Here is a 54,128-nt window from a genome sequence, read left to right as displayed (position 1 = left end):
CTTGCCGCTGCGCGGCAATCCACCTTCTCCCACAAGGGGAGAAGGAAGAGACGCCTCACCCAACCCTCACCAGCACCGCGCTTTCGAACTCCAGCACCTTGCCTCCGGTCGAATCGGAGGCCTCGCAGAGCAGCGCCAGCAACCGCCAGCCGGGGCGGGACGCGATGGGGCGGTGGGAAAGCGCCGTGCGCGTGAAGGTGATGGTTTGCCCGGCGTAGACCGGCTTCAGCCATTTCAGGTTCTTGAATCCGGGCGAGGGGCCGAATTCGGGTACCGGGCCGTCCCAGCCTTCGGCGTCCAGGCGGGTCTCCAGGTTCAGTTTCATCCAGGTGGCCGCGGTGTGCCAGCCGGAAGCGCAGAGCCCGCCAAGCACGCTCTTTCTCGCCGCCTCCTCGTCGATATGAAAAATCTGCGGGTCGTATTTGCGGGCGAACGCCTTGATCGCCTCGGGTTCGAAAGTGTGCGAACCGAGTGTGACGGGCGTGCCGATGCGGAAGAATTCATCCAGTGTCATGACGCATTCCCTGCGGCATCGCGCGTCAGGAACATGACGGAATTCTCGAGCTCGAAGACGCTTTCGCCGCGCTGGTTGACGAGTTCGCTGCGCATGGTCACGAAGCCGAGCCGCGGCTTCGACTTCGACAGGCGTCTGGCCAGAACCACGAGGTTGCCCCGCAGCGTATCGCCGGCGAGCACCGGCTTCTTCCATTTGACCTGATCGACGCCGGGCGCGCCCTGACAGGTGGAGTCAAGCAAGAAGGCATCGCACAGCATGCGCATGAACATGGCGCAGGTGTGCCAACCCGAAGCCGAGAGGCCACCGAGGATGCTGGCCTTGCCGGCCTCCTCGTCGAGATGCATCGGCTGGGCGTCGAACTCGCTGGCGAACTCGATGATCTCGGCCGCGCTCACCTGTTTGGTGCCGAGGTCGAACTTGGCCCCCTCGACGAAGTCCTCATACGCCCATGTCTTTCCGGTCATGGTCTGCAAATCCGGTTTTTAGAATGCGCGATCCCTTTGGATCGGAAAACCCGGATGCAGGCCGCGGGCGGTTTGGTCAAGCCCTTTCTGCTGAGCCAGCCGGCGCGATCGGGCCCGCGGCGTCGGTCAGAGCCAGCCGCGGCAGGCCCGATCGCCTACGAGCATGGAGCACGACAGGTCCGGTTTCGTTTTCGCAACGGGCGCTACGCGAGATCGTCAACCGAGACATTGAGAGCGGCGGCGATGCGCTTGATCGTGTCGAAGGTACCGTCGCGGGTGCCCGTCTCAATCTGCGAGAGATAGCCTGCGCTGATCTCTGTCTTTTCAGCGAGGTCGCGAGCCGACATCCCGCGATGCTCGCGCCAGACGCGGACCTTATTCTCGCCGTCCAGGACGCGGTTGACGACGGCGGCCGGGATAAGCTCTTCCTCGCCGGCAGCGATCTTTTGCTTGATCCGATCGTAGGTTTGAATGTCGGCCGCGTCTTCCGCCGCTTCAACAAGGCTCTCGTAATCGGCGAGTGGCAGAATGGCCATACGGTCCCCGTTCGGCGTGGTAATGATGGTGGGCTTGTTCATGTCCTCAGTCCTCGTAGATGCTGCCGCGCGGTCCGACCTCCAGAATATCCATTACCGTGCCGTCTTGATCGAAGATAATGCGGTAATCTCCGACCCTGAGCCTAAAGCCCGGGCGGCCTTTCAGCCGTTTGACATTGTTCGCCAAGCTCGCCGGTTCGGCTGCATATTGCTCGATTTTGGCAGTGATCAGCCGAGCCGTGTTGGCAGGCATCCGCGTCAGGGATTTCAAAGCGGTACGGGTATATCTGATCGCCAGCGGCACGACCACATGTTATCTATAAGCTGAAATAGTGCAACTAGGTAATTTGCGAATAGCAAATAAACAGGGCGCGGGTCTCACCGGTGCCGATCAACCTTGATTGAGGCATGGAGACGGAACGTCTGCAATGCAGCCCGCGACAACCGTGCCGCAGGGATGGTGCTGTCCAACCGAGGGGCGGGTCGTTCTACAGCGACCTCCTCACGTATTGAACTTGAACATCATGACGTCGCCGTCTTGGACGACGTATTCCTTGCCTTCGTCGCGTGCCTTGCCGGCTTCCTTGGCCGCCACTTCGCCGCCCAGCGTGACGAAGTCGTTGAAGGCGATGGTCTGGGCGCGGATGAAGCCGCGTTCGAAGTCGGTGTGGATGACGCCGGCGGCCTGTGGGGCCTTGTCGCCCTTGTGGATGGTCCAGGCGCGCGTTTCCTTCGGACCGGCGGTGAAATAGGTGATCAGATGCAACAGGTCGTAGCCGGCGCGGATGACCTTGTTCAGGCCAGGCTCGTCGAGCCCAAGCGAGGACAGGAACTCCATCTCTTCCTCGTCCGAGAGCTGGGCGACTTCGGCCTCGATCGCAGCCGAGATCACCACGGTGCCGGCGCCCTGCGCGGTGGCCATCTTCTCCACGGCCCTGGTGTGCTCGTTGCCGGTCGCGGCATCGACCTCGGCGACGTTGCAGACATAGAGCACGGGATGCGAGGTCAAGAGGTTCAGGCCCTGCAGGATGCGCAGGTCCTCCGCCGAAATTCCCTTGAGCAGGATGCGGGTCGGCTTACCGGCCTGCAGCAGCTCGAGTGCCGCCTCCATCATCGGCAATACGGTCGTCGCTTCCTTGTCCTTGCTGCCCGCACGCTTGCGGATCTGGACGATGCGGCGCTCGATGCTGTCGTGGTCGGCGAGCATCAGCTCGGTCTCGACCGTCTCGGCGTCGGCGACAGGGTCGATGCGGCCCTCGACATGGGTGATGTCGTCATCCTCGAAGCAGCGCAGCACATGCACGATGGCGTCGACCTCGCGGATGTTGGCGAGGAACTGGTTGCCCAGCCCTTCGCCCTTGGAGGCGCCGCGCACCAGGCCGGCAATGTCGACGAAGGAGATGCGCGTCGGGATGATCTCCTTCGATTTGGCGACCTCGGCGATCTTCTGCAGGCGCGGATCGGGCACCGCCACCTCGCCGGTGTTCGGTTCTATGGTGCAGAAGGGATAGTTGGCGGCCTGCGCGGCGGCCGTCCTCGTCAGCGCGTTGAAAAGCGTCGACTTGCCGACATTGGGCAAGCCAACGATGCCGCATTTGAAACCCATTTTGTCCGGTCCTATCGGGAAAAAGCGAAATTTGATGAGGGCTATGGGCGATAGGGGTTAGGAACGTCAAGCCCTGTAAGGCCACATGCGCCTACGCTTCAGTCCTTGTTGCCGAAGAGTTTCTTCAGCATGGCGGCCATCGGGCCGGTCTCGGGCAGTTTGGCGGGCGCCTGCTGGGGGCGGGCCTGGCGGACATGGCTTTGCTGTTTCGGGCTTTGCTGTTTCGGGCTCGACTGCTTCTGCGCCGGCTTTTCCGGTTCGACGCCCGCCTTACCCTGGATGGCAAGGGCGGCCTTGTTCATGAAGCCGGACTCGTCGCCCTTGACGATCATCGCCGCATTGTCGGCGATCGCGTCGAGCAGCGGGTCGAGCCAGTCGCGGTCGGCCTTGGCGAAATCGCCGAGCACATGATGCTGGACCATTTCCTTGACGCCGGGATGGCCGACGCCGATGCGCACGCGCCGATAGGCGTTGCCGACATGGCCGTCGATCGAGCGGATGCCGTTGTGGCCGCCGGCGCCGCCGCCGGTCTTGATACGCAGCTTGCCTTCGGCAAGATCGATCTCGTCATAGAAGACGGTGAGGGCGGAAAGGTCGAGCTTGTAGAAGCGCAGCGCTTCGCCGACGGATTGGCCGGACAGGTTCATGAAGGTCTGCGGCTTGATCAGGATGATCTTTTCGCCGCCGAGCGTACCTTCGGAAATCAGGCCCTGGAACTTCTTCGACCAGGGCGAAAAGGAATGGCGGCGGGCGATAGCGTCCGCCGCCATGAAGCCGACATTGTGCCGGTTTTCAGCGTATTTCGCGCCCGGATTGCCGAGGCCTGCAAAGACAAGCATCGTCGCCTCCGGGCGTGAAAAGAGTTACTTCTCTTCGGCGGCGGGAGCCGCTTCGGGAGCCGCAACCTCAACCGTCTCTTCCGTCTCCGGCTTCATCGCCGACGAACCGGCAACGGTCGCGATGGTGAAGTCGCGGTCGGAGATGACCGGCTTGACGCCGGCCGGCAGCTTGACCGCCGAGATGTGGATCGAATCGCCGATGTCGGCACCGGTGAGATCGACGGTGATGAATTCCGGGATCGCATTGGCCGGGCAGTGGAACTCGACTTCGTGACGCACGATGTTGAGCACGCCGCCGCGCTTGATGCCGGGCGACTTGTCTTCATTGATGAAGTGCACGGGAACGTCGACGTTGACTTCGGTGTCCTTGCCGATGCGCAGGAAGTCGACATGGACAGGGAAATCCTTGACCGGGTCGAGCTGGAAGTCCTTCGGCAGGACCTGGATCTTCTTGCCGTCGACATCGATCGTGGCGACCGTGGTCAGGAACCCGCCGCCATGGATCTTGTAGTAGATGTCCTTGTAGGTGAGCGCGATCGCCAGGGGAGGCTGTCTGTCACCGTAGATTACTGCAGGCACTTTACCGTTGCGGCGAACTGCACGGGCGGACCCCTTACCGACCTGTTCGCGCGCTTCGGCCTTGAGCTCGTAAGTATCGTGGCTCATGGCTTTTCCTTTCGCGTGTTATGGAGCGCCTACGGTTGGCGATGTGCCAGGCCGTAAACGTCGAAAGCCGCCAGACCTCGATGCCCGAATGCCGGAAACCGCAGCGAGCGGATCTTTGTTCGGGATCACAAGGGGAAGGCAGCCTTCCGCCGCGTTGCCTCCAAGGGTGTCTACGCGGGTGGCGGCTCTATAGCGGAAGGCGGGCAGGCGTGCAAGCGGAGGTGGGAAGGCCGTCGTTAACGGTCGCCGCTCAAGGCATCGCGCAGTGCCTGGACCTGCCGGTTCAGGGCGTCGAGCTCGGCCAGCGTCATGCCCGAGCGCTCAACCAGGGTCTCGTTCAGGCAATTGCACTGGACGAGCAGCTTGCGGCCGGCTGATGTCAGGTCGACCTGTACCTGGCGCTCGTCGGTCTGGCTGCGCCGGCGGGTCACCAGGCCGGATTGTTCCATGCGCTTAACCAGCGGCGTGACCGTGCTCGATTCCAGAGCGAGCCTGTGCGCGATCGTGCCGACCGACATGCCGTCGGCCTCGCCCAGCGCGTTGAGCACGAGATATTGCGGATAGGTGATGCCCATCCCGTCCAGCATCGGCTTGTAGGTGCGATTGATCGCCATGCTGGTGGCGTAGAGCGTGAAGCACAGCTGATTGTCCAATGGGAGAGGCACGACGCATTCCTTTGCCGATTAAACGCCTAAAATATGTACTACGAAAAACGATATCGTGATACATATTTTTTGTAGACACGGCGGTCGAGCTGCGCTAGCGATATCTATATCGCGATATCGTTTATCGCGATACTAATCAAAACGGAGATTGAGATGACCTCGCAGACCAAATCAGGCTCAGGCAGCGGCACGATCACCACCAAGGACGGCACGCAGATCTATTACAAGGACTGGGGAACCGGCCAGCCCATCGTCTTCCATCACGGCTGGCCGTTGAGCAGCGACGACTGGGACGCCCAGATGCTGTTCTTCCTGTCACAAGGCTACCGCGTCATCGCCCATGACCGCCGCGGCCACGGCCGGTCGACGCAGACGGATATCGGCAACGAGATGGACACCTATGCCGCCGATGTGGCTGAACTTGTCGCGCATCTCGACCTTAGGGATGCCATCCATGTCGGCCATTCGACCGGCGGCGGCGAGGTGGCGCGCTATGTCGCCCGGTATGGTACGGGCGGCCGTGTTGCCAAGGCAGCCTTGCTCGGCGCGGTGCCGCCGATCATGCTCAAGACCCCAGCCAATCCCGGCGGCCTGCCCATCGAGGTCTTCGACGGCTTCCGTTCCGGCGTCGCCGCCAACCGCGCGCAGCTTTACATGGATGTTCCCGCCGGCCCGTTCTACGGCTTCAATCGCCCGGATGCGCAGGTTTCGCAGGGTGTGATCGACAACTGGTACCGCCAGGGCATGATGGGTGGCACCAAGGCGCACTATGACTGCATCAAGGCCTTCTCGGAGACGGACTTCACCGAAGACCTGAAGAAGATCGACGTGCCGGTGCTGGTCATGCATGGCGACGACGACCAGATCGTTCCCATTGCCGACTCGGCGCTGTTGGCCATCAAGCTGCTCAAGAAGGGCGAGCTCAAGGTCTACAAGGGCTTTCCGCACGGCATGGCCACGACCCACGCCGAAATCATCAACGCCGACCTGCTGGCCTTCTTCAAGGCCTGAATCCTTCCCGCCTGAATGGCAAAGGCACCCGCCATATGGCGGGTGCCTTTGCCTGGATACAGCTCGGATGATTTATGCGGCTGCCTGCGCCTTGCGGGCTTCCTTCATGTTGGGCAGGAACACCGTCAGCAGTCCCAGGAACGGCAGGTAGGAGCAGATCTGGAAGACGAAATCGATGCCCTTCATGTCGGCGACGACGCCAAGCACGGCGGCCGCGATGCCGCCGACGCCGAAGGCGAAGCCGAAGAAGATGCCGGCGATCATGCCGACGCGGCCCGGCACCAGTTCCTGCGCGAAGACGACGATGTTGGAGAAGGCCGACGACAGAATGAGGCCGATCAGCACGGTCAGCACCATCGTCCATTCCATGTTGGCGTAGGGCAGCGCCAGCGTGAAGGGCAGGACGCCGACGATCGAGAACCAGATCATCGCCTTTTGTCCATAGCGGTCGCCGAACGGACCGCCAAGCAGGATGCCCAGCGCCGACGAGCCGAGGAAGAGGAACAGCATGACCTGCGACATCTGCACCGAAACGCCGAACTTATGGATGGAATAGAAGGTGTAGTAGCTGGCCAGGCTGGCGATGTAGGCGTTCTTGGTCAGCACCAGCAAGGTCAGCACCGCCAAGGCCCACATCACCTTGCGGCGCGGGAAGGGCGAGACGAAGTTTGCCGTCTTGCGATTGCCTTGCGCGGCGCGCAGGCGGCTGTACCAGCCGCCGACCTGCCACAAGATAACGATGCCGATCAGCGAGCCGACGGCGAACCAGGCGATGCTGGTCTGGCCGAAGGGCACGACGATGAAGGCGGCCAGCAATGGGCCCATGGACTGGCCGAAATTGCCGCCGACCTGGAACAGCGACTGCGCCAGGCCAAACCGGCCGCCGGATGCGAAGCGGGCGATGCGCGAGGACTCCGGATGGAAGATCGCCGAGCCGATGCCGATCAGCGAGGCGCCGATCAGCAGCAGATAGTAGTGCCCGGCATAGGCCAGCACGACCAGGCCGATCAGCGAAGACGCCATGCCCCAGGGCAGCGAATAAGGCATCGGCCGCTTGTCGGTAACCGCGCCGATGATCGGCTGCAGCAGGGATGCCGTCACCTGGAAGGTGAAGGTCAACAGGCCGATCTGCCAGAAGTCGAGGCCGTAATTGTCTTTCAGAAGCGGATAGATGGCCGATAGCAGCGACTGCATGATGTCGTTGATGGAGTGGCAGAGGCTCACCGCCAGGATGACGGTGAAGGCCGTCGCCTGGGCTGAAGCGTGACTGGCGGTCGCAGGCGGCGCGACGCTGGTGGCTGTCGTATCGGTCAAGATAGGCTCCGTAGTCTTTTTGGCGGTTTTTCCCGCAGGCGGTGTGGCGGGCGCTTCCCGCAGGCAGCCTTATAGTCCGGTTGCCAAGCGACTTCTTTCGTGGTTTGGTCCAATAGTTTCGCAAGTGGGCCATACCGAATGCCAAAAACCAGGGAGATTTTCGGCGCCGGCCACACCGATCTCGAGCAATTGCACGGGCTGCGCTGGCAGTGGCTCGAGCAGGCGGTCGGGCCGGCGGTGGTTTTGCCGACCGAATATCCGGACGGTTACCACGTGCCGCACCACCACCACAGCCGCAGCCAGTTGCTGCATGCGCTGGTCGGCGTCGTGCTGGTGACGACGCGGCATGGCCGGTGGATGGTGCCGCCGGACCATGCGATGTGGATCCCGGCCGGCATCGAACATTCCGTCGAGATGCTGGGCGATGTCTCGATGCGCTCGGTCTATGTCATGCCGCAGGCGATTCCGGGCCTGCCGGAGGGCATGCGCGTCGTCGGCATCACCGACCTGATGCACAGTCTGATCGTGGAATCCGAGAAGCTGCCTCAAGGCGGCGAGCTTGAAGGGCGCGGCGGCCTGATCATGAACCTTCTCCTGCATGAGATCCCCCAATTGCCGGAGCGGCCGCTCGGCCTGCCGTTCCCGTCGGATCCCAAACTGGCGGCGCTCTGCCGGCGTTTCGTCGCCGCACCCTCACCGCATGCGACGATCGACGAATGGGCCGATACGGTCGGCATGAGCCGGCGCTCCTTCACGCGCGCCTTCCAGCGCCAGACCGGCCTGTCGCTGTCGACATGGCGCCAGCAGGCCTGCCTGTTCGCGGCGCTGCCGAGGCTCGCCGACGGCGAGCCGATCACCCGGGTGGCGCTCGATCTCGGCTATGACAGCGTGCCGGCGTTCATCACCATGTTCAAGCGCATGCTGGGTTCCTCGCCGCGCGGCTATATGCGTGGCGCGCGCGATGCCGGCGAAGGCATGCGGCGAGCCCCGGCCCGGTTGGAAGCCCCGACGCCATCGGCCCTGCCGCACGGGTGACGGGTTTCAGTCGAACAGGCTCGACACCGATTCCTCGGTCGCCGTGCGCGAGATGGCTTCGCCCATCAGGTCGGCGATCGAGATGACGCGGATGTTGGGCGCGTCGAGCACGCCCTGCGTCGGCTGGATGGAATCGGTGATCACCAGTTCCTGCAGCTTCGAGCCGCTGATGCGAGCGACCGCGCCGCCCGACAGCACGCCGTGGGTGATGTAGGCGGTGACGCTGGTGGCGCCGTTGGCCAGCAGCGCGTCGGCGGCATTGCACAGCGTGCCGCCGGAATCGACGATGTCGTCGATCAAAAGGCAATCCTTGCCGGCGACCGCGCCGATGATGTTCATGACTTCCGATTCGCCCGGACGCTCACGGCGCTTGTCGACGATGGCGAGCTGCGCGTCGAAGCGCTTGGCCAGCGCGCGGGCACGCACCACGCCGCCTATGTCGGGCGACACCACCACGACGTTGCCAAGCTGCTTGTACTTCGCCTTCACGTCGCGGGCCATCACCGGCACCGAGAACAGATTGTCGGTCGGGATGTCGAAGAAGCCCTGGATCTGGCCGGCATGGAGATCCAGTGTCAAAACCCGGTCGACGCCGGCGCGGGTGATCATGTTGGCGACCAGCTTGGCCGAGATCGGCGTGCGCCCGGAGGCGCGGCGATCCTGCCTGGCATAGCCGAAATAGGGGATAACCGCCGTGATGCGCTTGGCCGAGGAGCGCATGAAGGCGTCGATCATGATGAGCAGTTCCATCAGGTGATCATTGGTCGGGAACGAGGTCGACTGTAGGATGAAGACATCCTCGCCGCGCACATTTTCCTGGATTTCGACGAAGATTTCCTGGTCGGCGAAGCGCCTGACACTGGCCTTGCCCAGCGGGATGTTGAGATAGCGAGCGACCGCTTCGGCCAGCACCCTGTTGGAATTGCCCGCGAAGAGTTTCATGCACCGTTCCTGGTGGAGGACGGAGAGGCCTGGCGGACTCTCCTGCGCCTTTTAACCGGGCTTTTAGCGGCCCGCGCCGGTATTGCAAGCGCCGAGATCGTGAATCCGCCGGCCAAGCTCACGAAAACTGTTAGCCATCACCGACTGACGACAGGGAGCAGCGGACTTCCGCTGCTCCCTCCGCTCGTTCGAGCATCCGGATTTTCCCAAAACCGTTTTCCACTTTTGGGTTCTGGACTAGCTCGCCTTGCCGCTGAGAAAGGCCGCGAACTGGTCGATGGTCTGGTCGGCGATCGCCTGCATGGTGGCTGGCGAGACCGACTTCCAGCTGTCGGCGCCGGCGCTGTCGCCGGAACCGGTCGAAGGTGCCTTCATCTGGCCGTTGATGCGGTGCAGCCGGTTGCCGGATGGGTCGTAGACGTCCCAGACATAGATGACGGTGGTGTCCTTGCCCTCCGTCATCGCCGAGAAGTAACCCTTGAGCACATGGGTGGCGGTCTGGTCCTGGCTGCCGGCCAGCGTGATGCCGCGCTGCCTGGCACGTGTCTGCAGTTCCGCCGTCAGCGGCGTGGCGGCTTCCACCGAAGCGCCGACGATCGGCGCGATCTGCAGCCGGGTCTTCGACAGGATGGCGGCAGCCTGGGCGGAGGTGACGGGCGCGGCGGCGGGTGCGCCCGCTGTCGTGGTGGCCGTCGCGGCCGTAGATGGCGCCGGGGCGGGAACGGTGGCCGCCGAGCTGCCCTGCGTTGCCGGCTGCGTCGAAGCCGCCGGCGGGGTGATGGCGGAAGGCTCGAGGACGTCCTTTGCGTTGGTGCAGGCAGCCAAAGCCAATGCCACAAGCAATGACACGGTCGTCACATGCGATCGTCTCATTTGCCTTCTAACTCCTTGGCGAAGAACGCCTCCCATTATGGATTCACTGCACGATCAAGTCGAGATCATGGCGGGACAGCGGCTTCGGCTGGGATTCGGTGGTCAGGTAGGTGCGGCCAAGCGTCATCGCCGTCTCGGTCTCGGAATCCATGATGATCATATGGGCAAACAGCGTCATGTTCGGCGCGATCGGTTCGGGATTGCCCTGGTAGAACATTGGCATATCCATCCAGGACGGCGTGAAGCGGGCCCCGACCGAATAGCCGCAGGCGTTCAGCCGATGCTTGGTCAGGCCGTGCGCTTCCATGGTGCGGGCGTGGGCGTCGAACACGTCGCCGAAGGTGTTTGCGGGCGTCATCGCCTTTTCGACGGCCAGAAGGGCGGCGCGTGCCGCATCAAACAGCTCCTGATGGCGCTTGGAGACCTTTCCGGTCAGCACCGTGCGCATCATCGGCGCATGGTAGTGATGGAAGACGCCTGCCCATTCGAGCGTCAGCTGGTCGTTCTTGGTGAGCTTGCGGCGGCCGGCCTTGTAGCGGCACAGCAGCGCATCGACGCCGGAGCCGATGATGAACTCGTTGGCCGGATAGTCGCCGCCACCGGCGAAGATCGCGCCCTGCATGGCGGCGAGGATCAGGGCCTCGTCGCCGCCCTGCTTGATCAGCGGCAGCGCCGCGTCCAGCGCGTCGTCGGAGAGATTGGCGGCCTTCTCCGCCTTGGCGATCTCGGCCGGGCTCTTGAACAGGCGCAACCGCCCGACGATGCCGGAGGCATCGGCAATCTGGCCGAAGGTCTGCAACTGCTCGTCCAGGCGGCGGCCATTATAGGCGGTCAGACCGTGAGTGTCGTATTCGACGCCGATCCGGGCGCCGAGCAGGTCGAGTTCGTTGAGCAGGTTGCGCAGGTCGACGGCCGGATTGGCGCCGTCACGGTCGGTCCACAGCACGATGTTGTCGATGATCGAGGTCTGGCGCGCCTGGCGCAGGTCGGCCGAACGGGTCAGAAGCACCATGGAACCGTCGGCCTTCACCACCAGGCACTGGAAGAAGCAGAAGCCGAACGTGTCGTAGCCGGTCAGCCAGTACATGCTTTCCTGCGCGAACAGCAGGATGGCGTCGAGCTTCTTCTCGGCCATCTCGATCATCAGCCGGTCGCGCCGCGCGTCGAATTCCGATCGTTCAAAATGCAGCGCCATTATACGTTCTCCAAAACGATTGCCGAAACCTGCCGGCCATAATCGGGTTCCCTACGGTGCGTGGTGCGCCGGTAGGAGTAAAACAGATCTTCCTCGGCATAGGTGCAGCGGCCAAGGCCTTCGGCCGTAACGCCGGCCCTGGCCAGCCGGTCGATCGTATAGCCGTTGAGGTCGAACATCGAATGGCCGGCATGTGCCGAAGGCACGAAATATCGCGCATTTTCCCTATCGGCATCGACGAAGCGGGCGACGAATTCCGGCCCCACTTCATAATTGTCGGGGCTGATCGACGGGCCAAGCACGGCGACGATGTTTTCGCGACGGGCGCCGAGGCTCTCCATGGCGGCAACGGTGTTTTCGAGCACGCCCGTGAAAGCGCCTTTCCACCCGGCATGCGCCGCGCCGATGATGCGCGCGCCGGCATCCGCGAACAGAACCGGGCCGCAATCGGCGGTCGAGGCGCCGATGGCGATGCCGGGCCGGTCGGTGACGATGGCATCGGCCTTGGGACGCTCGCCGGCGAAGGGTTCCCTGGCGATGACGACGTCGGGTGAATGGACCTGCCAGGCGGTCAGCAGATGGCTTGCGGGCACGCCCATCCAGGCGGCGACACGGGCCCGGTTCTCGGCGACCAGCGCCTGGTCGTCATCCGACCCAGTGCCGATGTTGAGGCCCCGGTAGATGCCCGTGGAGACGCCGCCGATGCGGGTGAAGTAGCCGTGGCGGATGCCTTGTGCCTGCGCCTGGTCCAGCAGCGGCGACCGAACGGGATCCGGTTTGGTCTGATTCAGCATGCGGGCGTTGTTGTCCGTGTGGGCGGTTTCGTCAAGGAAAAGCGGCCGGCGGTCCGACCGTCTTTTACCGGACGGGAGATTGGGAGGGGCAGCGACGAAAAGTCAATCCGCCGTGGCGAAGGACCTGACGGCTACGCCACGCGGAACGATGGCGAGGACCTTGAAAAGTTCACCCATGGCTTGCGGGCCGGCGAGGCGCTCGACGGCATCTGATAAATTGTCGCGTGCGGCCTGGCCAGCATCGGCGCCCAACTGGCCGGCACGCTCCAGAATGCCCATGCCGAGCAGGAAATTGCCCTGCGTCGACAGGTGGGCGTCGAGACCGTGCGCGCGCACGGTCGCTGCAAGGGCGGCGAAATCGACATGGGAGGTAAGGTCGGCTTCGCCGGGATTGGCCAGCACATCTTCGTGATTGTGCCGGCGCAAGGCCTGCAGCGTGTCGCCGACACCGGGCCGCAGATGGCCGTAGTCGAGGAACAGCCCGGCGCCGCCATGAGCGGCTATGCGCTCGGCGATGGCCGCCATCAGGGCGGCGCGGGCGGGCGCGATTTCGACGATCGCGCCTTGCGGCGCGTCGGCTGCATCCCTGGGCAGCAGCGTCGGGTCGACCGAGCCGACGCCCGCGAAGAAGCAAAGATTGTCCGCGTCGTCCAGGCCGACCATGCGCTCGCGCCACTCGGCGCCGGCGCGGACGAACTGGCGGATGGGCACGGCATCGAACAGTTCGTTGCCGACGATCAGCAGCGGTTGCCGCGGCAGCGCGTCGATGGTTTCGTGCCAGGAAACAGCGAATGGTGTCGCGCCGAGCGTCTGTTCCTGGATTTCCGTCAGGCGCGGGCTGGTCTCGATCATGGCGAAGGCGGCGCCATTGGCCAAGGCGGGGTCGAGCCGCGACAAGGTGCGCAGCATGTCCTTCATCAGCGTGCCGCGGCCAGGGCCGATCTCGGCGACGGTGACCGGCATCGGGCGGCCGATCGCTGCCCAAGCCTGATAGAGCCAGACGGCGACGAGTTCGCCGAACATCTGGCTGATTTCCGGCGCGGTGATGAAGTCGCCGGCCGCGCCGAACGGTTCGCGTGTCGTGTAGTAGCCGTCGCGCGGATCGAACAGGCACAGCGCCATGTATTCGTTGATGGGCATCGGACCCACCGCCTCGATCAGGTCGACGATACGGGATTTCAGTCGCGTCATGTCGCCTGCGGCTGCGCTTGCTTCACCGGCTTGGCTGTCGCCATCGCCCAGATGCCGGCCAGCACCATCGGCGTCGACAGGATCATGCCCATGGTCAGCCAGTTTGTGCCGAGGAGATAGCCGAGCTGCTGGTCGGGCTCGCGGAAGAACTCGACGAAAATTCGTGACAGGCCGTAGCCGCAGATGAAAGCGCCGCCGACAAAGCGCGGCGTCTTCAGCTTGAGGCGCGAGTGGGTGAGGATGCGCAGCACCACAAACAGCACCAGCCCTTCGAGCAAGGCTTCGTAGAGCTGGCTCGGATGGCGGGTGAACGGACCGCCATTGGGGAATTCGATCGCCCAGGGCACGTCGGTCGGCCGTCCCCAGAGCTCGGAGTTGATGAAGTTGGCGACGCGCACGAGGCCGAGGCCGACCGGCACGCCGGCTGCCACGACATCGAACAGCGACCAGGTGCGGATGCCGCGCTTAAAGGAAAACAGCGTCATGGCCAGGATGACACCGAGCAGGCCGCCATGGAAGGACATGCCGCCTTGCCAGACGGCGAAGATATCGAGCGGATGGGCGATATAGCGCGCCAGGTCATAGAACAGGACGTAGCCGGTGCGGCCGCCCAGAACCACGCCGATGGCCGCCCAGACGATGAAATCGTCGAGGTCCTCCGGCTTCATCGGCAGGACGCCGTCGGGCCAGAGTTTCGGATTTGCGGCGAGCCGCTTGGCATACCACCAGGCAAACAGGATGCCGACGATGTAACCGATGCCGTACCAGTGTACCGCCAGCGGCCCGATCTGGATGAGGATCGGGTTGATGTTCGGGAAAGGCAGTGAAGCCAGCGGCAGCAGGAAATACTCGTTCAACGGGGAGCTCTCGGTTGCGATCGGCGCGGACCATGCGGCAGGGTTTTGGCAGGGTCAAGGCAAGGGCCCGGCCGTCCATGGCTCGTGAACGGGATCGCTTCAAGGTCCGTCGCGCGGCTGGACGTCCTCAACCCCTGGGCTTGCCGGCCACCACTTCACGCAAGGCGTCGTTGATCCTGTCCTGCCAGCCTGGACCATCTTCCTGGAAATGCTCGAGCACGGCCCGGTCGATCCTGATCGAGACAAGCTCGCGGACATTCGGGGCGGTGGAGGGTTCGCGAGGCGGGGCCGGTGCCGGCTTCTTCACCTGCTTGAAGACAGCTTCGGCGGCTTCCATCGGATTTGTCGGTCTGCGCGGGGGCGTTGCCATTGGTTATCCCAGGTTGAAGACGACTCATGCTTGATGCAAGTCGCGATGAAAGCGCCACAATAGGCGACTTGGCACCATCCCGTACAGAAGGAGCCGCGCGAAAGCCTGTGCAGGCACGGCATCGTGCCGTCAATTGTCAGGGAATGTGATCGTTCCTGGATCCATTGCGCCGTGCAGGATGTGCAATATCTGCACGGTTTCTACGCCAACACGATAGAAAATCAGATAGTTGCCATGGACACGCCGCCGAACGCCAGAAGATCTATGCTGTTCAAAGAACGGATATCGCTCCGGCATGTTGCGCAATTCCCTGCAATCACGGCGCTATTCCTGGACGAATGTTATGGCCCGAAATGGGTTGTCCTGCGCGATATGGTCGCCAATGGCTTCAAGGTCTGCCTCAGCCTGATCGGTTAAGATCAGCCGTTTCACTCTTTGTCTGCCATAGCCTTATATTTGGCCTCCAAGCGGTCAAACACTTCATCAGCCGATTTAACCCGGCCCGCGTTAGCCTGCGAAAGGCCGTTGGCGAGGGCAGCATCAAGAGCAGCAAGACGCTTCTCGCGCTCCTCAACAAGGCGCACGCCTTCGCGTAGCACTTCGCTTTTCGAGTTATAGCGACCTGAGCTGACAAGCTGGTTGACGAGATCTTCTAGACGGGTGCCCAAATCCGCACTAATGGCCATAGTGGTGCTCCTGTAAATCCATTCCAGGATAATAATAGTTATTGACACGGTTTGCCAGTAGGTTGGCGGGACGGGCCGACGTGATGCCGCATCAGCCTCCAACGTTCTTGCATTCCTCGCGCCACGTCACTAATTCAAATCATGCAAGCGAGGATCTGCCATGTCGACCGGACCGAACCGCATTCTCGATGAATTCGCCAAGTTGATGACCGATGCCGCCGGTGCCGCTCAAGGTGTGCGGCGCGAGGTGGAGACGGCCTTCAAGGGCCAGGCGGAACGCATCCTCAACTCCATGGATGTCGTGCAGCGCGAGGAGTTCGAGGCCGCGCGCGAGATGGCGGCCAAGGCCAGAGAAGAGAACGGCAGGCTCGCCGAGCGCATCGAGACGCTCGAGGCCAGGATCGCCGAACTGACCGGTCAGGCCACACCTGCGGCTCCGGCGAAACCCAAGCCGAAAAAATAATTCGTTAAACTTTTCCACAAAGCACCAGCCTGAAAATCGCTTTGCCGTGAATCGCTTACCGGCATTGCGTGACTCTTTGTGACAGGCACCTTTCCACATGCGAATGACGCAGTGCGAAAAATTGGGCTGTTCACGCGACTCCCGATCAATAGACTGAATTTGTTGCATGATTCGGAGCAGGGTCATGCGCCGGGCGGTGGGGTCCGGTCTGGGGTCTTTGCGTTGAGAAGTCCCGGCCGTCCGAGTTCTAGACAAGATTGTTCGTCGTGTGTGCCCCGCGGAGCGTGTGGCGCTCCCCCTGAACACAGGAAGCATTCCATGGAACTTCTCGAACTCGAATTTTCCCGCGAAATCCATCCGGTGGATGTGATCGAGCAGGTGGCCCACAACAATGACTGGTCCTTCGAACGGGCCGGCGACGACGAAATCTCGATCTCGGTTGCCGGCAGCTGGACCGACTATCACGTCTCCTTCTCGTGGATGGAGGATTTCGAGGCGCTGCACCTGGCCTGCGCCTTCGACATCAAGGTGCCGGAAACCCGCACGCTGGAAGTGATGCGGCTGTTGTCGCTGATCAACGAACAGATGCTGTTCGGCCATTTCGACCTCTGGGAGCAGGAAGGCGCGATCATGTTCCGCCAGTCGCTGCTCCTGGCCGGCGGAGTCGAACCCTCGAGCCAGCAGGTCGAGGTGCTTTTGTCCTCGGCGCTGGAAGCCTGCGAGTGTTACTTCCAGGCTTTCCAGTTCGTCGTCTGGTCGGGAACCTCGGCCAAGGACGCGCTGGCCGGCGTGCTGTTCGAGACCTTCGGCAACGCCTGAGCAAGAAGCGTTCGACATGAGTTCAAGCAAGGAGCGCAAGCCCGAGATCAGTTTTGCCGACTTCGATCGTGTCGACATCCGCGCCGGCACGATCGTCGAGGCTGAACCGTTTCCGGAGGCGCGCAAGCCGGCCTTCAAGCTGAAGATCGATTTCGGCGCCGAGATCGGCATCAAGAAGTCGTCGGCGCAGATCACCAAATATTATACGCCCGAGACTTTGATCGGCCGGCAGGTGTTCGCGGTGGTCAATTTCCCGCCGCGCCAGATCGGCCCGTTCATGTCGGAAGTGCTGACGCTCGGTTTCCCCGATCAAGAGGGCGCCGTCGTGTTGGGCGCCATCGAACGCAAGGTGCCGGACGGCGGGCGGCTATTCTGAAATAGCGGGCAGGAAGCCCCGGCAGACGCCATCACGGCGTCGCGGCCGATCGAATTGATGCGATAGCTGGAGGCCGAAACGCGCCGAGAATGGTTCCGACCGTTGCGGCTGAGAGCACAAGATGCAGGACGTCGAACGGCCACGCCAGTCCAAAATGCATCAGCACAAGGTTCAGGAAGGAAAGGGGCGCGCCATCCGCCGGAATCAGGATCAAGCCTCCGACCAGGACCAGCCCATATTTGAATATGGCTACTGTCGCGAAAATGATGAGCACTATGGCGAGAAAACGCAGGCGATTGTGGTCGAGCGCGCGCCAGCATCCGATTGGGTCAAACGATCCCGTCCATAGAAAATCGCCGACAAAGAGATATGTCCAGACAAGTACGAAACCGCCCGCGAACACGTTGAAGACTCCTATCGCCGACGCCCACGGCGCGACATCTTCAGGGTTGAGCGGGAGGTCATGTGTGGCCAGCAGGCCGGCAACAAGCAGTCTGTGCTCGCTGGCGACAGCAAAGCCGTAAAGAAGCTGGATTGAAGCGAGAAGCAGCGCAGCCAGAAGAATGCGTTTGTCGAGCTCAAAGCGCATGCCTGGGATGGCGAAGCGTTTGACACGTTCAATGCCGCGCCGAACAATGACACGGCCATGCTCGGGCGCGTTTCCCATGCGGTCCAGAACGAATGCAAAGACCATCGCCGAGAATGGCGCGGCAACAATCGCGGAAAGCCAGGTCCCGGGGTCAAAGCCCCGCGACAGGAACCATGTGGGCACCTGCGCCGGATCGGCAAAAAGAATAAGAGCAAGCGCCGTTAGACAGAGCGTCGTCAGAAAACAAGGAAACCAGGCGGCCACAAAGAGTGGCCAAGCATTCGCACGGCAATAGTCAAACACCTTCGCAACGGTCTTGCTGATCAGCAAGACGCGACGCTTGGGCGATACGGCAGGCAACTCGTCCAGCGTTGAAATCGGCGTCAATCCCGGAGCGGACTTTACATGCAGGATAATGCACCGCAAGGAGTTGTCGCACAAGCTCTTGTAATCGCGCCTGCAAGACTAGTTGAAGCTCGCCGGCGGCGGCTCGGCTGTGTCGAGCCTGTCAGGCCGCGATCGCGCGCTTCACGCCGAGCGCTTCCTCGACCGCGTCGAGAAACATTTCCGCGCTGGCCTTCCAGCTGTAGCGCATGGCGCGCTCGCGGGCCTGGTCGCGGCTGATGTTGAGAGCGGCAAGCGCCGCCTCGCGCAGGTCGCTCGAAACCGCGCCGCCAAAGCCGTCGCCAACGATGTCGATAGGCCCGGTCACCGGATAGGCGGCGACCGGCGTGCCGCTGGCCAGTGCCTCGATGATGACGTTGCCGAAGGTGTCGGTGCGGCTGGGGAAGACGAAGACATCGGCCGAGGCGTAGACTTCGGCCAGTTCGTCATTGGGACGATGGCCGAGAAAATGCGCCTGGGGATATTTGGCCTTGAGCTTGGCAAGCTCCGGACCTTCGCCGACGATCACCTTGCTGCCTGGCAGGTCGAGATCGAGGAAGGCGGAGAGGTTCTTTTCGATGGCGACACGGCCGACGCACAGGAAAACCGGGCCGGGGAAGCCGAGGTCCTTGCGCTTGTCCGGCCGGAAATGCTCGGTGTCGACGCCGCGCGTCCAGGGCCTGAGCTTGTTGAAGCCGCGCGCCGTGAGATCGTCGGCGAGCGACTGGGTGGCGACAAGCGTGCCCTGGCCCGAATTGTGGAAATCGCGCAGCCAGCGATAGGTCCAGCTCTCGGGCACCGGCAGGCGGGCGCTGAGATATTCGGGAAAGCGGGTGTGATAGCTGGTGGTGAACGGCCGGCGGGCATTGCGGCAATAGCGCCGCGCCATGATGCCCAGCGGCCCCTCGGTGACGATGTGGATGTGGTCGGCCTTGTAGCCGTCGATCAGGCGCGCGACATGGCCGGGCGTGGTCAGCGCCAGGCGGATGTCGGGGTAGGTCGGCAAGGGCAGGGTGCGAAAGATGTTCGGGGTCAGGAATTCGACCGCGACGTCGAAGGATTTCAGGGTCTCGGTGAGCCGCTCCAGCGTGTGGACGACGCCGTTGACTTGCGGGCGCCAGGCGTCGGTGACCATCAATATGCGCATGGCGGCCCTTTGCTCCGGAGGTCGGCGGTTGCCTTGAAACGATGCCGGAACGGCGACCATGCGGCCGCCCTCGCTTCGCTCCAGCGCACCCTGACGGGCACGAGGTCGAAGTGAGGCGGCAAGGACGAATCAAGTGCGGTCGCGCGCTTCATGCGCACTCTTGACCATGGTTTCATGACGGGCGGATGAAGCAGACGGTGATCCCGAAAAGTCGAAACCGGTTTTCAGGCAAGATCTTGCCCGGATAGTCAAATAGAAATCAGGCCGGAACCTTGATCACGACGCGCAGGCCGCCCATGGGACTGTCGTCGAGCGTGATGTCGCCGCCATGGCTGCGGGCGATGTCACGGGCGATCGACAGGCCGAGCCCGGTGCCGCTGGCGTCGAGGTTACGGGCCGCGTCGAGCCGCACGAAGGGCTTGAACACGTCTTCGCGCCTGTCGGCCGGAATGCCTGGCCCATCATCGTCGATGGTGACCAGAAGCGAGCCGCGGCCATGGTTGGCGGTGACCTCCACGGTGCGGGCATAGCGGAAGGCATTGCCGATGATATTGGACAGCAGCCGCGCGAAGGCGTTCGGCCGCACATGCACGGTCGGATCGCCGGAAAGCGTCGTCGACAGTCTGCACTTGCGCAAGTTCGCTTCTTCGCCGAGCTTCTGGAAATAGGCTTCGAGATCGAAACGTCCCGGGTCCTCCGACGCCTCGCCCTTGGCAAAGGCGAGATAGCCTTCCAGCATCGACTGCATGTCTTCGATGTCCTGGTCCAGCGCCGCCTTGGTCTCGGCCTTGCCGCCGGCCAGCGCCAGCTGCAGCTTGAAGCGGGTGAGGATGGTCCTGAGATCATGGCTGACACCGGTCAGCATGGCCGTGCGCTGCTCGATCTGACGCTCGATGCGCTCGCGCATCTGGATGAAGGCAAAGCCGGCGCGGCGCACCTCCTCGGCCCCGCGCGGGCGGAAATCGCGCGGCATCGGCCGGCCCTTGCCGAAGCTTTCGGCCGCCTCGGCAAGGGCCAGGATCGGCCGGATCTGGTTGCGCAGGAAGGGGATGGCGATCATCAGCAGCACCAGCGAGGTGCCGACCATCCAGATCAGGAAAATGTGGGTGTTGGAGGCATAGGCCTGGCTGCGGCGCACGAAGACGCGCAGCACCTTGTTCTCGAGCTGGACGCGCACCTCGACGATGTTGGAATTGCCGACCGTGTCGATCCAGAAGGGCCGGTTGATCTGGCGGGTGATTTCGGCCGAGAGAACATCGTCGAGGATCGAGAAGAACGGTTTTGGACCGGGCGGCGGCAGCGGATCGGGCGGCAGGAGGTCGACCTTCAGCTGCATGCGGTCCTGCGCGATGCGGATGATGTTGGCGTAGTCACCGTCGTGCGGGTAGGTTTCGATCAGGTCGATGATGGCGGCGATGTCGCGCACGGTGGCCTGCGACAGGCGTTGCGTCACGGTTGCCCAGTGACGTTCCATGAAATCGAAGGCGACGACCGACTGCAAAAGGATCATCGGCGCGATGACGATGATCAGCGAGCGCGCATAGAGGCGCTTGGGCATGTAAAGCGAAACGAGGCGCCAGAACCGGTTCCAGATGCGCGGCACCGCCTTGAGCGTCCGCGTGGCGCGTGCGCTCAAGCCGTCATTGTCCGGCTGTTCCAGTTCCGTGGTCGCCATTGGCTCTTTTCATCCGTCGGCGGTATTAGATCAGCATGACGTTTGGCTGAATCGTCATCCTGATTTAACTCTTTGTTGGAGCATAATCTTTTCCGAAAACCGGTTCCCACTTCTCGGGATCATGCTCTTGGGCCGCGGCCGGTATTCTATTCCACGCTGAGCCGATACCCAATACCGCGCACGGTCTGCAGCCAGACCGGGTTGGACGGGTCGCGCTCGATCTTGCGGCGCAGCCGGTTGATCTGGACGTCGATGGTGCGCTCGCCGACTTCCGAATCGTCGCCGACCAGCTCGTGGCGAGGGATGGTTTCGCCGGCGCGCGCGGCGAAGATCGCCAGGATCTCCTGTTCACGGTCGGTCAGCTTCAGCGCCTCGCCGCCGCGCTTCAGTTCGCGCCTGGCGATCTGGAAGGTGTAGGGACCGAACACCAGCTGTTCGACCTTGGGCGTCGCCGCCGGGCCGCCCCGGCGCAGGATGTTGTTGATGCGCAGGATCAGCTCGCGCGGATCGAAGGGTTTTGGCAGGTAGTCGTCGGCGCCGGCCTCGAGGCCCGAGATGCGGCTGTCGGTCTCCGACAAGGCGGTCAGCATCAGGATCGGCACGTTCTTCTCGGCGCGCAGCGCCTTGGTGAGATCGACGCCGCTTTCCCCCGGCATCATGACATCGAGCACAAGCAGGTCGAAGTCGAGGCCGGCGAGCTTGCGGCGGGCCTCGCCGGCATTGCCGGCGACGGTGACGCGGAAGCCGTTTTCGGTCAGATATTGCTTGAGAAGATTGCGGATACGGGTGTCGTCGTCGACCACGAGCAGATGCGGCGCATCGTCGTCCGGTGCGGCCGCCTGATCGATCCTCTCAGTGCTCTCCATGGCTTTTCCCTGACATTTTTGCGGACCCAACGTCGATCTGAGCTCTCAGTTCCGGATTGACCATCGCTTCGAGGAAGCGTTCCACCAAGGTCCGTTCGGCGGCACCGCAATCTTCCAATGCAGCACGGATGCGGCGCGACTGTGGCCGCGCCAGCGCCAGTGCCAGCGCACGGCCCTTGGCCGTCGGATAGAGTTCGCGCTGGCGGCGGTCGCGCGGGCCCTGCAACTGCACGACGTGATCGGTGTCGATCAATTGCTTGAGCACACGCGCCAGGCTCTGCTTGGTTATCTTCAGCACATCGAGCAGTTCGGCGACGGTCAGGCCCGGCCGGCGGTTGACGAAATGCAGCACGCGGTGGTGGGCGCGGCCGAAGCCGTAATCGGCCAGGATCTGGTCGGGATCGGAAGTGAAGTCCCGATAGGCGAAGAAGAACAGTTCGATGATGGCGAAGTCGATGCCGTCCTCGCTGGTGATCGCGGTCCTGATCGGTTTTCCGGCAGGTGGGCTTTTATCCGTCATCATTTCTCCATCGGAACGGGAGATTATGTCAGTACTATTGACGTAATTTCCCTGCAATGGTAATTTTTGACAAGCTTTTGGGCGGATTGCGAACGAAAAGGCAAGGCGGGCCGGTTTTTCCGGAATTTCCTGAGTTTGCCAGAGCGCGATTATCCGCCTACGCTTCGAGACACCGGCCGGCGTCGCCAATCGCATGGCGCGGCCAAAAAAGAACACGCAACGATACCGAGATATGCGGACCGAGGTCCGCGGGAGGTTACCATGGCATCCGTTCCCTTCGATCAACTGGACGGCTTCATCTGGATGAATGGCGAGTTCGTCCCGTGGGGAGACGCCAAGATCCACGTTCTGACCCACGGCCTGCATTACGCCAGCGCGGTCTTCGAGGGCGAGCGTGCCTATGGCGGCGAGATCTTCAAGCTCAACGAGCATACCGAGCGCCTGCATGAATCGGCGCGCCTGCTCGGCTTCAAGATTCCCTATTCGGTGGCCGAGCTCAACGACGCCTCGACCACGCTCCTCAAGAAGCAGGGCTTCCAGGACGCCTATGTCAGGCCGATCGCCTGGCGCGGCAGCGAGCAGATGGGCGTTTCGGCGCAGAACAACCGCATCAATGTCGCTATCGCCATCTGGCAGTGGCCGAGCTATTTCGACCCGGCGCAGAAACTGAAGGGCATCCGTCTCGATGTGGCGGAATGGCGCCGGCCCGACCCGCGCACGGCGCCGTCGCGGTCGAAGGCCGCCGGCCTCTACATGATCTGCACCATGTCCAAACATGCCGCGGAGGCCAAGGGCTACGCCGACGCCATGATGCTCGACTGGCGGGGCCAGGTCGCGGAAGCGACCGGCGCCAACATCTTCTTCGTCAAGGACGGGAAGATCCACACGCCCAAGCCCGACTGCTTCCTCGACGGCATCACCCGTCGCACGGTCATTGGCCTGGCCAGGGATCGCGGCCTGGAGATCATCGAACGCGCCATCCTGCCGGAAGAACTGGAAGGGTTCGAGCAGTGCTTCCTGACCGGAACGGCAGCGGAAGTAACCCCGGTTTCGGAGATCGGCCCTTACCGATTCGAAGTCGGCGAGATCGCCAAGAATCTCATGAACGACTATTCTATCGCCGTTCAACCCAAGCATGCCATCGCCGCAGAATAACGATAGTCACAGCTTTTCGGGCAAGCAGGGGCGGTTTTCGGGCCGCCCCTTTTATTTCAGCGTTTGTGCATTTGACTTTCATCGAATTCGGCGTCTCTCATGATGGTGTCGGCCCGGGAGGCTGGCAGCTATGGAGGGACTAATCATATGGACATGAACACGCTTCTTCCGATCATCATTCAGATCATTACAGGCATTATCGGTGGTCAGGCGGTCGGTGCGGCGATCAAGACGGCGGCGATGGGTCAGCTTCCCAAAATCCTGGGCGGCGCCATCGGCGGTGTCGGCGGCGCGGCGATCCTCGGCAGCCTGCTTGGCGGCGGTGCGATTTCTCCTGATGCGGCCGCGGCGGCGACGAGCGGCCTGGGCAGCGCGCTCAACCTGCAGAACATCGTCGGCGGCGCCGGCGGCGGCGCGATCCTGACCGGCATCCTGGGCGCGGTCATGGGCGCCATGAAGAAATGAGCCTGCCAATCTCGGGCTGGCAGAATGGGCGGCTTCGGCCGCCCATTTCTTTTTGGACACGCACTATTTGACCTTCCGGCTGTGGACGGTTTTGACCGATGCCTCTACATGATCGCTGACACAGCGAAAGGACGATCATGGGTCAGCTCAATGCCGGCATCGTGCCGGTCACACCGTTCCAGCAGAACTGCACCATCCTGTTCGACATGGATGACAAGCACGGCGTGGTGGTCGATCCCGGCGGCGACATCGACAAGGTTCTGGGGGTGTTGAAGGACAATGCGATCACGGCCGAGGCGATCTGGATCACACACGGCCATATCGACCATGCCGGCGGCGCCATGGAGTTGAAGGAAGCACTCGGCATCGAGATCATCGGCCCGCATGAAGCCGACAAGATGCTGCTCGACAATCTGGAGAACCAGGGCAGGCGCTACGGCATCGGCGGTGTGCGCAATTGCGTGCCCGACCGGTTTCTTACAGAAGGCGAGACGGTGTCATTTGGCGGCCACGTGTTCGAGGTGCTGCATTGCCCCGGCCATGCGCCTGGCCATGTCGTCTACTACAACCGCGCCGCCAAATTCGCCCATGTCGGCGACGTCCTGTTTCGCGGCTCGGTCGGCCGCACCGACCTGCCGGGCGGCGACCACGCGGCACTCATCGCCTCGATCAAGGACAAGCTGTTGCCGCTTGGCGACGACATCGGCTTCATTTGCGGTCACGGTCCCGGCGGGCGCTTCGGCGAGGAACGGCGGACCAATCCGTTTTTGACCTGAATGAGATCTGGACCGGCTGCGGGTTCGAAAGCCTACAGCATGTCGCGGCGAATAGGATTGCCGACCTGCTGTAAACTTCTGATTATGCATGTCGTTATCCCGGAACCGAGGACACTTCCGGGGGACATGCATTAGCAAGCCGATAACAAAAAAGCGCCGGCCTTGCGGTCAGCGCTTTTGTTTGGGGCAGGGAAGCCTCAGTTGGCGGTGCAGAAATGCTGTTCGCCGTCACTGCCGGTGAAGGTGCCGGTGCGGGAATTGAAGCTGCGGTATCGGTCCGAGCAGTACTCGTACCAGCCGCGCGTCCACGGTTCGGCATAGCGGTCGGCATAGACCACCTGCGGTTCCACGTAGTAGCGGCGCACCGGGGCCGGGCGTATCCGCACGTCACGGTCGTAATAGCCGTCATCGTAATAACGGTCGGAATCGGGCGGCGGCCGGTCATTGGCCAAAGCGCCACCGATCAGCGCGCCGGCGGCAAGGCCGAGAACGCCGGCCGCGACAGCATCGCCATGGCCATGGCCGTGATGGTGCCAACGGCGCCAGTCATCGGCATTGGCCGCCGAAAAGGTCCCCAGCGTGGTGGCGACCACGGCGGCGGACAGCACGGCTGTCTTGAAAATTCGGTTCATCTTGGTCTCCTTCGTGCCGGGCCGTGCAGTTTTGCAGGGGATGCGGTCCGGCTTTACGAATGATTAATATGGGACCGTGGCTGAACGGGGGCTGAACGAAAATTTGACCACACGCCTTGTTTCACGACATCAAACCCGCGCCTACGGGGCGCTGACCAGACCTGCCGGAGCCGGCGTCGGTGCGAAGCCGGCTCAGCCGACCGACAGGTTGACGGCCTTGGGTCCCTTGCCGCGCTTGTCCGGCTCGGTGTCGAATGTCACTTTCTGCCCATCTTCGAGACCGGGAAGACCCGACGCCTGCACGGCCGAAATATGGACGAAGACATCCTTCGCGCCATCATCCGGTGTGATGAAGCCGAAGCCTTTGGCATGATTGAAGAATTTGACGGTGCCGGTCTGCGGCATGGGAAGCTCCTTTGATCCCATAAACTCCAGTCTCGGGCCGGCAAATGCCCGAATGGAAATTTGTCCTTTATTTTAGCGCTATCGGCAAGTGAAAGTTTTCAGGGCACTTGAAGCACGTGGCGCTTTAAGTGCTTGTTATGACGCGTGTCATTGGCCCGGACCGGATGAACTTCCAGATGACATGCGTCTATGCTGCGCCACGGACATGAAAAGGCGCGACGAAAACCGCCGCGCCTTTCAAAAATCTGTCTGCCTGCCCAGGTGCTGGTCAAGCTCCTCGATCGCCCATCCGCCTGGGATGTGCGGCGCCGATCGCTCAGGCTGCGCGCAGGTTGACCGCCTTCGGGCCCTTGCCCATGCGGTCCGGCTCGACGTCGAAGGTGACCTTCTGGCCGTCGACCAGCGTGCGCAGGCCCGAGGCCTCGATCGCTGAAATGTGGACGAACACGTCCTTGGCGCCGCCGTCGGGCGTGATGAAACCGAAGCCTTTGGTCGCATTGAAGAATTTAACGGTGCCGGTCTGGGCCATTGGGGAAACTCCTTCACCCGTTCAGTCTTGGTGGTCCTGCCCGCCACCTGGCGTCGAGGGCAGTTCCTGGTGGTTGCTTCGGCAGTCATGCATTGGCGCATGGTCAAAACCCCCCGCCGAAAAACGGGGCCGTCAGAGATTCACAGTATCGGGGAAAGGTCGTCCAAAACGTTCCGCTCTCCGGGTCGCAAATGCCCGAACACAGAATTTATCGCACGGAAACGTGAACGTTGCAAGATAGCGCCGCAGGCCGCCGCCACGAGCGCATCCGACGCAAAAAAATCGACCGACCATGGCGTCGACCGGCTGCAAATAGGCTTCGTTGCCCGAGGGGTCATCGGCCCACGGCCGTGGTCATATATAGGCCAGAAGTGATGATTGCCGGCAACGCGCGGCGAGGCCCTCACTGATCCCGGTCATTTCCCGACATAGGCTGCGAACGGGGTTGCAATTGGCAATGGAATAGCGAGGATCATGCCATAGGGGACTGATTTAAATCTTGTTTTGATCGATATCGTTGTCAGCGAACCGCCAGGCAGTCTTGGGCGGTATGGACCGAGACGGGGATCGAGGGAGAGACGATCATGAGGTTTCTTGCGGCAATCTTCTCACGGCAGGGTTTTACCATCCTGTTCCTGTCGGCAATTCTCGCCGCCTGTACGGTCGTCGTCGATGAAGGACCGGGGCCGCGCCCGCCGCGTCCTGATCCGCAATTCTGCACCAAGCAGTACGAGCCGGTCTGCGCCCGGCGCGGCGGTGATCGCCAGACCTTCGCCAATGCCTGCCTTGCCGATCGGGCGGGTTACCGCATCGTGCGCGACGGCCCCTGCCGCGACGGCGGTGGTGGTGGCGGCGAGCAGACGTTCTGCACCCGCGAATACGCGCCGGTGTGCGCCCGCCGGCATGGCGAGATGCGCACCTTCCCCAACGCCTGCGAGGCCCGTGCCTCGGATTATCGCATCGTCGGCGACGGGCCGTGCTGACGGGGCTTAACCCGGCTCGCGCCTATAGCGAGTGTTTGAAGCCCTTCCGGTCAGCCGACCGGATTGTCGGCCAGTTCGAGATTGTCTTCCGTGGTGACCCGTTCGTGGGTCTCCTGCTCGCTGCGGATACGGTATTGCGGGGAACCGTCCTTGACCGGCAGCCTGCTCTTGATCTCGAACAGTTCCGCGGTCTTGTTGAGCAGGCCGGTCCGGCTTTTCATACGCACGGTCTGGCCGATGGCAAAGAGATGCGAGGGGGTGTCGGTGCGCGGACGCGCATTCTGCTGAAAACGGATCATGCTGCATTCTCCCGGTCGCGCACCAGCGCGGTCTCGAGGTCCAGGTAGTCGATGGCGACAAGCTGGCTGGTGAGTGGATTGTTCACCGCCCTTGCTGGCAGATGGATGAAAGTGGCGACGCGGCGCCAGGCAAGCCGCGCAATGCCCTCGATCAACTCTTCGTCGTGATCGATGTCGTAGTGGCCAGCCGGCAGTTGTCCTTCCAGGCCAGCGAGCACGAACGGTGCGGTGAAATGGGCGATGGAACGGGTGGTGCGGTCCGGCATTGTCCTGATATTTCCCGCCTTGTGGCGTCACGCAAACAGCGGCTTGAGAGCAAAAAACAGGGACACGGCGAATGTGCCGCGCGTCCGGTATCGGCATCTGGAATGAGATTGGCGGGTCTAGAACCTCTGACGCCGCGAGATGCCAATTCTGGCCAAACGATATCTTCCTATATAGCTCAATTTGGAGCTTCATTCAAGAAGAATTATGGAATTCCTCGCTTCGATTTTGAAAATAGACGGCTATAAATTTTAGAATAATTCTGCTACGGTTCAGATATCTTCAAAAATTTCTCGGAAGCGCGCCGAATATTTACTCGGCGCCTGTAATTTTATTTTTTCTGAAAGGGATAAAACCATGGATTCATTCAGAACTTCGAAAGGGAAGAGCGTGGCGATCAATCCCATCGTCAAGCCAAGCGCCACGTACGCCATTGGCGCTGCCGGAAAGCCGATGGTCGTCCAATCGGCGCGGCTGACCATCAGAAGCGACGAGGCGGCAAGGCGAACGATCTCCGATACCGATGGCACTGTGAGGCGGGCCAGGCAGGTTGCCGAGACCAGTCGCCTGATCTGATCGCTTTCGCCGCGATGTAGGGCACAGAACCAAGCAAAGCCTTGAACCTGTAGCGCCGATGGCCTAGATCGCGGCAGGCGCATAACACGGCAGGTGTCCCATCAACAGAGATCAGAGAAGAGCGGCGGGTGCGGGAGCCAAATCTGGCGCGGCCAAATCTGGCGCGGGAGGCCAGCCGCCGCTGGGCCTCGACCAGTATGTGCAGCAGGCGCTGCAACTGCACCAGGCCGGGCGCCGGCAAGAGGCCGAAGCGATCTACCGGCAGGTGCTGGCGCGTCAGCCCAAACATGCGGCCGCGGCGCATTTCCTGGGGTTGCTGTTGCACCAGACCGGGCGCAGCGAAGAAGGGATGGATTTCCTCGAACAGTCGGTTCAGCTACAGCCGACGAACCCCGACTTCCTCAACAATCTCGGCACGGTGATGCGGGATCTCGGCCGTGTCACGGCGGCGATCGATTTCTTCCGCGGCGCGGTGGATCTGCGGCCGGAGCAGCTTGCGGCGCGCGACAATCTCGGCTCGTCGCTGAAGCAGATCGGCCGGTTCGAGGAGGCCGAGGACATCTATCGCGGCACGGTGCAGCGCAACCCATTCCACGTGCGCGCGCGGATCGGGCTTGCCGAAACCCTGCAGGAAGCCGGACGCCTCGACGAGGCGCTGGCTGTTTTCCAAGAGGCACTGACCATCCGGCCCAAGGATGCCGACCTGCTGCACGGGCTGGGCGTCGGGCTGATGGAGAAGGGCAAGCTCGACGAGGCGGCCGACCTGTTCCGGCAGGCGGTGGCGGTCCAGCCCGCCATGGCCCGCGCGTGGCTGATGCTGACGCAGGTCAAGCGCCAGAAGGAGCGCGATGCCGAATTGGCCGGCATGGAGGCGCAGCACGCCAAGGCGCCGCAGGACAGCCTGGCACGCATGCAGCTGTCGTTTGGCCTCGGCAAGGCCAATGACGATCTGAAGGATTATGGCAAGGCTTTCGACTACTTCGCCGAGGGCAATGCCATCCGCCGCAAGGGCATCGACTATGATCCGGTGAAGACACGTGCCGAATTCGAGGCGATGAAGACGGTGTTCGATGCCGGCTTCTTCGAAAAGCACAGACCGAGCCCGATCACCGACGATGCGCCGATCTTCGTCGTCGGCATGCCGCGTTCGGGTACGACGCTGGTCGAACAGATCATCGCCAGCCACGCCCAAGTCTACGGCGCGGGCGAGCTCGGCATCTTGAAGACGGCGGTCGGCAGGCAGTTCCCGTCGAACATGCCGGGCGGCTTCCCCTGGGGCGTGGCCGACACGGACGATGCGGATTTCGCCGAGGCGGGGCAGGCCTATCTCGACATGCTCCATGCCCGCTATCCGCATATGCGCCATGTCACCGACAAGATGCCGGGCAACTTCCTGCTCGTCGGCTTCATCCACATGATGCTGCCGAAGGCAAAAATCATCCACTGCGCCCGCGATGCGGCGGCGACATGCCTGTCAATCTACAAGGTGCATTTCCGCGGCGACAGCCACCGCTATGGCTATGACCTCGGCGAGCTCGCCGATTTCCACAATCTCTATACCGACATCATGGCGCATTGGCACAAGGTGCTGCCCGGCGTCGTGCACGATGTGCGCTACGAGGATTTCGTCGCCGACCAGGACGGGCAGAGCCGGGCGCTGATCGACTATCTCGGCCTGCCATGGGACGATGCCGTGCTGTCGTTCCACCAGACCGACAGGCCGGTGCGCACGGCATCCGCCGCGCAGGTGCGCCAGCCGATGTACCAGGAGTCGGTCGATCTGTGGAAGCGCTATGGCGACAGGCTGAAGCCGCTGCTCGACAAGCTAGGTCAATATTGAGGTGAGGCCGGCCTGCGAACGGTGGTTGCCTGCGCTTCCGGTACTCACGTACTCAAACGTACGCTCCGTTCCGGTTCTCGGAAACCATCGTTCTCGACTCGGCCTGACCTCAATCTCGACCTAGCTTGGCGTCAAAGCTCCATGAAGGGCTGGAAGCCGCCGAAGATCATGCGCTTGGCATCGAAGGGCATGGTTCCCCAATCGGGTTTCAGGCGCGGATCGGCCATCACCTTGGCCATCACGGCATCGCGATCCTGCCTGGATTTGTAGACGGCCCAGGAGAAAACGACGATCTCGTCGTCCTTGGCCTGAACGGCGCGCGGAAACGAGGTCAGCTCGCCATAGGGCACATCGTCGCCGATACATTCGACATAGGCGAGCGCGCCGTGTTCCATCCATATGGGGCCTGTGAGATTGGCCAGCTTCTTGTAGTCATCGAGATTTGCCTTCGGCACGGCAAGCACGAAGCCATCGACATAGGACATGGCGGTCTCCTCTTTGCTGGAAATGGGCGCCGGATCGGCGGGGATACGACCCGGCGCGGTTGGGCGCATCCCTCTCGGCGAGGGCGCGCGCGCTAAAGCTTATTCCGTCGGTGCGTTCATTGCCCAGGCGACGCCGAAGGGGTCCTTCACCTGGCCCCAGCGGTCGCCCCAGAACATCACCTGCAGCGGCGTGACGATCTCGCAACCAGCGTCGACGGCGCGCTTCCACCAGGCGTCGATATCATCCTTGCCGAGATGGAGTTGCAGCGTATAGCCCTGCGCCGCCTGGTGCGGATGGCCGTGTTCCGGATAGGCGTCGCCGAGCATCAGCGTCGAGCCGTTGATGTAGAGATGGATATGCATGGTGCGGCCTTTTTCATCCGCCGGATAGGCAAAGACTTCCTCGGCCCCGAAAGCCTTCTTGTAGAACTCGGCGGCCTTGTTGGCGCCGTCGACCTGCAGATAGGGGGTCAATCCGCCAAGTACTTTTGGCCGAGGTGGGGTCTGGTCGGTCATTGCATGTTCCTCTTCACGTTTGGATTGGCCTTGCGGACCATAGGACGGACGAGAGGACGCCAATCCTACAGGGTCGCGAAAATTTTTCGCCTGATATTGTCGGGCAACCGGCCGGCTGTGGAGGCCGGCGTACAGGCCGTGGTCATATGACCTTGGCCGAGGACGTGGCCGCGCGACGGCTGTCGCGGGCATCGAAGATTTCCGGAAAACCGATATCCTTGCGCAGTTCGGCCGGCAGCGACAGCAGGATGCGTTCGCTGCGGTGACGGGCGCGCGCCGCGGCATATCGGGTTGCGATGCGGCCGATGGATGACAGGACGGACATGACGACTTCTCCCTGGGTTGGCGCCGGCATCATCGTGTCGGCATCCCAAGGACGAGGCAGCAACGGGCGATCCGACAGATTGCCCGGAGAATTTTTATGTCAGCCCTTTACATCTCATTCAGGCGCCGAGGAGGCCTATGCAACCTTGAGCGTGGGGATAGCCGAAACATCGACCTCACGCTCGGCGTGCCAGGCATCGAAAGCCGCCTGCATCCGAAGCCAGATCGCCGCGCCGTCGCCAAACAGCTTCCCAAGGCGAGCGGCCACTGCCGGCGAAACCGGCTTCCTTTCGCGGATAATGTCATAGAGCTGCTGCCGGGAGATGCCGAGCAGATTTGCAATTTCCACCTTGGTCTTTCCAGTTGCCGGGATAATGTCCTCAAGCAGTGCTCCCGGGTGGGAGGGGCAACGCTCGATCGGACGCGTCGGCTCGTGCACGGTCATAAGTCGAACTCTCCAATCTGGCCGCCTCAGTGATATTGCTCGAAGTCGACGCGGGCGGCGTCATTGCCGTCGAATTCAAATGTAATGCACCACGGCCCGTTGACGTGGACCGTGTAGCGGATGGGCTCGAAGCCTCTCAGCGGGTGGAAGTCGAAGCCGGGAAGATTCATCTCCTCCGGCTTTTCCGAAGCTTCCAGACGGTCAAGCCGAACAAGGATGCGCTTGTGCATCTTGGCGTCGATCTTGCCGGTTTTTCCGGTTTGAAAGAGGTCGGACAGCGCCTTGTTCTTGAAGGACTTGATCATGACGTATGTAAACAGATCGCTTACACAAATCAAGAACCTGTAAGCAAATAATTTACAGGCGTGGTGCTGCCGATCTCCCGCCCGTCATACCGCCCCTTCAGCCACCTCGCGGAAGAAATTCTCCGGATCCTCGACCTCGGCCAGCTTTCGCTTCTCGATCAGCCAGAAGCGGTTGCCGACAGCACGGATGAAGGAACGGTCGTGCGAGGCGAGCAGGCAGCTTGCCTGGTGCTTCAGCAACTCCTCCTCCAGCGCTTCCTGGCCATCGATGTCGAGATGGTTGGTCGGCTCGTCGAGCAGATAGAAGTTGGGATTGGCGAGTCTCAGCGCCAGCATCATCAGCCGTGCCTTCTGGCCGCCCGACAGCACACCGATCCTGCGCTCCTGCATCTCGATGACCACGCCGGCGCCGGCAAGCAGCGAGCGGGCGCGCTGTTCGCCGACATCGTAACGGCGCGAGACCATCGTCAGCGGCGTGTCGTCGCCGCTGATTCCGGACAGCGCCTGGTCGCTGTAGCCGAGCACGGTCGACGGCGTCACCTTCACATTCCGCACCGTGTCCGGCTCGAGAATGGCGTTGCGGATCAAGGTGACGAAGCGCGACTTGCCGACGCCGTTGCGGCCGAGCAGCACGATGCGATCGCCCTGGCAGATGTGGCGCTTGCCGGTCCTGAACAGCAGTGTGCCGTCCAGTGTCTCGACCGCTGCGTCCTCGAGCGTGATCAGCACCTTGGCGTGCGTTCCGCGATTGGCGAGTTTGATCGCGCCCGCCGATTTCTCGCGATGCGCCGGATTGGCGGCCTCTTCGAGCTTTTCCGCGCGCTGGTTGAGCTGTTTGGTCTTGACGGTCAGCAGGTCGCTGCCGGAATTGATGCCGATGTTGTTGAGCCTGGCCGCCTGCCGGCGCAATTGCTGGGCCACCTTCATGTCGCGCTGGAACTTTCGCTCAGTCGAGGCGTCGACCTCGTCCACCGCATCCCTGGCCCGCGAATAGGGAGAGAAAACACCGGCGACTGTTCCGGGCGCAGGAACAGCGTCCGGTTGGTGGTGGCGTCGAGGAAGGCTCGGTCATGGCTGGCGATGATGACCGGCACCTCGCGCGGCAGCGCGTTGAGCCAGGTTTCCAACTGGCTGATGCGGGCGAGGTCGAGATGGTTGGTAGGCTCGTCGAGCAGCAGCACGTCGGGATCGGTGACCCAGACGCGGGCGATCAGCGCCAGCCGCTGCCAGCCGCCGCTCAGCGCCTGCATCTCTCGCTCGCGCATTGGTTCGGGCACGTCGAGCGAATCGAGAACGATATCGACGCGCCACATCTCGCTGTCGGCCTGCTCCGGCGGCAAGGCATCCGCCACCACCTGATAAAAGGTGCGGCCAAGCAGGGCAGGGGCAACGGACTGTTCGACATGGCCGACACGCAGGCCGCGCGTGCGGGTGATGTCGCCCGTCGTCGGCTCCAGCTCGCCGGTCAGGCATTTCAGCAAGGTCGACTTGCCGCGGCCGTTGGCGGCCACGATGCCGAGCCGGTCGCCAGTGCCGATGCTGAGGTCGAGATTGGAGAAGAGCGGCGCACTCATGGTGACGCCGAGGGATTTGAGGCTGATCAGGGCCATTTTCGATTTCTCTGGTCTGTCCGGAAAATCCGGCTCGATGCACTTTGACGGTGCGCATGCCGGTCATCAGACCAGGCGTTGTGCGGCACCACGAAGGGCAGACCAAAAAATCGAAGCGGGAAAAAACCCGGACCGTCCCTGGTCAGCCCTGCAAGCTAGCTCGCAGGGCGGACATCGGGCCACGCTGACGATGGTGATCGAAAAACACGTTAGCCCTCCTTTCAAGACGTTCGAGTATGGGGACCGGTTACACCAAAGGCGGGGTGGATGGCAAGGCTTCCGCCTGTATCCGGCGCGGGAAGGGGTCCAGCACCAGTATGCAGCCGCCGATGATCGCCGCCGCGCCGAAAGCCTGGATGACGGTCAGCGACTCGCCGAGCACAATCGTTCCGGCCAGCACGGCGATCGTGGTCACGGCGAATTCGACGCTGATCGTCCTGGTCGCGCCGATGCTGGCCACCAGCCGGAAATAGACGACATAGGTCAATGCGCTCATCACGCAGGCCAGCATCGCCAGGTAGAGGAAGTCGACAGGGCGCGGCATTGCCGGCACGGGCACGGCGAGCAGCAGCGGCAGCGTCATCAGGCCGCCAAACAGGAAGGCGGCGCTGGTGAGTTCCAGTGAGCCGGCCGACCGCAAATGGCGATTGGCGTAGTTGCTGCCGAACGCCGCCGAGAAGGAACTGAACAGCGAGGCGGCACAGCCGACCGCAAAGGAAGCGGTGACCGGAACCGCGGGGAAACCGACCAGGACGATGATGCCGGCAGCGCCGAGCAGCAGCCCGGCAAGGCCGCGAACGGTGATGCGCTCGAGCCCCCAGAGCTGGCCGATGATCATCGAGAACAGCGGGATCGCGGCAACCAGGATGGCCGCCATCGCCGTGCCGATGCGCGGCGTGGCATAGGACAGGCCGATCAACTGCGCCGCGACCGTCGTTGCGCCGACCATGGCGAAATGCCGCCAGCCGGCGCTGAAATCCAGCCGTCGCCGCGTGGCGGCTGCAAGCAGAAAGAGCGTGATGCCGGCGATCAGCGCGCGCAAGGTGACCGCGCCGACCCAGCCAAAGGCATGCACCACCTTGAGCAGCACCAGGAAGGACAGTCCCCAGGTGACAGCCAGGAAGACGTAGGCGGCGATGTCTCTGGGTTTCATGGGGAAGTTGCGTGCGCTCAGAGGCAGAATTGCAGCCGTGCGTATCGTTTCCGCCACTTGGCGGCAAGCGCGAGCGCATAGTCCAGAGGCTGTTCCGATTTTGACAAGCAGGATGTTAAGGTGCGGCGCCGGCGCGCTTTTCCTTCTCCCACAAGGGGAGAAGGGAAGAGCGCTCTACTTTCCCGGCCTGCCAGTCTTGCCCGGCCGGCGCTTTTCGCGGCGGGCGTCGCCTGGGTCCTCGTAAGAGCCGATGCCGGCGCGCTGACGGACGATTGGCTTATCGGTGTCGCCGCGATCCTTCGCGCCCCCCTCTGTCCTGCCGGACATCTCCCCCACGAGGGGGGAGATTGGATGTGGCTTCGCCGGCACTTTTCCCTCTACCGGTTTCTCGGTACGGCGCACCGTCATTTCGTCGAGCGAGTTCTTCTTGAACAGCGGCTTGGTCGTGTCGCCAGGAATGCCGAAGTCTGAGCCGTGCGCTTCTTCGGCCGACTGCTTCTTGAACAGCGAGCGCGACACCGCCCCTGACGGCGTCGGCATGTCGGTACCGGGCCCCATGTCGTCGAGCGAGGGCTTGGCGAACAGCGGCTTCTTCACCGGCACGGCGCCGTCGGCGCCCATCTCGTCGAGATCGGGCTTGCGGAAGAGGTTGGGCCTGGCGGCCTTGGCCGCCTCTTCGGCGGCGCGTGCCTGGTCGAGCTTGCGGAACCGCTCCTGTTCCTCCAACGTCCGATGCTTGGCCACGCCCTTGTTGTGCTTGCCCTTTTCGCGGCCCGAGGCCGGACTTTGGCCTTCCACCTCGCGCGCCAGCGGATCGTCGGAGATCGACAGTTCCATCTCGCGCAGCCGCTTGATTTCGTCACGGATGCGGGCTGCCTTCTCGAAGTCGAGATTGGCGGCGGCATCGCGCATCTGTTTGTCCAGCGCGTCGAGATGGGCCTTGAAATTGTTGCCCATCATGGCGCCGGCACCGTCGGTGAACTGTGAAATGTCGGCGCGGACGTGGTCCTTCTCGTAGACCGAATCCAGAATGTCTGAGATGCGCGACTTGACCGATTCCGGCGTGATGCCGTTGGCGGCGTTCCATTCCATCTGCTTTTCGCGGCGGCGATTGGTCTCGGCCATCGCCCGTTCCATCGAGCCGGTGACCTGGTCGGCGTAGAGGATGACCTTGCCGTCGACGTTGCGGGCGGCGCGGCCGATGGTCTGGATCAGCGAGGTTTCCGAACGCAAAAAACCTTCCTTGTCGGCATCGAGAATGGCGACGAAGCCGCATTCGGGAATGTCGAGGCCTTCGCGCAAAAGGTTGATGCCGACCAGCACGTCGAAGGCGCCAAGCCGCAAATCGCGCAGGATCTCGATGCGTTCCAGCGTGTCGATATCGGAGTGCATGTAGCGAACGCGCACGCCCTGCTCGTGCAGATACTCGGTCAGATCCTCGGCCATGCGCTTGGTCAGCACGGTGACCAGCGTGCGGTAGCCGGCGGCGGTCGTCTCGCGGATTTCGCCGACGACGTCGTCGACCTGGCTCTTGGCCGGGCGCACCTCGACCGGCGGATCGATCAGGCCGGTCGGGCGGATGACCTGCTCGGCAAAGACGCCGCCGGCCTGTTCCATCTCCCAGCCGCCGGGCGTCGCCGAAACGGCGACCGAGAGCGGCCGCATGGCGTCCCATTCCTCGAAGCGAAGCGGCCGGTTGTCCATGCAGGAGGGCAGGCGGAAGCCATATTCGGCCAGCGTCGCCTTTCGCCTGAAGTCGCCGCGATACATGCCGCCGATCTGCGGCACGGTGACGTGGCTTTCGTCGATGAAGACCAGTGCGTTGTCGGGAATGTATTCGAACAAGGTCGGCGGCGGATCGCCGGGCTGGCGGCCGGTGAGGTAGCGCGAATAGTTTTCGATGCCGGCGCAGGAGCCGGTGGCTTCCAGCATTTCGAGGTCGAAGCGGCAGCGTTGTTCCAGCCGCTGTGCCTCCAGCAGCCGGCCGGCGCGCTCGAGCTCGACCAAGCGGTGCTTGAGCTCTTCCTTGATCGACTTGATCGCCTGGTTCAGCGTCGGGCGCGGCGTCACATAGTGTGAGTTGGCGTAGATCTTGACGCTCTTCAACTCGCCCGTCTTCTGGCCGGTCAGCGGGTCGAACTCGGTGATCGCCTCGATCTCGTCGCCGAACATCGAGATGCGCCAGGCGCGGTCTTCCAGGTGGGCCGGGAAGATTTCGATCGTGTCGCCACGCACGCGGAACGAGCCGCGCACGAAATTGATGTCCTGGCGCTTGTACTGCTGCGCGACGAGGTCGGCGAGCAGGGCGCGCTGATCGAGCCGGTCGCCGATCTGCATCTGGAAGGTCATCGCCGTGTAGGTCTCGACCGAGCCGATACCGTAGATGCAGGACACCGAGGCGACGATGATGACGTCGTCGCGCTCGAGCAACGAACGCGTCGCCGAATGGCGCATGCGGTCGATCTGCTCGTTGATAGAGGATTCCTTCTCGATGAAGGTGTCGGTGCGCGGAACGTAGGCTTCCGGCTGGTAATAATCGTAGTAGGAAACGAAATACTCCACCGCGTTGTCGGGGAAGAATTTCTTGAACTCGGAATAGAGCTGCGCCGCCAGCGTCTTGTTGGGCGCCAGGATCAAAGCGGGCCGCTGCGTCTCCTCGATCACCTTGGCCATGGTGAAGGTTTTTCCGGAGCCGGTGACGCCGAGCAGCACTTGGGTGCGGTCGTTATTGTCGACGCCCTCGACCAAATCCTTGATGGCGGTCGGCTGGTCGCCCGCCGGTTCGAAGTCCGACACCATCTTGATGGCGATGCCGCCCTCGGATTTCTCCGGCCGGGCAGGGCGGTGCGGTGTCCACAGCACGCCGTCCTTGTGCAGCGGATTGCCGGATTCGATCAGCGCCGAGAGCGCGGCCACCGTGGCGGTGACGCCACTGGACGACATCGTCTCGGCTTCTTCCAGCGAGATGTCGAGGCCGGCGACCGGATTAAGGCCGGCTGCCGTGCGTTCGCGGGCCGACGCGGCGCCGCCCATCGAGGTGCCGCGCGCGGTGCGGCCCGGCGCGGCGGAGCGCTCGGGTATCTTCTTCGGCGACTTGGCGCCGCCGCCTTTGCCCGTGGCGCGTCCTTCCCGTTCAGCCTCCTGCTCGATCTGCTCGGCCCAATCCGCGATCGAACCCGTCAGCGGCGTGCCCGACAGGTCGGCCTGCGGCAGTTCGGCGAAGCCGCCCTTGTGCAGCGGCTCCGAGGCGTCGAGGAAATCGGTCAGCGGGCTGCGCCGCTTCGGCGCGGCGCGGTCCTCATTCGCCGTCGGCGGCGTTTTTTTATCGGGGGATTTGGCCATGTCCCGAATATGGGAGGTCTTGGCGAAAATGGAAAGAGCACGATGAAGGCAGGCGTGCCGCCGGCTGCGGCTCCTGACAGCAGGCTGTCAGGAGTGGGCAGGTATCGCGCGCTTTCTGCTCGCAGGGGTCAGGCGCCGCTTCCGTTTGACGCCACGCGCGTCGCCGATCCATTCAGGCGCGGCACCACGACGAGCCGGGTGACCTTGCCCTTCTTGAACGCGGCGAGGAAGCGCGCATAGTCCTTGAAGGCGACGCAACCGCTCGACTGGGCGTAGCGGCCCCGAAGCAGGTAGGTATGGGCCAGCAGGCCGTCGCGATTGTATTTGTTGCGGCCATCGACCGGTGTTAGGCGCAAGGCCTCCACACCGTGGAAACGCGATTCGCGCAGCGACAGATTGTAGGTGTTGGGCGGTGTCGGTCCGCGGTTCTTCTGGTCGGCATAGCGCGGCTGGTCCGCCATGGCGCCTTTGCCCGAATGCGCCTCGAGCCTCGAGCCGTCAGGCATGTAGACGGTGCCGGCGCTGATGTCGTAGACGGCGACGCCGTTGCCTGCGCCACTGCCGCCGCGGGGGCCGCCGAACAGGTTCTTGAACGCCTGGCCGAGGCCGCCGGCGGGAACGTCCGGCTTGGCATAGGCCAGCACGTCGCCACCATCGCGGGTGCGGCCTTGCCGGGCCGGCTGCCTGGCTTGCTGGACGGGCTTCGGCTGGGGCGCCGGCTTCTGCTCCAAAGTCTTGGGCTGTGGGGCCGGCTTGTCCTCTTCCACGACCCTGGGCTGCTGCGGCGCGTCATATTGCGGGCGGCGGGTCGGCAGCGGCACGTCATCGGTGAGCGCATCCGGCAGCGAGGCGGCGTCGCCGGGCTGTTGCTGCTGTGTCTCGACGGGTGCAACCGCGACATCGGGCGAGGATTCGGTCATCGGCAGCGGCGAGGCGAAGGCTTCGTCCTCGACAGGCATGGACTCGACCAGGGCAAGCGCCAGCTGCGCGTTGTCGGGCGTTTCCGATTGGGCAAAGCCCATCGGCGCCGCTGCGGTCTGCACGACCGAACCCGTATCGGCGCGGGCGAAACGTTCCGCCGCCGGAGCTGGCATGTCGTTGGACAGGCTGGCCATGACCTGTATGGACGGCACGAGGGACGCCTCGGTGATCTGCGGGGCGGCGCTGGAAATCATGGGACGGGCGCTGGCCGTGGCCGCCGGCTTTCCCGCGCCCGCGAAGGCAGCAGCGAGCTTTGTCGGCGACAGCGACGCTTCCATGAGCTCGAAGCGCTGCTGCGATTTCGACTTCGCCGGCGTTGGCTTGGCCTGCGCCACCAGGCGCCCGGATTTCTCCGCCTTGGAGGTTATCGCCGCCAGCTTGAAGCAACTGGCGCCGCACTGTACGGCGTGGTCGTGCAGCGCTTGCGCGCCGCCATGGGCATTGGCTGTCACGAAGGGCGCCGAAGAGCTGAGGAAACGCTGTTTCAACGGATCGGCGAGAGCGAGCGTGCCCGGCATGGACAGCGTCTGTGGCAGGCCGATCGACGCCGTCGAGAGCGAGGCGCCGACGGAGCTGAGGCCGGCCATGGTGCCGATCAGCCATAGGCCGACGGCAGCGCTGACGCCCGGCACCGCGACCCAGCGGACAACCCGTTCAGGGGTGAAGGATGAGGCACGTGGCACTTCGAAAGCGGTCTCGCCGCTCCAACGCCTGTCCCCGACAATTTTACGACTCAAGAACGCCATGCAACCAATCTTGCTCCAAGCGGCTCCCACGTCCGCGGCTGTGATAGCCGCGACGACCATTCTGTGAGTGATCCCAGGTGGTCCCCGACGCGTTTGCCGCGCCTGTCGTTAGTTGCCGATTGCTTCAAAATATGGACAAAGTTGGTTAACCAATCCCTCTCAAAACCAATGGAGAGACGTGGACTTTGTGCCGAAAAAAGGCTCGTCCACGACCATGCACGCGGTATTGCAGCCCTTCCAAGGCTGTTTTGCTGCCTGTTTTTGCCTGCTGAGTCAAGCAAAACAGCCTTCGCTAATCTTAGCAAAAAGGCGGTTTGGGCGATTCCCGCGGCAATGAGGCACGCCGACATGCGTCGGCCGCGCCGCTGCTACGCCACCGGCTGCCTGCAAATACTGTTGCCGTCCTGCCACAATTCTTCGGCCTGAAGGATCGCCTCCCGGCGGCCGATTGACTCGTTTTGGGAGGCAGTGCAATCCGTTCAAGTGCTTGGTTTTAGGTGGCAAAGGCCACTTTTGGAGGCTTTTCCATGAAGCGTCGAGACTTCTTGGCGCTGTCGGCGGGAGCTGCGGCGTTTTCCATCCTTCCGGCCGCCGTCAAGGCTGCCGTGCCGGTTGCCTATGACCGCAATGCGGAGGTGCCGTTCAAGGACAAGAAATCATTCATCGACTGGATGGTGGTCAATCGCGGCGAGGATCCGAAGTTGCTGGCGGAGCGGTTCGATCGCTTCCAGATCATGGTCTACAACAAGGACGTGCTGGACGACCGCAACAAGCGCGCCTTCCTGCTGACACCGCGCGAGGAGTTCGTGCTGCCGCAGAATATGGGCCGCGCCTATGATCATGCCTTCCTCGACATCGGTTATGGCGTGACGATTTCAGGCCCGCATCTGGTCGGGCGCATGACGACGTCCATCGACGTGCAGTTCGGCGAAGCCGTGCTCGAGATCGGCACCGGCTCGGGCTACCAGTCGGCCTACCTCGCCAACCTCACCGACAAGGTGCACACGATCGAGATCATCAATCCTCTGGCGCAGCGCACCCGCCGCACCTGTGATGGGCTGATCGAGCGCGGCTACAGCGAATTCGGCTCGGTCACCAGCCGCAACGCCGATGGCTATTATGGCTGGGAGAGCGTCGGTCCGTTCGACAAGATCATCGTCACCTGTGGCATCGACCACATCCCGCCGTCGCTCCTGCAGCAGCTCAAGCCCAACGGCGTCATGGTCATTCCGGTCGGTCCGCCGGGCGCCCAGCATGTACTCAAGGTGATCAAGCAGCAGCTTGCCGACGGCACGTTCAACATCGTCCGCTCGGACATCTACAACGGCAAGGTGGTGCCCTTCGTGCCCTTCACCAAGCTGGAAGGCGACCAGATCGTCGGTACGCATAACGGCTGAGTTGCCGCGCGGCGGCACCGACCTTGCCGAATTTCGCACCAAGGGGCCTGCATGGCAGCCGTTGTATCGATCTCTCGACCAGGCATCGCCCCGCTGGAGGCGCCACGGCTTGCGCACTATCTCGCGGTCGGGCTGATCGCCGGCGCCATCATCGCCCTGCAGATCGCCGTCATGCGGGTGTTCGCCGTGGGCAGCTGGTCGCATTTCGGCTCGCTGGTGGTCAGCCTCGCCATGCTTGGTTTCTCCTTGTCCAGCGTCGTCATCTTCGCCGGCAAGGACTGGTTCGATCGCCACTGGCAAGGCGCGGCGACAGTGGCCCTGCTGCTGATCGGCCCGCTCGCCGTCGGCGCCAACCTTGTCGCCCAGACGGTGCCGTTCAACGCCATCTTCCTGGTTTCCGATCCCCAGCAGAAATGGCGGCTGCTCGCCAATTTCCTGCTCTATCTCCTGCCGTTCCTGGCCGGCGCCTTCTTTCTCGGCATCGTCTTCCTGAAAAGCCGCACCGCCTTCGGCCGCGTCTATTTCGCCGACCTGACCGGCTCGGGGCTTGCCGGCCTCGTCGTGCTGGCGTCGCTGTATCTGTTCGCGCCTGAAACCATCATCGTCGTGCCGCTGCTTTTGTGGGCCGCCGGCTCGCTCTTGTGGTTCGCAGCGTTCGGCGCCTGGAAGAGTGTTGTCGCTGGTGCCGTGGTCGCGGCGCTGTCGATCGCCGCCTACCTCATGCTGCCTGGGCTCACAGGCATACCCGACATCGCCGTCTCGCAATACAAGGGCGTCGCCTATGCCCGCAACTTCCCGGACGGCAAGCGCATCTACCGCAGCGTCTCGCCGTTCGGCGATTTGCAGGTCTATGCCAGCTCCTACATGCATTTCGCGCCGGGCCTGAGCGACAACGCCGCTTTCGGCATGCCCGAGGTTCCGGCCAACACCTATGTCGGCATGTATCGCGACGGCGACGGGCCGGAAGGCATCATGCGCAACCTGGCACCGGCCGAGCAGGTCTATTTCCGCTATCTGCCGATGCACTATCCCTATGTCATCAAGCAGAAACCCAAGACATTCGTCGTGCAGTTCGGCGGCGGCATCTCCACGCAGGCGGCGCTCAATGCCGGTTCGACATCGGTGACCGTCGCCGAAAGCAACCCGATGACGTTGCGGGCGTTTCGCGATTCGGTGCTCAGGGACGTGACCGGCAATATTCTGGCCGAGCCGCGGATCAAGGTGATCGACTATGACGGGCGCCTGTTCCTCGCCAATACGGCGGAGCGCTACGATGTCATCGACCTCAGCCTCGCCGACAGCGTCGGCCTGTCCAATCCCGGCGGCTTCGCCATTTCGGAGAAATACGCCTACACGCGTGAGGCGATGCTGAGCTACATGCACGCTCTTGCCGATGGCGGTGTGCTGTCGATCACCTTGTGGAACAAGGAAGAGCCGCCGAAATCGGTGCTCAAGCTCTATTCGACCGTCGCCGAAGCGGCCAAGACCTTCGACCGCCAAGGTGCCGCCAACGATATCTTCGCCGTGTCGAGCTATCTCTCCACCACGACGGTGCTGTTCAAGCGCGGCGGCTTCACGGAAGCCGAAATCAAGACGCTGCGCGACTACACCAAATCGATGTCCTGGGAGGAGGTCTACTATCCAGGAATAGTTTATGACGGCTCAGGCGCGCAAAAGGTACTCGATGATTACCGCGCCTCGATCTTCGGCAGCGGACAGAACGCGACGCTGACCCAGCCCGCCGATGCGTCAGCGCCTGCAAATCCTGACTGCGACCCGACGGCGCCCGCCGATCCGACACTCGATGCCTGTGCGGATGCCGGTGCCGATGCGGGTCCGCAGGTGCTGCCCGCGACCGCGTTGCAGCGCATGACCTGGCACGCGCTTTTGACCGGCGGTTGGGAAAAGCTCGCCAACGATTATGTCTTCGACGCGCGTGCGCTGAGCAACGACCAACCCTATTTCGCCGCCTATGTGAAGGTCGCCGACCTGCCGCGCACGCTCGACCGGCTCGACCTGTTCCAGGACGACTGGGGCTATCTCCTGATCTGGGCGACGCTCGGCATCGCCTGCATCACGGCGGCATCGCTGGTGCTGTTGCCGGTCATCTTCGGCTGGCGCGTCGTGTTCTCGCGCTCGCGCGGCAAGCTCGGCACCATCCTTTATTTCGCCTGCCTCGGCCTCGGCTACATCATGGTCGAGGTCGGGCTAATCAGCCGCTTTACCGTGGCGCTGGCCAACCCGACCGTTTCGGCCTCGGTGCTGATCTCCTCGATGCTGGTGTTTTCCGGCCTAGGCAGCCTGTTCGCCGAACGCATCTTCGACCGCGCCAGGACGCTGCTGCCGGTTGTGCTGCTGACGGTCTGCGTGCTGCTGCTGGTCTACGGATTCTATCTGTCGCCTGTGCTCGATCGGATCGGCGCCTATCCCTATGCCGTGCGGCTGCTGCTCTGCTTCCTGCTGGTGTCGCCGCCGGCCTTCCTGATGGGCATGCCGATGGCCACCGCGATGACCTGGCTGGCGCGGCTCGGCAAGGAGCATCTGTTCGTCTGGGCCTGGGGCATCAATGGCTGTTTCTCGGTCATCGGCTCGGCCGCCGTGCCGATCGTCGCCACCAGTTTCGGGCTCAGCGCGGTGCTGCAATGGGCAGCGATGGCTTATTTCCTCGCCATCCCGGCGTTCTTTGCCGTGCTCCTGCCATCGAAGGCGCCCGCTCTCCGGGTGGTGCCCGCCTGATGCCGGACCGGCGCGCCATCGTCGCCGGACTGCTGGCCACGGCGGCGTTTCCGGCGGCAAGCCAGGGGGCGCGCTTGCACAAGGCTGTCTCGACCATCGTGCCGTTCAAGGCGTCACCGTTTCCGTACCGGGGCAGGCTGCCCGACGGCTCCGGGCCGTTTCTCGACGTCGATGCGAACGGCCGCCACGGCCACACCTCGCCGCGCGGGGGAATCTATTGGGAAGACGAGACCTATCGTGACCGCTCGACACTGCTCGCGATTCCCAAAGGGTTCGATCCCGCCAGGCCTGCTGTCATCGTGGTGTTCTTCCACGGCAATGGCGCGACCTTGCAGCGCGACGTGGTCGGGCGCCAGCGCGTCGTCGCGCAAGTCGAGGCTTCAGGCCTCAACGCCGTGCTGGTGGCGCCGCAATTTGCCCGCGACGCGCAGGATTCCAGCGCCGGCAATTTCTGGACACCAGGCTATTTTGCCAAGTTCATGGCCGAGGCGGCGCAAGGCCTGGCCAAGCTGACCGGCGCCAAGGCGGCAAAATTCGAGGCCATGCCGGTGGTGATGGTCGCCTATAGCGGCGGCTACAATCCGGCCGCTTCCCTGCTCGGGAATGGTGACATCGGCGGACGCCTGCTCGGGATCATCCTGCTCGACGCCGTCTTCGACGAGGCCGACATCTTCGCCGACTGGATCGCGTATCACAGGAAGAGTTTCTTCGTCAGCGCCTATGGCAAATCATCGGCCTCCGGCAATGCGGAGATCCGGCGGTTGCTGGCGAGCCACGGTATAGATGCCAGTTCCGATCCACCGCGCCGCCTCGAAGCCGGCACTGTCGCCCTGCTTGCATCGGACGCCGCGCACGACACCTTCGTCACGCGGGCCTTTGTCGGCAATCCCCTGCAATGGCTGCTGGCCCGGCTGCACGGGTTCGCGCGCTGAGGCACCTCCATCAGCTTAAGACGCCGCTCAGTTGAACCACAGCGCGAACGTCAAGAACCCGCCGCCGCCGAACTGGCGCTGGATCTGGTCGAAATCCTCGCTGGTCAGGATCTTACCGGTTTCGAGGTAAGGGGCGATGCCGGGACCGGTGATCGACAGCACGAGGTCGAAGGGTTTTGGCTCGTCGAAGAAGCGCTTCATGTTGATGCCCTTGCCGGTGATGCGGAAATGCGGCAGCAGCGCGCGGCCTTCCAGGAGGTCCTCGGCCATCGTCAAGGTGGCGAGCCAGGCCTGGACCTGCTCCTCGCCGACTTCGAGGCCGGTGAGCGGGTTTTCGCCCTTCTGCTGCGGGCCGGGCAGCCATTCGCGGTCATTGTCGGTCTCGGCGCGGATCGCCTTCCAGTCCTCGCGCGACAGCCGGATCATTTCGAGCAGCTCCTGGCGCGCCGCCTTGCGGCGCTCCGGCTCGATCACCGGCCAGTTGATCATGTGCACCATCGAGATGAAATCGGCGATGCGCCATTCCGAGGAGAAGATGCTCGAGCCCATCTCGCTTGGCGGCGGCACGAGGATGTCCTGCAACGGCAGCTTGGCGCGCGGAAACAGCATGTGGAACGAGCCGTCGAACGTGCCCCTGAAATCATGCGCCAGCCAGAAATCGGCCTGCGCCATCAGGAACTCGGCATAGCCCTGCAGCCAATAGCCGTCGGCGCGATCGAAGCGGAAAGTGAGCGCGGGGGCGGCACCGTCGGGCGCCATGCCGCCGTGCGACAGCGCGGCCATGATCGCCGCCATGCTTTCATCCGGCGCGATCGTGCCGTCCTCGTTGAGGTCGATGCCGACATGGGTAAGGTCGATGACCATGCCGACATCGGCATCGGCCGGCACCGAACCCAGTGTCGCGGCGGATTTTCCCAGCCGGTCGCGGAAGGCGACCAGTATGGCGCGGAACTCTTCATAGGTCAGCGGCTCGGGTTTGGGATTGGGCGGCACGGGCAGCTGCATCAGCGGCAGCATGAAGGATTGCGGGCTTTCGAACCCATGGCGGTGCAGGCCGCTGGCCAGCAACTCCAGCGCGGTGAAGAACTCGCCGGCGCCGGCGGCATAGGCGGACGCCGGATCTTTCGGCGCGGCAGCTTCCAGGGTAGACAGCGCGCCGTCGCGCGCGGCCACGGTTTTTGCCCCGAACAAAGCGGTTGCCGCTTCCGGCATGGCGGCTGATGCGGACGACAGTGGCACGAGCAGAATGAAAGCCGATCCCAGCAGGCTTGCTATTCGCGTCATCTTTCCCTCCCATTTGTCGCCAGCGACCATACACAGATTTACGATGTCGCGCCTGTCGGTGCCGACACGCTGTCCACATCGTTGATTGCCGACGGCTTCAACCAGCCCGCTGGACAGTCTAAACAAGGCAAACGATTGGGCGCGCCGTGTCGAACTATCCGCTCTCCTATAAACTGTCCTGGCTGCCACATTTCCTGAAACCGTCGCTCGTCGGTGACGCCACCGGGTTTGCGCCGGCATCGGAGACGCTGATGGACCGGCCACCGAGACAGACGGTGCGGCTGGCCTTCATCGGCGATATCTCGGCGGTCGCCAACCGGAGCGCACCCGACTGCGATCCGACGATCAAGGCGCTGCTGGGCACGGCCGACCTGATCATCGGCAATTGTGAAAGTCCTGTTGTCGACAGCCCAAGCGCGTTACTGGGAACCAAGCTCGGTACGCATCATGCGATGAGCGAACGCTTTCTGGCCGAGGCGCTGGCGGCGGTCGGGATCGGGCGCGAAAAACTGGTGCTGTCGCTGGCCAACAATCATGTGTTCGACCAGGGCGTCGCCGGTTTCGACGCGACGGTGGCGGCGCTGAAACGGCTCGATATCCGCACCATCGGTCTGGCCGCCAATGGTCCGATCGAACGCTTCGCGGCCGGGCCGCTCGCTCTCGGCTTCGCCGCTTTCACGCTCTGGCGCAACGCCGATGAGAGCTTGTTTGCCGAGCGTGTCTTGATGGAAAGCGATCCGGCACGCTGGCCGCGCGAGGCGAGTGCTGGAGTCGATCTGCTTTGTGCCGTGCCGCATTGGGATTGGGAATTCCGCCATTTTCCGCGCGCCGGAACACGGGCACTGGCGCGGCGGCTGGCCGGGCAGGGCGTAGGGCTGATCGCCGGCCATCACGCGCACGTCGTGCAGCCGGTGCAGCGGATCGGCGACGCGATCATCGCCTATGGGCTCGGCGATTTCCTCGGCACCGCTTTTGCCCGCCAGCCGTGGCCGGGGCGGATCGGCGGGATTTTCGTCGTCGATGTGAGTGCTGATGCCGATACGCGCGGCAGGATCGCGGCCTACCGGCTGCATCCATTCATGCGGCGACGCGTGGGCGACCATGAGCGGCTGGTGTCGGTGGAGGAATTGGAGAGTTCGATAAGGCGAAAGGTCGAAGGGCGGCTGGGCGCAATTTTCCCTTCTCACACAAGGGGATAAGGGATCACCGCTCTATCTGGCTGGCGTCATTCCTGCAAAAGCAGCTATCATAATGGCGCAAACGGGCTTCGGCAGCGGGGGATGGCGATGGAAAATTTCATGCCGGGCGCGGCCGACATCGCGGCCATCAAGAAGGACATCCAGACCTACGAAGCGAAAAGGGCCTCGGTGGCGCGCGGAGTCAGGTGGCGCGTGCCGTTGTTCGTTGGCCTGGTGGTCGTCTTCGTCGCGCTCATTGCCTGGCTGTTCAACAAGGTCGCCGATCCCCACGAGCAATGGTTCTCGACGCCGCACGTATTTCTCTATGTCATCGGCTTCGTGGTGGCGATCTTGGTCTATTTCAGGGCAATCAGGCCGGCGGCGAGGCTGCAGCAATCGTTTCGCCAGACGCTGATGCCGATCATCTTCGGCTTCATTGGCGATATGCGCTACCAGCACGCCGTGACGCCGCATTCCTTTGACCGATTGCCGCGCGAGACGGTCGGCGGCTTCACCATGAGCCGCTTCGATGACATCATCTCCGGACGCTATGACGGGTTTGCCTTCGAGCTGTACGAAGCCGATCTTTGGGACGGAGGCGCCGCCAAGAACAAGGCCACCACGTTCAAGGGTGTCGTCGTCGCTTTCGAGGCCATCGAGCCGTTTCCTGGAATATTGGTGGCGGCGCGACGTGCCACTGGCGTCATCGGCTTTTTCCGCGGCATGTTCGCGGCCAGGATGCAGGAACTGCCGTCCGGGGTGCCTGAACTCGACGCCGCCTACGAGTTCCGCACGGACAATGTCGAGGCGGCGCGGTCGCTGGTGACCGGCCGGCTGGCGCAGGCTCTGAAATGGCTCGGAGAAACCTGGCCGGACGAGCCGGCGCGTGTCGCGCTCAACGGCGGCGACGGTTTTTTGCTCCTGCCGCAACCGAAGAACTTCTTCGAACTGCCTGATATTTCGATGCCGCTGGACTACCAGACCCACGTCGCGCCGATGATCTCGGATATGGGCGCCATGCTGGCGACGGCGGCCTTGGTGAGGAAGATCGGCGCGAGGGACGGGGCGATTTGACGGGCCGAAGCAGGCTCAGCAGTCGAAGCCGTATTTGCCGCGCATATAGTCCGCCTCTTCCTTGGACGTTCTCTTGAACATCACACAGACGGTGAAGCTGCCGACCTGGTGGCCGTCCCTGGTATACCCCCAGTCGGAAATATCGTCGCGCGTGAATTCGATATTCTGGCCGAGCACGACGTTGTGAACTTCTTCCGGTTCGTTCGCCAATATGCCGACAAATCCGGTCTCCGTGCGGCGGAAGGGAATGACCCAGAAGTGTTCGGTGACGTTGCCGTCACGCACCTTGACCTTCAGCTTGAACCTGTCCGTGCCGGATGGAGGTGTTTCGGACAAGGCCAGGAATTCATCCAGGCTGGCGAGCGCCCGCGCGGTCGCCGCCGCCATGTCGGGATCATCAGGAGCAAAGATCATCGTCTTGTCGTCACCCGGATCGGCGCCTTGCGCGCCAGCCAGGCCCGGCAAGATTGCCAGCATCAGGGATAGGGTGGTCCGGACGGCGATTTTCATGGAAGTCCCCCTTTACGACAACGCGACACCATCCCGTATTCGCTTCGAGTTTGCAACCTGGGCGCGAAATTCGTCGCGGCCGGGTGGCAGGCCCGGGCCGGCGCACGACATAAAATGTGTACCGACGAAAAATCGAAGTCCTGTTTCGTGATGCGGCCGGGCAGGGATTGCGGCGGCGGCGTGATCGCCGACGGCGCCAGCCACAATCCGTCAAACGACTCTTTTCGTGCAGAGAAGAGCTTTGCATCAGGTCGGGAAAGCTATCGGCATCGGGAGGCTGGAGGCTATTGTGTCGGAATTAAGCCAATGATTCCTTTGCGAAAATACACCCAACGTGATTTGCGGACAGTGCGCTTTCCGCCCCAGTCTCGGGCCGTTCGGTGCTGCTCTCTCCCAAACGGTGCCGGAAAACCGAAACAGCACGGAGTGCTATCCATGAAGAAGACCCTCGCAACCACCGCCGCTCTGCTCGCCTTCCTCGGCTCGGCCTATGCCGCGACCGTTCAGGGCACCATCCAGGCGGTCGATCCGACAACCAAGTCGGTCACCCTCGACGACGGCAAGATCTACCAGCTGTCGCCCGATGCGTCGGTCGGGAAACTGAAGGTCGGCGCCAAGGTGGCGGTGACCGTCGACGACAAGACCGGCATGGTGACGTCGATCAAGAAGGCTTCATAGCGACTCCTGACCGGACTTTTGAGACCCTGCTCCAATCTGGCCGGTTCCTTCGGGGACCGGCCATTTTCATTACCTTGGGCACTCACCGCCAGGCGACGACGGTGGTGAAACGCCGTTCCGGCAGCGCCGCTATGGTTTTTGCCAAAAGGCCGCGCTATTCCTTGGCTGACGGGGGATCTGCATGGCCGAGGAACAAAAGGGATTTCGCCTGTCGCGGCGGCTGCTGCTGGGGGCGGCTGTTTTCGGCGGCGCGGTGCTGTGGGGTGGTACCACCGTGGCGCGGCTGGCGCGAGGCCCGTCAGGGCCGAAGAACACCGGACGCATCGCCGATATAGACGGCATCGCGCTGCCGCTGAAGCCGATCGCCAGCCCGCCGGCATTCGAACCGTCGCTGTCCTGGCTGGCAAAAGGTGGCGACATCAACGATGCCAGCGGCCTGTCGAGGACGCCGGTCTATGGCGTGGTCGAGGTCAGCGAGGAAGAGCACATCGCCAGGGCCCTGGCCTTCGCGCGCGCCACCGGGCTGAAAGTGTCGCTGGCGGCGATCCGCCATTCGATGGGCGGGCATGCCTTCGACGACAATGCGCTGGTGCTCGACCTCAGAAAGTTCAACAAGGTCACGGTGGACGCGGCGGCCAAGACAATGACCTTGCAGCCGGGCGCTTGCTGGCACGACATCCAGAACATGCTGCATCCGCGCTTCGCGGTGAAGGCGATGCAGTCGACCGACATCTTTTCGGTCGGCGGCTCGCTGTCGGTGAACGCGCATGGCATGGACCACCAGGCGGGCTCTGTGGCCGGCTCGATCCGCTCGATGCGGGTGATGCTGGCCGACGGTGCGGTGACCACCTGCTCGCCAGCCGACAACAGCGATCTGTTCCGCCATGTCGTCGGCGGCTACGGCCTGTTCGGCGTGGTGCTGGAGGCGACGCTCGATATCGTCGACAATGTCGTCTACCGCACTTCGCGCGAGATCATCAAATCCAACGATTTCCCGAAATTCTTTGCCGAGGTGCTGGAGCCGAACAAGGATATCGGCCTGTTCTACGGCCATCTGTCGACGGCGCCGGGCAATTTCCTCGAGGACATGATCGTCTACCGCTACGACAAGGTCGCCGAGCAGCCGCCCGCCGACCAGCCGGCGCTCGGCGAACCCGATGGCGTCGGCCTGAAGCGGGTGATCATGAACATGGCCAAATGGGGCAGTGCGTTCCAGGAACTGAAATGGTTCACCGAAAAGACGCTGGAGCCGAAATTCGAGAGCTGCACGGTGCCGCGTACCTCCGCGCTTGCCGAGGGCGAGGCCTGTCTCGTCACCCGCAACAACCCGATGCACGATTCGGTGCCGTATCTGTTCAACGACCTCATGAGCGAGACCGACATACTGCACGAATATTTTATTCCTCGCGCCGCCTATGTCGAATTCATCGCTGAAGCGCGCGAGATCCTGCGCAACCAGGATCTGCCGGTGCTCAACGCCTCGGTGCGCATCGTCCACAAGGAGGACGTGGCCCTGACCTACGCGCCGGAGCCGGCCTATTCGCTGGTGCTCTATATCAACCAGCCCGCCGATGCCGATGGCAATACCAGGATGCGGGCGCTGACGCGGGCCCTCATCGACGTGACGATCAAGCATGGCGGGCGGTTCTTCCTGCCCTACCAACTGCACTATACGGCCAAGGAGCTGCTGGCGTCCTATCCCGAGCTGCCGGCTTTCCTGGCGGCAAAGCGCCACTATGACCCGACGGAACTGTTTTCCTCGACCTTCTACCGTGCCATCAAGGCGCTGAGCGGGACGGCTTAGCAGTCAGAGGAGAATTCCATGCGGATGGGATCAGCGGCGGCGGTGCTCGCCTTCGTCGCACTTTGCCCCGGACCGGCCGGCGCTGAAGACCTGAAAGCCTTCAGGCTGACGATCGACGGCAAGGCGGTTGATATCGATGCCGGCGAGAGCGCCCATGTGACGTTGCCGGACGGCAAACAGGTCGAAGTGAAGCTCGACAAGAACGATTTCGCGACCTTTTCCGGCGACAGTTTTTCCTTCAACCATCCGAGCGGCATTTCGGTGACCAAGACCGATCTCGGCGAGAACATCACGCAATATCTGATGGCCTCGGCGCTGGGCACGATCGTCGTGGTGCAGGAATACGGCAAGATGAACCCGGTGTCGCTGAACCAGCTGATGCTGCAGGAGATGACGAAGGAATCGGTCAAGGCGGGTGCCAAGCTGACGCAGCAGCCGACGACGCGCAAGCTCGCGGACGGCAAGGAATTGACCGGCATCACCGCCGAGGTGAAGACCCGCACCGACACCGCTTATTTCGAGATCGTCGGCTACGGTCTCGCCGACCAGGGACTGCTGTTCATCACGCGTGTCGCGGGCGAGGACGCGGCGACCGAGAAGCCGCTGATCGACAAGTTCTGGCAGAGCCTGAAGCTGAAGATGTAGACGAGGCCTACAGCTTGCCCGGCACCAGGCCGGCCAGCCAGTTCACGGAGCGCTTTGCCGCGTCGGCGGTTGCCGAGACGGCGCGGCCGAGATCGGTCTTGACCACGGCGTAGCCATTCTTCGTGCGATAGAGCACGCCGGTGCCGCCATCGACCACCTGTTCATAGGCGACGGGGCGCGCAGCGGCCGCGTCCAGGGCCGTCGTCGGCGATCCGACCGGGACGCTCGGCCGATGGCTGAGCTCCGGCGGCAGCGGGCTTTCCGTTCTGACGATCCGGCTGGCGGGCTTCAGTTCCGGGCCCGACGCGATCGTGGCCAGGTGCGATGAGGACGCCGAACCTTTCGCGCGACAGATGCCGGACACCAGCGGATAGTTGAAATTGCGCTCGTGCAGGATCTGGCTTTTCATCGCGGCTTCGCAATCGGCGATGGTCGACCACTTGGCCCGCGTCTCGCCGATATATTCGCACAGCTTGGCGTCGCAGTCGCAGCCGACAATGGTCATGGCGACAAGGGCGGTCTTGATCACGGTCTCGTCCCTTCGAGATGCCCCCCGGCAGCCCAGTCAGGGGCATGTCGCGTTCCAGGCGACATGCATTCTCCATTGCGCGCGAACAAGGCGGGATTTTGGCTTCGACCGTGGAATGTGCGTGGCGGCGCGTGCCTACCCGGTGCCCGGCAAGGTCCGTCTGAGGAAATTGGCGATCAGCCGCACCACGTCGTGCGGGCGCTCGACCTGCGGGATGTGGTTGACGCCGTCGAGGACGGTCAGTTCGGCGTGTGGAAACAGCGAGGCGATCTCTTCGCCCTGGGCCAGCGGCGTGGTCGAATCCTCGCGCCCCCAGATGACGAGAACCGGCGGCGTGAAGGCGCGATAATTCGCCTTGTTGGCGGCAAGCGATTTCCGCTCGTCATTGTAGAGGCCGCTGAACAGCCAATGACCAACGGCATTGGTGGTGCCCCTGACGTTCAGCGGGCGCGTGTAGATGGCGATGCGCTCCGCCGTGACGAGATCGTCGTTCTCGATAAATTTGCGCAAGCCGAATCCGGTCATGAGCGGATTGGTGAAGGTCGAGGCAGTCAGGAGCTGGCGTGGCCAGTCCCTTTTCAGGAGGGATGCGAACGGCGGGGCCGAAGCCTCGGTTTGGCCGAGGCCAATCGCCACGTCGAGCAGGATCAGCGCATCGATGCGATCCGGGGCCGAGAAGGCGGCTTCGATCACGCCGCCACCACCATAAGAGTGGACGCCGACGCTGAAATGGCGAAGGCCGAGCGCGTCGGCAAAGCCGAGGACACGCCTGGCGTGAGCGGCGCGCGAATAGTCCTGGTCGGCCGGTCTTTCCGAATAACCGAAGGGCGGCATGTCGACGGCGATCACGCGAAAGCCCTGTTCACCCAGGGGTGCCGCGATATCGCGGTAGGTCTCGGCCCACGACGCCGTGCCGTGGAATAGAAGCAGCGGCGGCCCGTCCGGTGGTCCCCAGACCTGGTAGTGCATCTTCAGCCCGTCGACCGTCGTGAACAATGCTCCCGCCGGAGCCGCTTCTTGCGGCGACAGGGTCTCGCGAAAAGCCGCCGCGCCGCGAAAGCCGACGAGCGCCACAATGACCAGCACGACCAGCGTGAGCGCGAGCCAGCCGACAATCCGGATCAGTCGAC

The 54,128-nt window shown here is 63.0% G+C and carries 58 protein-coding genes and 2 pseudogenes (1 of these 60 only partly in view); 18 read left to right on the top strand and 42 right to left on the bottom strand.

Annotation, left to right across the window (positions count from 1 at the left end):
* Positions 1-55 precede the first annotated feature (55 nt).
* The 8 genes from O7B34_RS23220 to O7B34_RS23185 all read right to left on the bottom strand — a co-directional run bounded on the left by O7B34_RS23220 (position 56) and on the right by O7B34_RS23185 (position 5,293).
* Positions 56-514: a MaoC family dehydratase gene (locus O7B34_RS23220; protein WP_337148289.1), complete on the bottom strand. Its 459-nt coding sequence runs from the start codon at positions 512-514 to the stop codon at positions 56-58.
* On the bottom strand, positions 511-981 hold the full coding sequence (locus O7B34_RS23215; RefSeq protein ID WP_337148288.1) for a MaoC family dehydratase: 471 nt from the start codon (positions 979-981) through the stop codon (positions 511-513). The genes O7B34_RS23220 and O7B34_RS23215 overlap by 4 nt, the downstream gene beginning before the upstream one ends.
* A 203-nt stretch (positions 982-1,184) precedes the next feature.
* Positions 1,185-1,559 (bottom strand): helix-turn-helix transcriptional regulator, encoded by a 375-nt coding sequence (locus O7B34_RS23210; protein ID WP_337148287.1) that lies wholly within the window; start codon positions 1,557-1,559, stop codon positions 1,185-1,187.
* 4 nt (positions 1,560-1,563) lie between these two features.
* On the bottom strand, positions 1,564-1,827 hold the full coding sequence (locus O7B34_RS23205; RefSeq protein ID WP_337148286.1) for a type II toxin-antitoxin system RelE family toxin: 264 nt from the start codon (positions 1,825-1,827) through the stop codon (positions 1,564-1,566).
* A gap of 192 nt (positions 1,828-2,019) precedes the next feature.
* Positions 2,020-3,123 (bottom strand): redox-regulated ATPase YchF, encoded by a 1,104-nt coding sequence (gene ychF / locus O7B34_RS23200; RefSeq protein WP_337148285.1) that lies wholly within the window; start codon positions 3,121-3,123, stop codon positions 2,020-2,022.
* Between the two features lie 98 nt (positions 3,124-3,221).
* Positions 3,222-3,962: an aminoacyl-tRNA hydrolase gene (gene pth, locus O7B34_RS23195; RefSeq protein WP_337148283.1), complete on the bottom strand. Its 741-nt coding sequence runs from the start codon at positions 3,960-3,962 to the stop codon at positions 3,222-3,224.
* A gap of 24 nt (positions 3,963-3,986) precedes the next feature.
* Positions 3,987-4,628 carry a 50S ribosomal protein L25/general stress protein Ctc gene (locus O7B34_RS23190; protein WP_027143359.1) on the bottom strand — a complete coding sequence of 214 codons (642 nt, stop codon included), beginning with the start codon at positions 4,626-4,628 and terminating at the stop codon, positions 3,987-3,989.
* 236 nt (positions 4,629-4,864) lie between these two features.
* Positions 4,865-5,293 carry a MarR family winged helix-turn-helix transcriptional regulator gene (locus tag O7B34_RS23185; protein WP_027143358.1) on the bottom strand — a complete coding sequence of 143 codons (429 nt, stop codon included), beginning with the start codon at positions 5,291-5,293 and terminating at the stop codon, positions 4,865-4,867.
* A gap of 153 nt (positions 5,294-5,446) precedes the next feature.
* On the opposite strand from O7B34_RS23185, the gene O7B34_RS23180 reads away from it, so the two are divergent.
* Positions 5,447-6,304: an alpha/beta fold hydrolase gene (locus tag O7B34_RS23180; RefSeq protein ID WP_337148282.1), complete on the top strand. Its 858-nt coding sequence runs from the start codon at positions 5,447-5,449 to the stop codon at positions 6,302-6,304.
* Positions 6,305-6,376: 72 nt separating this feature from the next.
* On the opposite strand, the gene O7B34_RS23175 is transcribed toward O7B34_RS23180, so the two are convergent.
* The gene (locus O7B34_RS23175; protein ID WP_337148281.1) at positions 6,377-7,618 is read right to left on the bottom strand and encodes an MFS transporter; all 1,242 of its coding nucleotides are present in this window, start codon (positions 7,616-7,618) and stop codon (positions 6,377-6,379) included.
* Positions 7,619-7,756: 138 nt separating this feature from the next.
* Between O7B34_RS23175 and O7B34_RS23170 the strand changes: the two genes are divergently transcribed.
* Complete coding sequence (locus tag O7B34_RS23170; protein ID WP_337148280.1) at positions 7,757-8,653, top strand: AraC family transcriptional regulator; 897 nt, start codon at positions 7,757-7,759, stop codon at positions 8,651-8,653.
* A gap of 6 nt (positions 8,654-8,659) precedes the next feature.
* On the opposite strand, the gene O7B34_RS23165 is transcribed toward O7B34_RS23170, so the two are convergent.
* The 9 genes and pseudogenes from O7B34_RS23165 to O7B34_RS23125 all read right to left on the bottom strand — a co-directional run bounded on the left by O7B34_RS23165 (position 8,660) and on the right by O7B34_RS23125 (position 15,561).
* The gene (locus O7B34_RS23165; protein ID WP_019860650.1) at positions 8,660-9,595 is read right to left on the bottom strand and encodes a ribose-phosphate pyrophosphokinase; all 936 of its coding nucleotides are present in this window, start codon (positions 9,593-9,595) and stop codon (positions 8,660-8,662) included.
* A gap of 237 nt (positions 9,596-9,832) precedes the next feature.
* A complete protein-coding gene (locus tag O7B34_RS23160) occupies positions 9,833-10,468 on the bottom strand; it encodes a hypothetical protein (RefSeq protein WP_337148279.1) in 636 nt (211 codons plus the stop codon).
* Positions 10,469-10,511: 43 nt separating this feature from the next.
* Positions 10,512-11,663: a M24 family metallopeptidase gene (locus tag O7B34_RS23155; protein WP_337105830.1), complete on the bottom strand. Its 1,152-nt coding sequence runs from the start codon at positions 11,661-11,663 to the stop codon at positions 10,512-10,514.
* A complete protein-coding gene (gene pgeF, locus O7B34_RS23150; RefSeq protein WP_337148278.1) occupies positions 11,663-12,457 on the bottom strand; it encodes a peptidoglycan editing factor PgeF in 795 nt (264 codons plus the stop codon). Before pgeF ends, O7B34_RS23155 begins: the two co-directional genes overlap by 1 nt.
* 102 nt (positions 12,458-12,559) lie before the next feature.
* Positions 12,560-13,648 carry a class I SAM-dependent methyltransferase gene (locus O7B34_RS23145; RefSeq protein WP_337148276.1) on the bottom strand — a complete coding sequence of 363 codons (1,089 nt, stop codon included), beginning with the start codon at positions 13,646-13,648 and terminating at the stop codon, positions 12,560-12,562.
* A complete protein-coding gene (lgt, locus tag O7B34_RS23140) occupies positions 13,645-14,505 on the bottom strand; it encodes a prolipoprotein diacylglyceryl transferase (protein ID WP_337148275.1) in 861 nt (286 codons plus the stop codon). The genes O7B34_RS23145 and lgt overlap by 4 nt, the downstream gene beginning before the upstream one ends.
* A gap of 127 nt (positions 14,506-14,632) precedes the next feature.
* Complete coding sequence (locus tag O7B34_RS23135; RefSeq protein WP_337148273.1) at positions 14,633-14,875, bottom strand: BrnA antitoxin family protein; 243 nt, start codon at positions 14,873-14,875, stop codon at positions 14,633-14,635.
* Between the two features lie 129 nt (positions 14,876-15,004).
* Positions 15,005-15,307 (bottom strand): annotated as a pseudogene (locus O7B34_RS23130) (type II toxin-antitoxin system RelE/ParE family toxin).
* Positions 15,304-15,561, bottom strand: a complete 258-nt coding sequence (locus O7B34_RS23125; protein ID WP_337132634.1) for a type II toxin-antitoxin system ParD family antitoxin — start codon at positions 15,559-15,561, stop codon at positions 15,304-15,306. The pseudogene O7B34_RS23130 and the gene O7B34_RS23125 overlap by 4 nt, the downstream one beginning before the upstream one ends.
* A 160-nt stretch (positions 15,562-15,721) precedes the next feature.
* Here O7B34_RS23125 and O7B34_RS23120 point away from each other — a divergent pair, with 160 nt between their 5' ends.
* From O7B34_RS23120 to O7B34_RS23110, 3 genes are all read left to right on the top strand, one after another.
* The gene (locus tag O7B34_RS23120; protein WP_027143348.1) at positions 15,722-16,024 is read left to right on the top strand and encodes an accessory factor UbiK family protein; all 303 of its coding nucleotides are present in this window, start codon (positions 15,722-15,724) and stop codon (positions 16,022-16,024) included.
* Positions 16,025-16,342: 318 nt separating this feature from the next.
* A complete protein-coding gene (locus tag O7B34_RS23115; protein ID WP_027143347.1) occupies positions 16,343-16,843 on the top strand; it encodes a YbjN domain-containing protein in 501 nt (166 codons plus the stop codon).
* 16 nt (positions 16,844-16,859) lie between these two features.
* Entirely contained in the window at positions 16,860-17,219 is a 360-nt protein-coding gene (locus tag O7B34_RS23110; protein WP_337148272.1) for a tRNA-binding protein, read from the top strand.
* A 31-nt stretch (positions 17,220-17,250) separates the two neighbouring features.
* Here the strand turns inward: O7B34_RS23110 and O7B34_RS23105 are convergent, their stop codons facing one another.
* From O7B34_RS23105 to O7B34_RS23085, 5 genes are all read right to left on the bottom strand, one after another.
* Positions 17,251-18,195, bottom strand: coding sequence for a hypothetical protein (locus tag O7B34_RS23105; RefSeq protein WP_337148271.1), 945 nt, complete (start codon positions 18,193-18,195; stop codon positions 17,251-17,253).
* Positions 18,196-18,316: 121 nt separating this feature from the next.
* Complete coding sequence (locus O7B34_RS23100) at positions 18,317-19,339, bottom strand: glycosyltransferase family 4 protein (protein WP_337148270.1); 1,023 nt, start codon at positions 19,337-19,339, stop codon at positions 18,317-18,319.
* Positions 19,340-19,598: 259 nt separating this feature from the next.
* Positions 19,599-21,014, bottom strand: a complete 1,416-nt coding sequence (locus tag O7B34_RS23095; RefSeq protein WP_337148269.1) for an ATP-binding protein — start codon at positions 21,012-21,014, stop codon at positions 19,599-19,601.
* A 146-nt stretch (positions 21,015-21,160) separates the two neighbouring features.
* On the bottom strand, positions 21,161-21,880 hold the full coding sequence (locus tag O7B34_RS23090) for a response regulator transcription factor (RefSeq protein WP_337139764.1): 720 nt from the start codon (positions 21,878-21,880) through the stop codon (positions 21,161-21,163).
* Positions 21,867-22,400, bottom strand: coding sequence for a MarR family winged helix-turn-helix transcriptional regulator (locus O7B34_RS23085; protein ID WP_181166050.1), 534 nt, complete (start codon positions 22,398-22,400; stop codon positions 21,867-21,869). Before O7B34_RS23085 ends, O7B34_RS23090 begins: the two co-directional genes overlap by 14 nt.
* A 261-nt stretch (positions 22,401-22,661) precedes the next feature.
* Between O7B34_RS23085 and O7B34_RS23080 the strand changes: the two genes are divergently transcribed.
* From O7B34_RS23080 to O7B34_RS23070, 3 genes are all read left to right on the top strand, one after another.
* Positions 22,662-23,555 (top strand): branched-chain amino acid aminotransferase, encoded by an 894-nt coding sequence (locus O7B34_RS23080; RefSeq protein WP_140751091.1) that lies wholly within the window; start codon positions 22,662-22,664, stop codon positions 23,553-23,555.
* 147 nt (positions 23,556-23,702) lie between these two features.
* Positions 23,703-24,020 carry a hypothetical protein gene (locus tag O7B34_RS23075; protein WP_015316105.1) on the top strand — a complete coding sequence of 106 codons (318 nt, stop codon included), beginning with the start codon at positions 23,703-23,705 and terminating at the stop codon, positions 24,018-24,020.
* Between the two features lie 137 nt (positions 24,021-24,157).
* The gene (locus O7B34_RS23070; protein WP_140771939.1) at positions 24,158-24,796 is read left to right on the top strand and encodes an MBL fold metallo-hydrolase; all 639 of its coding nucleotides are present in this window, start codon (positions 24,158-24,160) and stop codon (positions 24,794-24,796) included.
* A gap of 197 nt (positions 24,797-24,993) precedes the next feature.
* Here O7B34_RS23070 and O7B34_RS23065 read toward each other — a convergent pair whose 3' ends face one another.
* The 3 genes from O7B34_RS23065 to O7B34_RS23055 form a co-directional block, all read right to left on the bottom strand.
* Positions 24,994-25,428, bottom strand: a complete 435-nt coding sequence (locus tag O7B34_RS23065) for a BA14K family protein (RefSeq protein WP_140712449.1) — start codon at positions 25,426-25,428, stop codon at positions 24,994-24,996.
* A 192-nt stretch (positions 25,429-25,620) separates the two neighbouring features.
* Complete coding sequence (locus tag O7B34_RS23060) at positions 25,621-25,833, bottom strand: cold-shock protein (RefSeq protein WP_008877668.1); 213 nt, start codon at positions 25,831-25,833, stop codon at positions 25,621-25,623.
* Positions 25,834-26,149: 316 nt separating this feature from the next.
* A complete protein-coding gene (locus O7B34_RS23055) occupies positions 26,150-26,362 on the bottom strand; it encodes a cold-shock protein (protein ID WP_006202520.1) in 213 nt (70 codons plus the stop codon).
* A gap of 584 nt (positions 26,363-26,946) precedes the next feature.
* Here O7B34_RS23055 and O7B34_RS23050 point away from each other — a divergent pair.
* The gene (locus O7B34_RS23050; protein WP_337139767.1) at positions 26,947-27,345 is read left to right on the top strand and encodes a Kazal-type serine protease inhibitor family protein; all 399 of its coding nucleotides are present in this window, start codon (positions 26,947-26,949) and stop codon (positions 27,343-27,345) included.
* 50 nt (positions 27,346-27,395) lie between these two features.
* Here the strand turns inward: O7B34_RS23050 and O7B34_RS23045 are convergent, their stop codons facing one another.
* The 3 genes from O7B34_RS23045 to O7B34_RS23035 form a co-directional block, all read right to left on the bottom strand.
* Positions 27,396-27,644, bottom strand: a complete 249-nt coding sequence (locus O7B34_RS23045; RefSeq protein WP_337139768.1) for a hypothetical protein — start codon at positions 27,642-27,644, stop codon at positions 27,396-27,398.
* Positions 27,641-27,910, bottom strand: a complete 270-nt coding sequence (locus O7B34_RS23040; protein ID WP_337105815.1) for a hypothetical protein — start codon at positions 27,908-27,910, stop codon at positions 27,641-27,643. The genes O7B34_RS23045 and O7B34_RS23040 overlap by 4 nt, the downstream gene beginning before the upstream one ends.
* A gap of 270 nt (positions 27,911-28,180) precedes the next feature.
* Positions 28,181-28,567 (bottom strand): hypothetical protein, encoded by a 387-nt coding sequence (locus O7B34_RS23035; RefSeq protein WP_337148268.1) that lies wholly within the window; start codon positions 28,565-28,567, stop codon positions 28,181-28,183.
* Between the two features lie 116 nt (positions 28,568-28,683).
* Between O7B34_RS23035 and O7B34_RS23030 the strand changes: the two genes are divergently transcribed.
* The gene (locus O7B34_RS23030; RefSeq protein WP_337148267.1) at positions 28,684-30,324 is read left to right on the top strand and encodes a tetratricopeptide repeat-containing sulfotransferase family protein; all 1,641 of its coding nucleotides are present in this window, start codon (positions 28,684-28,686) and stop codon (positions 30,322-30,324) included.
* Positions 30,325-30,455: 131 nt separating this feature from the next.
* Here O7B34_RS23030 and O7B34_RS23025 read toward each other — a convergent pair whose 3' ends face one another.
* From O7B34_RS23025 to O7B34_RS22985, 9 genes and pseudogenes are all read right to left on the bottom strand, one after another.
* Entirely contained in the window at positions 30,456-30,809 is a 354-nt protein-coding gene (locus O7B34_RS23025; RefSeq protein ID WP_140712442.1) for a DUF1428 domain-containing protein, read from the bottom strand.
* Between the two features lie 99 nt (positions 30,810-30,908).
* Positions 30,909-31,325 (bottom strand): VOC family protein, encoded by a 417-nt coding sequence (locus tag O7B34_RS23020; RefSeq protein WP_027143331.1) that lies wholly within the window; start codon positions 31,323-31,325, stop codon positions 30,909-30,911.
* Between the two features lie 142 nt (positions 31,326-31,467).
* Positions 31,468-31,650: a hypothetical protein gene (locus O7B34_RS23015; RefSeq protein WP_023770253.1), complete on the bottom strand. Its 183-nt coding sequence runs from the start codon at positions 31,648-31,650 to the stop codon at positions 31,468-31,470.
* Between the two features lie 135 nt (positions 31,651-31,785).
* On the bottom strand, positions 31,786-32,094 hold the full coding sequence (locus O7B34_RS23010) for a HigA family addiction module antitoxin (RefSeq protein ID WP_015316118.1): 309 nt from the start codon (positions 32,092-32,094) through the stop codon (positions 31,786-31,788).
* Positions 32,095-32,120: 26 nt separating this feature from the next.
* Positions 32,121-32,399 (bottom strand): type II toxin-antitoxin system RelE/ParE family toxin, encoded by a 279-nt coding sequence (locus O7B34_RS23005; RefSeq protein ID WP_337148266.1) that lies wholly within the window; start codon positions 32,397-32,399, stop codon positions 32,121-32,123.
* An 84-nt stretch (positions 32,400-32,483) separates the two neighbouring features.
* Positions 32,484-34,009 (bottom strand): annotated as a pseudogene (locus tag O7B34_RS23000) (ABC-F family ATP-binding cassette domain-containing protein).
* A gap of 247 nt (positions 34,010-34,256) precedes the next feature.
* Positions 34,257-35,162, bottom strand: coding sequence for a DMT family transporter (locus O7B34_RS22995; protein WP_337148265.1), 906 nt, complete (start codon positions 35,160-35,162; stop codon positions 34,257-34,259).
* A 174-nt stretch (positions 35,163-35,336) separates the two neighbouring features.
* Positions 35,337-38,504 (bottom strand): excinuclease ABC subunit UvrB, encoded by a 3,168-nt coding sequence (uvrB, locus tag O7B34_RS22990; protein WP_337148264.1) that lies wholly within the window; start codon positions 38,502-38,504, stop codon positions 35,337-35,339.
* A gap of 128 nt (positions 38,505-38,632) precedes the next feature.
* Positions 38,633-40,231, bottom strand: a complete 1,599-nt coding sequence (locus O7B34_RS22985; RefSeq protein ID WP_337148263.1) for a DUF2778 domain-containing protein — start codon at positions 40,229-40,231, stop codon at positions 38,633-38,635.
* A gap of 527 nt (positions 40,232-40,758) precedes the next feature.
* Here O7B34_RS22985 and O7B34_RS22980 point away from each other — a divergent pair.
* From O7B34_RS22980 to O7B34_RS22970, 3 genes are read left to right on the top strand one after another with little or no spacing between them, the layout of a single operon-like run.
* Positions 40,759-41,628: a protein-L-isoaspartate O-methyltransferase family protein gene (locus O7B34_RS22980; protein ID WP_337148261.1), complete on the top strand. Its 870-nt coding sequence runs from the start codon at positions 40,759-40,761 to the stop codon at positions 41,626-41,628.
* Positions 41,629-41,679: 51 nt separating this feature from the next.
* Positions 41,680-44,364 (top strand): hypothetical protein, encoded by a 2,685-nt coding sequence (locus tag O7B34_RS22975; protein WP_337148259.1) that lies wholly within the window; start codon positions 41,680-41,682, stop codon positions 44,362-44,364.
* Positions 44,364-45,296, top strand: coding sequence for a hypothetical protein (locus O7B34_RS22970; protein WP_337148258.1), 933 nt, complete (start codon positions 44,364-44,366; stop codon positions 45,294-45,296). The genes O7B34_RS22975 and O7B34_RS22970 overlap by 1 nt, the downstream gene beginning before the upstream one ends.
* Positions 45,297-45,323: 27 nt before the next feature.
* Here O7B34_RS22970 and O7B34_RS22965 read toward each other — a convergent pair whose 3' ends face one another.
* On the bottom strand, positions 45,324-46,580 hold the full coding sequence (locus O7B34_RS22965; protein ID WP_337148257.1) for a hypothetical protein: 1,257 nt from the start codon (positions 46,578-46,580) through the stop codon (positions 45,324-45,326).
* A 146-nt stretch (positions 46,581-46,726) separates the two neighbouring features.
* On the opposite strand from O7B34_RS22965, the gene O7B34_RS22960 reads away from it, so the two are divergent.
* Together O7B34_RS22960 and O7B34_RS22955 are read left to right on the top strand one after the other, a co-directional pair.
* Complete coding sequence (locus O7B34_RS22960) at positions 46,727-47,779, top strand: CapA family protein (protein ID WP_337148256.1); 1,053 nt, start codon at positions 46,727-46,729, stop codon at positions 47,777-47,779.
* Positions 47,780-47,860: 81 nt separating this feature from the next.
* Positions 47,861-48,832: a hypothetical protein gene (locus O7B34_RS22955; protein WP_337148254.1), complete on the top strand. Its 972-nt coding sequence runs from the start codon at positions 47,861-47,863 to the stop codon at positions 48,830-48,832.
* 15 nt (positions 48,833-48,847) lie between these two features.
* Here the strand turns inward: O7B34_RS22955 and O7B34_RS22950 are convergent, their stop codons facing one another.
* Positions 48,848-49,342 carry a YegJ family protein gene (locus O7B34_RS22950; protein ID WP_337148253.1) on the bottom strand — a complete coding sequence of 165 codons (495 nt, stop codon included), beginning with the start codon at positions 49,340-49,342 and terminating at the stop codon, positions 48,848-48,850.
* Between the two features lie 435 nt (positions 49,343-49,777).
* Here O7B34_RS22950 and O7B34_RS22945 point away from each other — a divergent pair, with 435 nt between their 5' ends.
* The 3 genes from O7B34_RS22945 to O7B34_RS22935 all read left to right on the top strand — a co-directional run bounded on the left by O7B34_RS22945 (position 49,778) and on the right by O7B34_RS22935 (position 52,469).
* On the top strand, positions 49,778-50,020 hold the full coding sequence (locus O7B34_RS22945) for a DUF1344 domain-containing protein (RefSeq protein WP_027143317.1): 243 nt from the start codon (positions 49,778-49,780) through the stop codon (positions 50,018-50,020).
* Positions 50,021-50,201: 181 nt separating this feature from the next.
* Positions 50,202-51,824, top strand: coding sequence for an FAD-binding oxidoreductase (locus O7B34_RS22940; RefSeq protein ID WP_337148252.1), 1,623 nt, complete (start codon positions 50,202-50,204; stop codon positions 51,822-51,824).
* An 18-nt stretch (positions 51,825-51,842) separates the two neighbouring features.
* The gene (locus O7B34_RS22935) at positions 51,843-52,469 is read left to right on the top strand and encodes a hypothetical protein (protein ID WP_337148250.1); all 627 of its coding nucleotides are present in this window, start codon (positions 51,843-51,845) and stop codon (positions 52,467-52,469) included.
* A 7-nt stretch (positions 52,470-52,476) separates the two neighbouring features.
* Here the strand turns inward: O7B34_RS22935 and O7B34_RS22930 are convergent, their stop codons facing one another.
* Positions 52,477-52,998 carry a hypothetical protein gene (locus O7B34_RS22930; protein WP_337148249.1) on the bottom strand — a complete coding sequence of 174 codons (522 nt, stop codon included), beginning with the start codon at positions 52,996-52,998 and terminating at the stop codon, positions 52,477-52,479.
* Positions 52,999-53,133: 135 nt separating this feature from the next.
* Positions 53,134-54,128: the 3' portion of an alpha/beta fold hydrolase gene (locus tag O7B34_RS22925; protein WP_337148248.1), read on the bottom strand. The gene runs 4 nt beyond the window's last position; 995 of the gene's 999 nt are visible here — the last part of the coding sequence; the start codon falls outside the window, past its right edge — the gene reads right to left on this strand; it ends in the stop codon at positions 53,134-53,136.

Source organism: Mesorhizobium sp. Cs1299R1N3 (assembly GCF_037179625.1).
GTDB classification, from domain to species: Bacteria; Pseudomonadota; Alphaproteobacteria; order Rhizobiales; family Rhizobiaceae; genus Mesorhizobium; species Mesorhizobium salmacidum.
This window is presented reverse-complemented; position numbering and strand designations above follow the sequence as displayed.

Excerpts from the sequence above, each read along its gene's own strand:
- O7B34_RS23220 (WP_337148289.1), bottom strand. The coding sequence starts at position 514 with ATGACACTGGATGAATTCTTCCGCATCGGCACGCCCGTCACACTCGGT.
- O7B34_RS23215 (WP_337148288.1), bottom strand. The coding sequence starts at position 981 with ATGACCGGAAAGACATGGGCGTATGAGGACTTCGTCGAGGGGGCCAAG.
- O7B34_RS23210 (WP_337148287.1), bottom strand. The coding sequence starts at position 1,559 with ATGAACAAGCCCACCATCATTACCACGCCGAACGGGGACCGTATGGCC.
- ychF (WP_337148285.1), bottom strand. The coding sequence starts at position 3,123 with ATGGGTTTCAAATGCGGCATCGTTGGCTTGCCCAATGTCGGCAAGTCG.
- pth (WP_337148283.1), bottom strand. The coding sequence starts at position 3,962 with ATGCTTGTCTTTGCAGGCCTCGGCAATCCGGGCGCGAAATACGCTGAA.
- O7B34_RS23190 (WP_027143359.1), bottom strand. The coding sequence starts at position 4,628 with ATGAGCCACGATACTTACGAGCTCAAGGCCGAAGCGCGCGAACAGGTC.
- O7B34_RS23180 (WP_337148282.1), top strand. The coding sequence starts at position 5,447 with ATGACCTCGCAGACCAAATCAGGCTCAGGCAGCGGCACGATCACCACC.
- O7B34_RS23170 (WP_337148280.1), top strand. The coding sequence starts at position 7,757 with ATGCCAAAAACCAGGGAGATTTTCGGCGCCGGCCACACCGATCTCGAG.
- O7B34_RS23165 (WP_019860650.1), bottom strand. The coding sequence starts at position 9,595 with ATGAAACTCTTCGCGGGCAATTCCAACAGGGTGCTGGCCGAAGCGGTC.
- O7B34_RS23160 (WP_337148279.1), bottom strand. The coding sequence starts at position 10,468 with ATGAGACGATCGCATGTGACGACCGTGTCATTGCTTGTGGCATTGGCT.
- O7B34_RS23155 (WP_337105830.1), bottom strand. The coding sequence starts at position 11,663 with ATGGCGCTGCATTTTGAACGATCGGAATTCGACGCGCGGCGCGACCGG.
- pgeF (WP_337148278.1), bottom strand. The coding sequence starts at position 12,457 with ATGCTGAATCAGACCAAACCGGATCCCGTTCGGTCGCCGCTGCTGGAC.
- O7B34_RS23145 (WP_337148276.1), bottom strand. The coding sequence starts at position 13,648 with ATGACGCGACTGAAATCCCGTATCGTCGACCTGATCGAGGCGGTGGGT.
- O7B34_RS23135 (WP_337148273.1), bottom strand. The coding sequence starts at position 14,875 with ATGGCAACGCCCCCGCGCAGACCGACAAATCCGATGGAAGCCGCCGAA.
- O7B34_RS23125 (WP_337132634.1), bottom strand. The coding sequence starts at position 15,561 with ATGGCCATTAGTGCGGATTTGGGCACCCGTCTAGAAGATCTCGTCAAC.
- O7B34_RS23120 (WP_027143348.1), top strand. The coding sequence starts at position 15,722 with ATGTCGACCGGACCGAACCGCATTCTCGATGAATTCGCCAAGTTGATG.
- O7B34_RS23115 (WP_027143347.1), top strand. The coding sequence starts at position 16,343 with ATGGAACTTCTCGAACTCGAATTTTCCCGCGAAATCCATCCGGTGGAT.
- O7B34_RS23110 (WP_337148272.1), top strand. The coding sequence starts at position 16,860 with ATGAGTTCAAGCAAGGAGCGCAAGCCCGAGATCAGTTTTGCCGACTTC.
- O7B34_RS23100 (WP_337148270.1), bottom strand. The coding sequence starts at position 19,339 with ATGCGCATATTGATGGTCACCGACGCCTGGCGCCCGCAAGTCAACGGC.
- O7B34_RS23095 (WP_337148269.1), bottom strand. The coding sequence starts at position 21,014 with ATGGCGACCACGGAACTGGAACAGCCGGACAATGACGGCTTGAGCGCA.
- O7B34_RS23090 (WP_337139764.1), bottom strand. The coding sequence starts at position 21,880 with ATGGAGAGCACTGAGAGGATCGATCAGGCGGCCGCACCGGACGACGAT.
- O7B34_RS23085 (WP_181166050.1), bottom strand. The coding sequence starts at position 22,400 with ATGACGGATAAAAGCCCACCTGCCGGAAAACCGATCAGGACCGCGATC.
- O7B34_RS23080 (WP_140751091.1), top strand. The coding sequence starts at position 22,662 with ATGGCATCCGTTCCCTTCGATCAACTGGACGGCTTCATCTGGATGAAT.
- O7B34_RS23075 (WP_015316105.1), top strand. The coding sequence starts at position 23,703 with ATGGACATGAACACGCTTCTTCCGATCATCATTCAGATCATTACAGGC.
- O7B34_RS23070 (WP_140771939.1), top strand. The coding sequence starts at position 24,158 with ATGGGTCAGCTCAATGCCGGCATCGTGCCGGTCACACCGTTCCAGCAG.
- O7B34_RS23065 (WP_140712449.1), bottom strand. The coding sequence starts at position 25,428 with ATGAACCGAATTTTCAAGACAGCCGTGCTGTCCGCCGCCGTGGTCGCC.
- O7B34_RS23060 (WP_008877668.1), bottom strand. The coding sequence starts at position 25,833 with ATGCCGCAGACCGGCACCGTCAAATTCTTCAATCATGCCAAAGGCTTC.
- O7B34_RS23055 (WP_006202520.1), bottom strand. The coding sequence starts at position 26,362 with ATGGCCCAGACCGGCACCGTTAAATTCTTCAATGCGACCAAAGGCTTC.
- O7B34_RS23050 (WP_337139767.1), top strand. The coding sequence starts at position 26,947 with ATGAGGTTTCTTGCGGCAATCTTCTCACGGCAGGGTTTTACCATCCTG.
- O7B34_RS23045 (WP_337139768.1), bottom strand. The coding sequence starts at position 27,644 with ATGATCCGTTTTCAGCAGAATGCGCGTCCGCGCACCGACACCCCCTCG.
- O7B34_RS23040 (WP_337105815.1), bottom strand. The coding sequence starts at position 27,910 with ATGCCGGACCGCACCACCCGTTCCATCGCCCATTTCACCGCACCGTTC.
- O7B34_RS23035 (WP_337148268.1), bottom strand. The coding sequence starts at position 28,567 with ATGCGCCTGCCGCGATCTAGGCCATCGGCGCTACAGGTTCAAGGCTTT.
- O7B34_RS23025 (WP_140712442.1), bottom strand. The coding sequence starts at position 30,809 with ATGTCCTATGTCGATGGCTTCGTGCTTGCCGTGCCGAAGGCAAATCTC.
- O7B34_RS23020 (WP_027143331.1), bottom strand. The coding sequence starts at position 31,325 with ATGACCGACCAGACCCCACCTCGGCCAAAAGTACTTGGCGGATTGACC.
- O7B34_RS23015 (WP_023770253.1), bottom strand. The coding sequence starts at position 31,650 with ATGTCCGTCCTGTCATCCATCGGCCGCATCGCAACCCGATATGCCGCG.
- O7B34_RS23010 (WP_015316118.1), bottom strand. The coding sequence starts at position 32,094 with ATGACCGTGCACGAGCCGACGCGTCCGATCGAGCGTTGCCCCTCCCAC.
- O7B34_RS23005 (WP_337148266.1), bottom strand. The coding sequence starts at position 32,399 with ATGATCAAGTCCTTCAAGAACAAGGCGCTGTCCGACCTCTTTCAAACC.
- O7B34_RS22995 (WP_337148265.1), bottom strand. The coding sequence starts at position 35,162 with ATGAAACCCAGAGACATCGCCGCCTACGTCTTCCTGGCTGTCACCTGG.
- uvrB (WP_337148264.1), bottom strand. The coding sequence starts at position 38,504 with ATGGCCAAATCCCCCGATAAAAAAACGCCGCCGACGGCGAATGAGGAC.
- O7B34_RS22985 (WP_337148263.1), bottom strand. The coding sequence starts at position 40,231 with ATGGCGTTCTTGAGTCGTAAAATTGTCGGGGACAGGCGTTGGAGCGGC.
- O7B34_RS22980 (WP_337148261.1), top strand. The coding sequence starts at position 40,759 with ATGAAGCGTCGAGACTTCTTGGCGCTGTCGGCGGGAGCTGCGGCGTTT.
- O7B34_RS22975 (WP_337148259.1), top strand. The coding sequence starts at position 41,680 with ATGGCAGCCGTTGTATCGATCTCTCGACCAGGCATCGCCCCGCTGGAG.
- O7B34_RS22970 (WP_337148258.1), top strand. The coding sequence starts at position 44,364 with ATGCCGGACCGGCGCGCCATCGTCGCCGGACTGCTGGCCACGGCGGCG.
- O7B34_RS22965 (WP_337148257.1), bottom strand. The coding sequence starts at position 46,580 with ATGACGCGAATAGCAAGCCTGCTGGGATCGGCTTTCATTCTGCTCGTG.
- O7B34_RS22955 (WP_337148254.1), top strand. The coding sequence starts at position 47,861 with ATGGCGATGGAAAATTTCATGCCGGGCGCGGCCGACATCGCGGCCATC.
- O7B34_RS22950 (WP_337148253.1), bottom strand. The coding sequence starts at position 49,342 with ATGAAAATCGCCGTCCGGACCACCCTATCCCTGATGCTGGCAATCTTG.
- O7B34_RS22945 (WP_027143317.1), top strand. The coding sequence starts at position 49,778 with ATGAAGAAGACCCTCGCAACCACCGCCGCTCTGCTCGCCTTCCTCGGC.
- O7B34_RS22940 (WP_337148252.1), top strand. The coding sequence starts at position 50,202 with ATGGCCGAGGAACAAAAGGGATTTCGCCTGTCGCGGCGGCTGCTGCTG.
- O7B34_RS22935 (WP_337148250.1), top strand. The coding sequence starts at position 51,843 with ATGCGGATGGGATCAGCGGCGGCGGTGCTCGCCTTCGTCGCACTTTGC.